The 57,671-nt window shown below is 71.4% G+C and carries 47 protein-coding genes and 1 pseudogene (2 of these 48 cut by a window edge); 31 read left to right on the top strand and 17 right to left on the bottom strand.

From position 1 onward, the window contains the following. The 4 genes from hisG to ACZ7M7_RS26510 all read left to right on the top strand — a co-directional run. Nucleotides 1-285, top strand: partial view of an ATP phosphoribosyltransferase gene (gene hisG / locus ACZ7M7_RS26495; protein WP_383613005.1) — the final stretch only. The gene continues 564 nt to the left of window position 1, outside the view; 285 of the gene's 849 nt are visible here — the last part of the coding sequence; its start codon lies beyond the left edge, outside the window; its stop codon occupies nt 283-285. Between the two features lie 19 nt (nt 286-304). Continuing rightward, nucleotides 305-763: a PH domain-containing protein gene (locus ACZ7M7_RS26500; RefSeq protein WP_472120703.1), complete on the top strand. Its 459-nt coding sequence runs from the start codon at nt 305-307 to the stop codon at nt 761-763. A gap of 221 nt (nt 764-984) precedes the next feature. Further along, on the top strand, nt 985-2,316 hold the full coding sequence (locus tag ACZ7M7_RS26505; protein ID WP_472120705.1) for a hemolysin family protein: 1,332 nt from the start codon (nt 985-987) through the stop codon (nt 2,314-2,316). Next, the gene (locus ACZ7M7_RS26510) at nt 2,313-3,401 is read left to right on the top strand and encodes a hemolysin family protein (RefSeq protein ID WP_383612996.1); all 1,089 of its coding nucleotides are present in this window, start codon (nt 2,313-2,315) and stop codon (nt 3,399-3,401) included. Before ACZ7M7_RS26505 ends, ACZ7M7_RS26510 begins: the two co-directional genes overlap by 4 nt. 24 nt (nt 3,402-3,425) lie before the next feature. On the opposite strand, the gene ACZ7M7_RS26515 is transcribed toward ACZ7M7_RS26510, so the two are convergent. Then, the gene (locus tag ACZ7M7_RS26515) at nt 3,426-5,291 is read right to left on the bottom strand and encodes an AAA family ATPase (protein WP_472120707.1); all 1,866 of its coding nucleotides are present in this window, start codon (nt 5,289-5,291) and stop codon (nt 3,426-3,428) included. A 429-nt stretch (nt 5,292-5,720) separates the two neighbouring features. Then, nucleotides 5,721-6,341 carry a uridine kinase family protein gene (locus tag ACZ7M7_RS26520; protein ID WP_472120795.1) on the bottom strand — a complete coding sequence of 207 codons (621 nt, stop codon included), beginning with the start codon at nt 6,339-6,341 and terminating at the stop codon, nt 5,721-5,723. Between the two features lie 243 nt (nt 6,342-6,584). On the opposite strand from ACZ7M7_RS26520, the gene ACZ7M7_RS26525 reads away from it, so the two are divergent. The 5 genes from ACZ7M7_RS26525 (at nt 6,585) to ACZ7M7_RS26545 (ending at nt 11,743) form a co-directional block, all read left to right on the top strand. Further along, entirely contained in the window at nt 6,585-7,538 is a 954-nt protein-coding gene (locus ACZ7M7_RS26525) for a hypothetical protein (RefSeq protein ID WP_383612990.1), read from the top strand. A 37-nt stretch (nt 7,539-7,575) separates the two neighbouring features. Further along, nucleotides 7,576-9,117 (top strand): amino acid permease, encoded by a 1,542-nt coding sequence (locus tag ACZ7M7_RS26530; RefSeq protein WP_472120709.1) that lies wholly within the window; start codon nt 7,576-7,578, stop codon nt 9,115-9,117. A gap of 253 nt (nt 9,118-9,370) precedes the next feature. Next, on the top strand, nt 9,371-10,732 hold the full coding sequence (locus ACZ7M7_RS26535) for a peptidase C39 family protein (protein WP_472120711.1): 1,362 nt from the start codon (nt 9,371-9,373) through the stop codon (nt 10,730-10,732). 63 nt (nt 10,733-10,795) lie between these two features. Beyond that, nucleotides 10,796-10,936 carry an SCO1431 family membrane protein gene (locus ACZ7M7_RS26540; protein ID WP_383631619.1) on the top strand — a complete coding sequence of 47 codons (141 nt, stop codon included), beginning with the start codon at nt 10,796-10,798 and terminating at the stop codon, nt 10,934-10,936. A 147-nt stretch (nt 10,937-11,083) separates the two neighbouring features. Beyond that, nucleotides 11,084-11,743: a TetR/AcrR family transcriptional regulator gene (locus ACZ7M7_RS26545; RefSeq protein WP_453826266.1), complete on the top strand. Its 660-nt coding sequence runs from the start codon at nt 11,084-11,086 to the stop codon at nt 11,741-11,743. A 68-nt stretch (nt 11,744-11,811) separates the two neighbouring features. On the opposite strand, the gene ACZ7M7_RS26550 is transcribed toward ACZ7M7_RS26545, so the two are convergent. After that, nucleotides 11,812-13,053 (bottom strand): glycoside hydrolase family 18 protein, encoded by a 1,242-nt coding sequence (locus tag ACZ7M7_RS26550; protein ID WP_472120714.1) that lies wholly within the window; start codon nt 13,051-13,053, stop codon nt 11,812-11,814. Nucleotides 13,054-13,391: 338 nt separating this feature from the next. Between ACZ7M7_RS26550 and ACZ7M7_RS26555 the strand changes: the two genes are divergently transcribed. From ACZ7M7_RS26555 to ACZ7M7_RS26565, 3 genes are all read left to right on the top strand, one after another. Beyond that, entirely contained in the window at nt 13,392-14,564 is a 1,173-nt protein-coding gene (locus tag ACZ7M7_RS26555) for an acyl-CoA dehydrogenase family protein (RefSeq protein ID WP_383612975.1), read from the top strand. A 350-nt stretch (nt 14,565-14,914) separates the two neighbouring features. Further along, the gene (locus ACZ7M7_RS26560) at nt 14,915-16,018 is read left to right on the top strand and encodes an Rv3169 family protein (RefSeq protein ID WP_472120716.1); all 1,104 of its coding nucleotides are present in this window, start codon (nt 14,915-14,917) and stop codon (nt 16,016-16,018) included. A 12-nt stretch (nt 16,019-16,030) separates the two neighbouring features. Then, nucleotides 16,031-17,134, top strand: a complete 1,104-nt coding sequence (locus ACZ7M7_RS26565; RefSeq protein ID WP_472120718.1) for a phosphotransferase family protein — start codon at nt 16,031-16,033, stop codon at nt 17,132-17,134. Nucleotides 17,135-17,171: 37 nt separating this feature from the next. Here ACZ7M7_RS26565 and ACZ7M7_RS26570 read toward each other — a convergent pair whose 3' ends face one another. Further along, nucleotides 17,172-17,606, bottom strand: a complete 435-nt coding sequence (locus ACZ7M7_RS26570) for a hypothetical protein (protein ID WP_362381302.1) — start codon at nt 17,604-17,606, stop codon at nt 17,172-17,174. 268 nt (nt 17,607-17,874) lie between these two features. On the opposite strand from ACZ7M7_RS26570, the gene ACZ7M7_RS26575 reads away from it, so the two are divergent. The 4 genes from ACZ7M7_RS26575 to fxsA all read left to right on the top strand — a co-directional run bounded on the left by ACZ7M7_RS26575 (nt 17,875) and on the right by fxsA (nt 21,944). Further along, complete coding sequence (locus ACZ7M7_RS26575) at nt 17,875-18,315, top strand: Lrp/AsnC family transcriptional regulator (protein ID WP_328429053.1); 441 nt, start codon at nt 17,875-17,877, stop codon at nt 18,313-18,315. Between the two features lie 46 nt (nt 18,316-18,361). Beyond that, a complete protein-coding gene (locus tag ACZ7M7_RS26580) occupies nt 18,362-19,966 on the top strand; it encodes an amidohydrolase (protein WP_472120720.1) in 1,605 nt (534 codons plus the stop codon). A gap of 557 nt (nt 19,967-20,523) precedes the next feature. Beyond that, nucleotides 20,524-21,336, top strand: a complete 813-nt coding sequence (locus tag ACZ7M7_RS26585; protein ID WP_383612960.1) for a polyprenol monophosphomannose synthase — start codon at nt 20,524-20,526, stop codon at nt 21,334-21,336. Nucleotides 21,337-21,389: 53 nt separating this feature from the next. Next, a complete protein-coding gene (fxsA, locus tag ACZ7M7_RS26590) occupies nt 21,390-21,944 on the top strand; it encodes an FxsA family membrane protein (protein ID WP_383612957.1) in 555 nt (184 codons plus the stop codon). Nucleotides 21,945-22,123: 179 nt separating this feature from the next. Here fxsA and ACZ7M7_RS26595 read toward each other — a convergent pair whose 3' ends face one another. The 4 genes from ACZ7M7_RS26595 to yczE form a co-directional block, all read right to left on the bottom strand. Then, the gene (locus ACZ7M7_RS26595; RefSeq protein ID WP_003977404.1) at nt 22,124-22,498 is read right to left on the bottom strand and encodes an RNA polymerase-binding protein RbpA; all 375 of its coding nucleotides are present in this window, start codon (nt 22,496-22,498) and stop codon (nt 22,124-22,126) included. A gap of 278 nt (nt 22,499-22,776) precedes the next feature. Continuing rightward, nucleotides 22,777-24,162: an MFS transporter gene (locus ACZ7M7_RS26600; protein ID WP_472120722.1), complete on the bottom strand. Its 1,386-nt coding sequence runs from the start codon at nt 24,160-24,162 to the stop codon at nt 22,777-22,779. A 69-nt stretch (nt 24,163-24,231) separates the two neighbouring features. Next, nucleotides 24,232-25,002 (bottom strand): glycerophosphodiester phosphodiesterase family protein, encoded by a 771-nt coding sequence (locus ACZ7M7_RS26605; RefSeq protein ID WP_383612951.1) that lies wholly within the window; start codon nt 25,000-25,002, stop codon nt 24,232-24,234. Next, entirely contained in the window at nt 24,999-25,664 is a 666-nt protein-coding gene (gene yczE, locus ACZ7M7_RS26610; RefSeq protein ID WP_472120726.1) for a membrane protein YczE, read from the bottom strand. The genes ACZ7M7_RS26605 and yczE overlap by 4 nt, the downstream gene beginning before the upstream one ends. A 99-nt stretch (nt 25,665-25,763) precedes the next feature. Here yczE and ACZ7M7_RS26615 point away from each other — a divergent pair, with 99 nt between their 5' ends. Further along, the gene (locus tag ACZ7M7_RS26615; RefSeq protein WP_383612945.1) at nt 25,764-27,263 is read left to right on the top strand and encodes an SCO1417 family PLP biosynthesis transcription factor; all 1,500 of its coding nucleotides are present in this window, start codon (nt 25,764-25,766) and stop codon (nt 27,261-27,263) included. A gap of 314 nt (nt 27,264-27,577) precedes the next feature. Here ACZ7M7_RS26615 and ACZ7M7_RS26620 read toward each other — a convergent pair whose 3' ends face one another. Next, a complete protein-coding gene (locus ACZ7M7_RS26620) occupies nt 27,578-29,200 on the bottom strand; it encodes an ATP-binding cassette domain-containing protein (protein ID WP_472120728.1) in 1,623 nt (540 codons plus the stop codon). Between the two features lie 40 nt (nt 29,201-29,240). Then, nucleotides 29,241-29,435 carry a hypothetical protein gene (locus ACZ7M7_RS26625; protein ID WP_062722510.1) on the bottom strand — a complete coding sequence of 65 codons (195 nt, stop codon included), beginning with the start codon at nt 29,433-29,435 and terminating at the stop codon, nt 29,241-29,243. Nucleotides 29,436-29,772: 337 nt separating this feature from the next. On the opposite strand from ACZ7M7_RS26625, the gene ACZ7M7_RS26630 reads away from it, so the two are divergent. From ACZ7M7_RS26630 to ACZ7M7_RS26650, 5 genes and pseudogenes are all read left to right on the top strand, one after another. Beyond that, nucleotides 29,773-30,165, top strand: coding sequence for an ankyrin repeat domain-containing protein (locus tag ACZ7M7_RS26630; protein WP_328429059.1), 393 nt, complete (start codon nt 29,773-29,775; stop codon nt 30,163-30,165). Nucleotides 30,166-30,465: 300 nt separating this feature from the next. Beyond that, a complete protein-coding gene (locus ACZ7M7_RS26635; protein WP_383612938.1) occupies nt 30,466-31,884 on the top strand; it encodes a HEAT repeat domain-containing protein in 1,419 nt (472 codons plus the stop codon). A gap of 199 nt (nt 31,885-32,083) precedes the next feature. After that, entirely contained in the window at nt 32,084-33,214 is a 1,131-nt protein-coding gene (locus ACZ7M7_RS26640; protein WP_472120731.1) for a glycosyltransferase family 4 protein, read from the top strand. Beyond that, nucleotides 33,211-34,422 (top strand): glycosyltransferase, encoded by a 1,212-nt coding sequence (locus ACZ7M7_RS26645; RefSeq protein ID WP_383612932.1) that lies wholly within the window; start codon nt 33,211-33,213, stop codon nt 34,420-34,422. The genes ACZ7M7_RS26640 and ACZ7M7_RS26645 overlap by 4 nt, the downstream gene beginning before the upstream one ends. Continuing rightward, nucleotides 34,419-35,249: pseudogene (locus tag ACZ7M7_RS26650) on the top strand (SGNH/GDSL hydrolase family protein); the annotation flags it as partial. The gene ACZ7M7_RS26645 and the pseudogene ACZ7M7_RS26650, both read left to right, overlap by 4 nt. Before the next feature lie 382 nt (nt 35,250-35,631). Here ACZ7M7_RS26650 and ACZ7M7_RS26655 read toward each other — a convergent pair. The 5 genes from ACZ7M7_RS26655 to ACZ7M7_RS26675 are packed head-to-tail and all read right to left on the bottom strand — an operon-like array spanning nt 35,632 to nt 40,106. Next, complete coding sequence (locus tag ACZ7M7_RS26655) at nt 35,632-36,501, bottom strand: 5-oxoprolinase subunit C family protein (protein WP_472120733.1); 870 nt, start codon at nt 36,499-36,501, stop codon at nt 35,632-35,634. After that, nucleotides 36,498-37,115, bottom strand: a complete 618-nt coding sequence (gene pxpB, locus ACZ7M7_RS26660) for a 5-oxoprolinase subunit PxpB (RefSeq protein WP_451174224.1) — start codon at nt 37,113-37,115, stop codon at nt 36,498-36,500. Before pxpB ends, ACZ7M7_RS26655 begins: the two co-directional genes overlap by 4 nt. After that, nucleotides 37,112-37,870 (bottom strand): LamB/YcsF family protein, encoded by a 759-nt coding sequence (locus ACZ7M7_RS26665; protein WP_472120736.1) that lies wholly within the window; start codon nt 37,868-37,870, stop codon nt 37,112-37,114. The genes pxpB and ACZ7M7_RS26665 overlap by 4 nt, the downstream gene beginning before the upstream one ends. 47 nt (nt 37,871-37,917) lie before the next feature. Next, complete coding sequence (locus tag ACZ7M7_RS26670; RefSeq protein ID WP_472120737.1) at nt 37,918-38,811, bottom strand: putative hydro-lyase; 894 nt, start codon at nt 38,809-38,811, stop codon at nt 37,918-37,920. Next, nucleotides 38,808-40,106 carry an MFS transporter gene (locus tag ACZ7M7_RS26675; protein WP_472120739.1) on the bottom strand — a complete coding sequence of 433 codons (1,299 nt, stop codon included), beginning with the start codon at nt 40,104-40,106 and terminating at the stop codon, nt 38,808-38,810. The genes ACZ7M7_RS26670 and ACZ7M7_RS26675 overlap by 4 nt, the downstream gene beginning before the upstream one ends. 149 nt (nt 40,107-40,255) lie before the next feature. On the opposite strand from ACZ7M7_RS26675, the gene ACZ7M7_RS26680 reads away from it, so the two are divergent. From ACZ7M7_RS26680 to ACZ7M7_RS26695, 4 genes are all read left to right on the top strand, one after another. Further along, nucleotides 40,256-40,960, top strand: coding sequence for a GntR family transcriptional regulator (locus tag ACZ7M7_RS26680; RefSeq protein WP_383612915.1), 705 nt, complete (start codon nt 40,256-40,258; stop codon nt 40,958-40,960). Nucleotides 40,961-41,149: 189 nt separating this feature from the next. Then, on the top strand, nt 41,150-42,676 hold the full coding sequence (locus ACZ7M7_RS26685; RefSeq protein ID WP_472120741.1) for a hypothetical protein: 1,527 nt from the start codon (nt 41,150-41,152) through the stop codon (nt 42,674-42,676). Nucleotides 42,677-42,707: 31 nt separating this feature from the next. Continuing rightward, entirely contained in the window at nt 42,708-43,589 is an 882-nt protein-coding gene (locus ACZ7M7_RS26690) for a hypothetical protein (protein WP_451174212.1), read from the top strand. Nucleotides 43,590-43,722: 133 nt separating this feature from the next. Then, nucleotides 43,723-48,429, top strand: coding sequence for a hypothetical protein (locus tag ACZ7M7_RS26695; protein WP_472120743.1), 4,707 nt, complete (start codon nt 43,723-43,725; stop codon nt 48,427-48,429). 74 nt (nt 48,430-48,503) lie between these two features. Here the strand turns inward: ACZ7M7_RS26695 and ACZ7M7_RS26700 are convergent, their stop codons facing one another. After that, nucleotides 48,504-49,082, bottom strand: a complete 579-nt coding sequence (locus tag ACZ7M7_RS26700; RefSeq protein WP_472120745.1) for a hypothetical protein — start codon at nt 49,080-49,082, stop codon at nt 48,504-48,506. Between the two features lie 379 nt (nt 49,083-49,461). Here ACZ7M7_RS26700 and ACZ7M7_RS26705 point away from each other — a divergent pair, with 379 nt between their 5' ends. The 5 genes from ACZ7M7_RS26705 to ACZ7M7_RS26725 are packed head-to-tail and all read left to right on the top strand — an operon-like array spanning nt 49,462 to nt 57,411. Continuing rightward, on the top strand, nt 49,462-52,311 hold the full coding sequence (locus ACZ7M7_RS26705) for a nitrate- and nitrite sensing domain-containing protein (RefSeq protein WP_472120747.1): 2,850 nt from the start codon (nt 49,462-49,464) through the stop codon (nt 52,309-52,311). Continuing rightward, entirely contained in the window at nt 52,308-52,745 is a 438-nt protein-coding gene (locus ACZ7M7_RS26710) for a roadblock/LC7 domain-containing protein (RefSeq protein ID WP_062722491.1), read from the top strand. Before ACZ7M7_RS26705 ends, ACZ7M7_RS26710 begins: the two co-directional genes overlap by 4 nt. Before the next feature lie 9 nt (nt 52,746-52,754). Further along, nucleotides 52,755-53,150 (top strand): DUF742 domain-containing protein, encoded by a 396-nt coding sequence (locus ACZ7M7_RS26715; protein WP_472120749.1) that lies wholly within the window; start codon nt 52,755-52,757, stop codon nt 53,148-53,150. Between the two features lie 24 nt (nt 53,151-53,174). Then, on the top strand, nt 53,175-56,825 hold the full coding sequence (locus ACZ7M7_RS26720) for a hydantoinase B/oxoprolinase family protein (RefSeq protein WP_472120751.1): 3,651 nt from the start codon (nt 53,175-53,177) through the stop codon (nt 56,823-56,825). Next, complete coding sequence (locus tag ACZ7M7_RS26725) at nt 56,806-57,411, top strand: GTP-binding protein (RefSeq protein ID WP_383612893.1); 606 nt, start codon at nt 56,806-56,808, stop codon at nt 57,409-57,411. The genes ACZ7M7_RS26720 and ACZ7M7_RS26725 overlap by 20 nt, the downstream gene beginning before the upstream one ends. A 118-nt stretch (nt 57,412-57,529) precedes the next feature. Here ACZ7M7_RS26725 and glpK read toward each other — a convergent pair whose 3' ends face one another. Continuing rightward, nucleotides 57,530-57,671, bottom strand: the final stretch of a protein-coding gene (glpK, locus tag ACZ7M7_RS26730; protein WP_383612890.1) for a glycerol kinase GlpK. Its footprint extends 1,379 nt past the window's final position; the window shows 142 of its 1,521 coding nt (coding positions 1,380-1,521); the start codon falls outside the window, past its right edge; it ends in the stop codon at nt 57,530-57,532.

Genomic DNA, 57,671 nt, shown 5'->3' on the forward strand with positions numbered 1-57,671 from the left:
GCCGAGGAGTCCAAGGTGCAGCAGTTCCTGCGCCGCCTGCAGGGGGTCCTGGTCGCGCGGACGTACGTGATGATGGATTACGACTGCCGCGTCGAGCAGCTCGAGAAGGCCGTCGCCCTCACGCCGGGCCTGGAGTCCCCGACCGTGTCTCCGCTGCACAACGAGGGCTGGGTCGCCGTCCGGGCGATGGTCCCGGCCAAGGAGGCCCAGCGGATCATGGACGACCTGTACGACATCGGGGCGCGGGCCATCCTGACCACGGCCATCCACGCCTGCCGCCTCTGAGCCGAGGGGCCGTACACCGATGTCTTCCGAACTGCCCACCCTGCCCGTCACGTTCCGGCCGGGTCGCACCCGGGCCGTCCTGCTCACCGCCGGCACCGCGATCTTCGTCGTCATCACGGCGGTCGCGCTGCTGCTGGAGAAGCTCGGCCCGGGGGAGCGGCTCAGCTTCATCTTCACCGGCGCGCTGATGTTCGGCGTGCTGGCCATGCTGGCGCGCGTGAAGGTCGTCGCCGACGAGTCCGGCGTCACCGTGGTGAACATCGCCACCAGGCGCCGTCTGGAGTGGGCCGAGATCGTTCAGGTGAACCTGCGCCCCGGCGACCCCTGGGTGTTCCTCAACCTCAGCGACGGCACCAGCCTGCCCGCACTTGGCATCCAGCCGGGCATCGCCAAGCAGCGCGCCATCGCCGACGCACGCACCCTGCGGGCGCTCGCCGAGGCCCGCTCCGTCAAGGATCCCGAGGAGCATCAGGGCTGAGACAGGTCCCAAGGGCTGACTCGGGGGCATTCACCCTGCCGTAAATCGCGATGTCTTGATTAATCTGTTGGCGGAGGCGTTTCTGTGACGCCTCCGCCTTTGATGGTCCAACCGGCCTTCAGAGGTCCCCTGCTACCCGAGGAGTGATTCCCTCCAGCGATGGACGGATCGTCCTGTAGTACCTGCGCCGCCCCCTCCCGACATACCGGGGCGGCGGCATCATGAGCATCCCCTTGCTGCTTCTCGCAGCCGCGTTCCTCCTGATTCTCGCCAACGGCTTCTTCGTGGCCGCCGAGTTCGGCCTGGTCACGGTCGAGGCGACGGACGCCGAGAAGGCCGCCGCGGAAGGCGACCGACGGGCCCACCGGGTTGTCGAGTCGCTCAAGGAACTGTCCTTCCAGCTCTCCGGCACCCAGCTCGGCATCACCATCACCTCCCTGGTCGTCGGCATGCTCGCCGAACCTGCGCTCGCGGAGCTGCTGGGCGGCCCCTTCACCGCGATCGGCATCCCCGAGGGTGCGGTGTCCGGTGTGGCCGTGGTCGTCGGCATGCTGCTGGCCTCGGCCGTGCAGATGGTGATCGGCGAGCTCGTGCCGAAGAACTGGGCGGTGTCCCGGCCGATGCAGGTCGCGCGCTTCGTCGCCGGCCCGCAGCACGCGTTCGCCCGGCTGTTCCGCCCGGTGATCGCCGGCCTGAACTCCGTCGCCAACCGTCTCGTCCGCGCGCTCGGCATCGAGCCCGCCGAGGAGCTGGCCTCCGCCCGTACGCCGGGGGAGCTGGTCTCCCTGGCCCGGCACTCCGCCCAGGCCGGCGCCCTGGAACAGGACACCGCCGACCTCTTCGTACGGACCCTGTCGCTCGCCGAACTCACCGCGCAGCACGTCATGACCCCACGCGTGAAGGTCAGCGCACTGCACTCGTCGGCGACTGCCGAGGACGTGGTGAACCTGACCCGAGCCACCGGTCTGTCGCGCTTCCCGGTCTACCAGGAGAAGATCGACGAGATCGTCGGGATGGTCCATCTGAAGGACGCGCTGGCGATCCGTTCGAGTGATCGTCTGCGCACCCCGGTCGGCCGCATCGCCCGCCCGGCGCTGCTGGTCCCCGAGACCCTCCCGGTCCAGCCCCTCCTCGCCCAGCTGCGCAGCGAGCAGCCCATCGCGGTCGTCGTCGACGAGTACGGCGGCACGGCCGGAGTGGTCACCCTCGAGGACATCGTCGAGGAGATCGTCGGCGAGGTCCGCGACGAGCACGACGACGTGCTCAACGAACCGCCCGAACTCGCCGCCGCCCCGCCGGAGGACGGCCGCCCCGCCTGGGACGCCGACGGCAGCTGCCGCGTCGACATCCTCCTGCGCATAGGACTCGACGTGCCCGAGGGGCCGTACGAGACCGTCGCCGGACTGGTCGCCGACCTGCTCGGGCGGATCCCGGCCGTCGGCGACAAGGCGGAACTGCCGGGCTGGCGGCTGTCGGTGCGCCGGGTCGGCCACTACCGCGCCGAGCGCGTCCGGCTGGTCCGGACCGGTGCCGTGGTGGAGGTCGCCCGATGAGCGTGCTCCAACTCCTCTTCGCCGCGCTGCTCGTGCTCGCCAACGGATTCTTCGTCGGCGCCGAGTTCGCCCTCGTCTCGGTCCGCCGCAGCCAGATCGAACCGCTGGGCACGGCACGGGCCCGTCAGGTGCTGTACGGCCTGGAGCGGCTGCCGCAGATGATGGCGGCGGCGCAGTTCGGCATCACCGTGTGCTCACTGACGCTGGGCGCGGTCGCCGAACCGACGGTGGCGCACCTGCTGACGCCGGTGTTCGAATGGATCCACCTGCCGCACGGCCTGATCCATCCGCTCACCTATGCCATCGCGCTCGCCGCGGTCGTCTTCTTCCACCTGGTCATCGGCGAGATGCTGCCGAAGAATCTGGCCATGGCGGCGCCGGAGAAGGTCGCGCTGTGGCTCAGCCCCGGCCTGGTCTGGTTCGCCCGCTTCTGCAAGCCGATCACCGTGGCCCTCGGCGCCGTATCGCATGCCATCCTGCGGCTCTTCCGCGTCGACCCGAAGGACGAGGTCGAGGCGGTGTTCACGAGCGAGCAGCTCAACCGGCTCGTCGAGGACTCCGGTCAGGCGGGCCTGCTCGACCCCGAGGAGCAGGAACGTTTGGAGGACGCCCTGGAGCTGGGCTCCCGCCCGGTGACGGACGTCCTGCTGAAGCGTGAGTCCCTGGTGACCGTCAGCCCGTCGGTCACCCCCGGCCAGATCGTCGCGCTCACCGCCCGCACCGGGTACTCCCGCTTCCCGGTCGCGGCGGAGAACGGCGCCTTCATGGGCTACCTGCACGTGAAGGACGTACTCGACCTGGAGGAGTCGCAGCGCGCGGTGCCGCAGCAGGTGTGGCACCCGATGACGACACTGCGCTCCGAACTGCCCCTGGACGACGCCCTCACGGTCATGCGCCGCGCCGCGACCCACCTCGCCCAGGTGGCCGACGCGTCCGGCAAGGTGCTGGGGCTCGTCGCGCTGGAGGACGTACTGGAACTCCTGGTCGGCGAGGTACGGGACCCTGCGCACCGGGAGCTGCCGGAGGTGCGGGTGACTGCGCCGCGGGTGAACACCGGGGAGCCGGAAGAGGCAATGGCCGGCTGAAGGCGCACCGGCTCGCGGGATCCGTCACATGGCCGACGGATCCTGCGGGCCCCTTCCCGACAGCACCTCGCCGTACGCCTGCATCAGATCCGGCAGCCGCAGCGTCGACAGGTCGTCCCTCGTCAACGCCCCCGGATAGGTCGACAACCGCAGATCCCGGTACGCGCAGCTCTTCTCGTACAGCGTCCGCAGGAACCGTCCGTTGCCCAGTTCGTCGATCCATCCCTGATCGACCACGTGCCCGGCGATGGACCGCAGCTCGTCCAGCGCCTCCTCGTCCCACACGTCCCCGTTCTCCGCGGCGAGCACCTCGCCGATCGAGGTCAGTTCGAGGGGACGGTACGAGGGGAAGTCGACGCGGGTCGTGAAGCGCGAGGACAGACCGGGGTTCGCGGCCAGCAGCCGGTCCATGCCCTCGGGATAGCCGGCGAGGATCACCACCAGGTGGTCCCGGTTGTCCTCGGCACGCTTCAGCAGCACCTGCAGGGCCTCGTCGCCGTACGCGTCGCCCTTGCCGTAGCCGGAGTTGGACAGGGAGTAGGCCTCGTCGACGAAGAGCACCCCGCCGAGCGCGGAGTCGATGAGTTCATTGGCCTTCACGGCGGTCTGGCCCAGATACTCGCCCACCAGATCGGCGCGCTGGGCCTCCACGAGATGGTCGCCGCCGAGGAGCCCGAGGGCGTAGAAGACGCGGCCCAGAATCCGGGCGACCGTGGTCTTGCCGGTGCCGGAGGGGCCGGAGAAGACGAAGTGCCGTTTGGGCGGCTGCACCGGCAGCCCCTGCCCGGTGCGCAGCCGGGCCATGTTCAACTGGGCGGACAGCGCCTTGACCTGGCGCTTGACGGGCTCCAGCCCGACCATGCGCTCGAGCTCGGCGAGCGCCTCCTCGAGTAACTGGGGGTCGGTGGGCCCGGCGGGCAGCTGATGAGCCGGCACGGACGTCTTCTCGCGCACCGCAGGGTCGGCCACCGACGGCAGCGGACCGGTCGGCGGCAGATCGGGGTCCGACAGCTTCAGGTCCCGTCCCTCGATGCCGAAGAGCGGGTCGAGTCCGTCGGGACCGTCGCCCAGGTCCGGCCCGATCCCGGTGAGGGTGATCGCCGCGAGGTCGGCCGGGTCGTCGAATCCGTCGCCCTCGGCGATGGCCGCGAGCCGGGCCGAGGTGTCCATGAAGGCGGGGTCGACGCGGTGCACGGCACGGTAGAGCGGGAGTGCCGCGGCGGACCGGCCCGTGCCCTCGTGCGCCCGGGCCAGCCAGTACCGCAGTTCCTTGCGCTGAGGCTGCTCGCTGCGGCACCGCATCAGCGCGGCCGACAGCAGCGGCTCGGCCTGCCCGTACATCTCCAGCCGGACTCGCGCCATACCGCCGAACAGGCCCGCCTCGATGCCGAGCATCGTGTCGTCGAGCAGTGGGTCGGTGTGCCGGACCAGTTGGTCCCAGTCCTTGACCAGATAGGCGCGGCAGGCGTGCAGGAAGCGGACCTGGTGATCGGTGTCCACGGGCGGGAGCCCGGCCAGCGCCCGGTCCAGTTCCGGGACGTGCCGGCCGTCCAGCCAGTGCGAGGCATGCGCCAGCAGCAGATCGCGTGGGCTCTCCAGCACCGGCTGCACCCACCAGCCCAGCCAGTACCAGGAGTTGATGGTCCGCCGGTGCCGTGCGCGCTGTTCCCCGAAGCGGTCCCGGTGCCGGAACATCCGCAGCAGCGCGGTCGTCGTGTCGACGCGCAGCGCGTGCAGGCCGAGCCAGCCGTCGGCCATCCCGGGATCGATCCGGACCGCGGTGCGGAACTCCTCCTCCGCCTGCGGATAGGCCCCCATCGTGTAGGCATCCACGCCTCGCAACCAGGCGAGGTCGGCCGGAGCCTCGGGGCCCCGCGTGCCGAAGTCCATCACGTCCCCCACAAACCGTGCCCCCGTCGGTTGGCCGACCGCTCGTCCGTCGGCCGCCGTGGTCGAACCGCCGTGCCGCAGACCGGAGTTGCAACGGTGCGCAGAGCAGCCGTCCGTAGGTCGCACCGATGGCATCGTACCTGCGAGGGTGTCGCCCGCCCCAGGGTGCCGCACCGGCCGTTTGTCGAGGTGGGAGCAGATCGGGCGGAGCGCCCTCGGTGACCGAGGGTGAGCGAATCGCGCCTCTCGGCGCCCGAAAAGTGGGGTGAGGGCAGAACGAAGCCCCCGATCACGGGGGAACAACCGGGGGCTTCGCGTCTGCGGGCGGCCTCGAATGACCGCACATTCAGAACGTAAGTCCTGTACGGCCCCCGGGTCAAGCAGAGTTGAGGCACTCCGCGAACTTGCTCCGGAGGGCTCTTCACAAGTTCAGCACATTGCCGATGGGTCGTCACCGTGTGTGATGGTGAGGTCCGGTCCATTGGTCTCGGCAGGCCCAGGAATCACCTCATATCCCTTCCCGCACTGCCGAACCAGAAGGTCCGCGAAGGGCCTGGACGGGTCCTCGTCGAAGTGCTTTCGCTCCGCCCCGACCCACCCGTCCCAGAACTCCCGCTGCTCCTCCCCGTCCCGTGCGCGGCCCCGCGCCCAGGATTCCTCGCGTGGCAGTTCCATCCAGAGCAGCTGGGCGAGATACGGGCGCAGGGCGCGGCGGCCGGCGCCGACACCCTCGACGAGCATCACCGGAGCGGGCGGCAGCGCGCGGGGCGGTCCGAAGCGGCGGGTCCGCCAGTCGTAGGGCGTGCAGCGGGCGGTCCCGCCCCGCGCGAGCGGTTCGATGACCTGGGTCAGCAACCGTCCGGTCCACTCGAACAGCTCGTCGTGGCTCGCGATGTCGTCGAGGCGCAGCACCGGGGCGTCACCCAGTGCCCGGGCCAACTGCCCGGCGAACGTGGACTTTCCGGAGCCGGCGTGCCCGTCGACGCCGATCAGGCGGACCGGGCCGCAGGACGGGGGGAGCCGGCGGAGCCGGGTGGCGAGGTCGTGAATCGTTTTTCCTGAAGTGAGACGGGGTGGTGGGCATATTTCGTTGGAACATTCTAGTAGCGGGTGAAAGCGGATGCAGAGACGGGATGAGAAAAGGTGTCGCTTTGAACTAGCCGCCGGATGTCCGCATTGCCGCCGAAAAACTCAAGCCACCACAGTGAAATCTGCGTTCCGGTTGAGCCGCACGCTGAGTAAGGTGCCTGGTGTGCAACTGTGAGGCGCCGTAACGGGGATGGGCTGGGACAGATGGCCGCGGGGTTATTCGAGGGGCAGTATGTGTGGCATCCGGCGGCCGACGACCGCGTGCTCGCGAGCGTATGCGTCGATGTCCGGGCCGGGCGATATCTGAGCGCCGGCGATGCCCTGGCCGAAACGCGGGGTGACTTCGCCCTGCGGGCCCATCGCTCTCTCGTGCTCGCCTCGGAGGCCGCCGACTCCGATCTCGTCGAGCGCTGGCTCGCCGACGATCCCGGGCCCGAGGCGGCGCTGCTGTGGGCGCGGGTGGCGGTGCTGCGGGCGCTGCGCGCGGCCGACGCGCGTGACCCGCGCACCGAGGCGCTGGAGCGGATAGCGCTGGCCGCCTGCGACCGGGCCGCGACGGCGGACCCCGCCGATCCCACGCCCTGGGTGGCCAAGCTGGCCATGGCCCGGCTGCACCGGCTGCGCGACCGGGCGCCGCGCGGGCTGCTCACCGCCCCGCCCGGGCCGTGGCGCCTGTTCGCCCACATCCTCTCCATCGACCCCTGGCACCGCGAGGCCCACCACCGCTTTCTGGCCTGCTTCTTCACCCGGTACGGCGGCTCCGTGACCGCCGCCTGGGACGTCGCCGCCTTCCTCGGCCAGCGGGCGCCCGCCGACTCGCCGCTGCGCCTGCTGCCGCTGGTCGCCCTGGTGGAGTGCTACGACCCGACCCAGCTGCTCGCCGACCGGGTCTGGGAGCAGCCGCAGTGGCGTACGACCGCTCTGGCGATCCACCACGCCTGGCTGCCCACGGTCACCGACTACTCCTTCACGCCGGTCCTCGACCTGGCCTACCTCGCGCATGCCCTGGTCATGGCCCGGCACGAGGAGGAGGCACGCGCCGCCTTTACGGCGATGGGGCCGTACGCCTCGCGCATGCCCTGGTCCGCCTTCGGTGACCCGGCCGAGCAGCTGTCCCGGGCGCGCCGCGTCTGCGGCCTGCCCGTGCCGGGTGCCTGACGGACCGCAACCCCCCACCAAGAGAAAGGTCCGACCCGTGTCAGAAAGGATGACGGCCCCGCGTGCCCGAGTGCGCGGGGGAGCCGATCCGAGCGCGCTCGACGACGACGCGACCCTGCATGCGATGGGTTATCCGAGAAAGCTGACCCGCCGCTTTCAGGCGTTCGACAATTTCGCCATCTCATTCACCATCATCAACATAATCTCGGGAATCTTCTCGGGAATCGGATTCGGTCTGAACGCGGGCGGTCCGAGCGTTCTCGTCTTCGGCTGGATCGGCGTGTCCGTCATGGTGCTCTTCGTGGGAGCAGCAATGGCGGAAGTCGCCTCCGCATATCCGACGAGCGGTGCGCTGTATTTCTCCGCCGGGAAACTCGCCAAACGGCACAAGGGTGCCTGGTCCTGGTACACCGGCTGGCTGAACTTCGTGGGCCAGGTCGGCGGCACGGCCGCCACCGGGTACGCCGCCGCGACCTTCATCCAGGCGTTCATCGCCCTGCAGTGGCCCTCCTACGAGCCCTCGGGCCACCGGACGGTGCTGATCACAGCGCTGATCATCGTGCTGCAGGGGCTGGCCAACACCTACACCGTGCACATGGTGGCCGTACTGAACCGGATCTCGGTGTGGTGGCTGCTGATCGGGCTCGTCGTCATCGTGAGCGCTTTGGTCGTCATGCCCGATCATCATCAGTCGGCTTCGTTCGTCACGCATTTCGCGAACAACACCGGTTTCACGAGCGCCCTTTACGGCGGGATGCTCGGTCTGCTGGTCACGAGCTGGACCTTCACCGGCTTCGACGGCAGCTTCCACATGTCCGAGGAAACCGTCCGGGCGACGGTCAATGCGCCGCGGGGGATCACGCGGGCGATCGCATACTCCGCGATAGCGGGGCTGCTGCTGATGCTCGCATTGGTCTACAGCATTCGTGACTACGACCGCGTGGCGAGCGCCGACGCACCTCCCGTGCAGATCCTGATCGACGGGCTCGGAGTGGGCACCGCCAAGGTGCTGCTGTTGATCGTGATCGGCGCGATGCTCTTCTGCGGCCTCGCCAACCTCACCAGCAACACCCGGCAGATCTTCGCCTTCTCCCGGGACGGCGCGATGCCCGGCTCCCGCTGGTGGCACTCGGTCTCGCCGCGCACCCGCACCCCCGTGAAGGCGGTGTGGCTCGCGGTTGCCTGCTCGCTGGCGCTCGTGCTGCCCGGCTGGTGGTCGCACACGGCGTTCACCGCCATCGTCAGCGTCAACGTCGTCGGACTCTTCCTCGCGTACGCCGTCCCGATCCTGCTCCGGCTGCGCCTCGGTGACGAGTTCCAGCCGGGGCCGTGGCACCTGGGCCGCTGGGGACGGCCGGTCGGGGTGGTCGCGGTGACCTGGATCCTGCTCAGCAGCGTCCTGTTCATGCTGCCGCACGCCTCGCCGGTCACCGTCGACACCTTCAATTACGCACCGATCGCGCTGGCCGGCGTCCTGGCCGTGGCCACGGTGTGGTGGTTCGCCTCGGCCCGCCGCCGCTTCCACGGCCCGGTCAGCTACGGCCGCCCCGACGAGGTCGCCGCGATGGACCTCGTCTGACGATTCGTCACCCCTTCCCGGCGTACGCCGCCGCAATGGCGTACGCCGGGACCACCGCTCGTCCATCCCACCCAGCGCGCGGGGTGGTTGGGGGGGCAGGCGACCGGCCTCCCTTCATGCCACTGGTCGACACCAATATTGGTGGGGCGCGCCATGCGCCAAGTGCTGGCAGACGAAGGCCCCCGCGGTCATAGTTGGCGGACAAACGTGCACTGGACCCGCCCGACTCGGACACCTGGGGGTTCTTCCGCCCATGAGCAGAGCCGAACAGCCGTCCCGCAGAATCGTTCTGGCGGCCGCGGTCGCCGCAGCCGTCACCGGCAGCGCGGGCCCCGCGGTCGCCGGCGCCCGCCCCGTGGCCAAGGGCCCCGCCTCCGCCCCGGCCCGCACCGTCGACAACCGCGCCTGGACCTCGTACGCCGACTGGCACAGCGGCGCAGCCCGGGGCACTCGGGCCGTCGCCGGCGCCCGCCCCGGCATCGTGATCGCCAAGGCCGCCGGCACCACCGACTACACGGACCCGCACACCGGCAGGACCGCCCGCTGGGAGTACGCGACCTGGACGTCCCCCGTCCACCGGCTCACCGTCCCCGCGACCGAGGCGATCGCCTCCTGGAACGCGCACACCCCCGACGGCAGCTGGCTCGGGATCGAACTGCAGGGGACGTACTCGGACGGCACCGCCACCCCCTGGTACGTGCTCGGCCGCTGGGCAGCCGGCGACCAGGACATCCGGCGGACCTCGGTCGACGACCAGAGTGACGACAAGAGCAGTGTCTGGACGGACACGTTCGCCATCGACGACCCGGCCACCGGGCTGCGCCTGGCCTCCTACCGGCTGCGGCTCACCCTCTACCGCAAGCCCGGCACGAAGATCACCCCCAAGGTCTGGCGGGTCGGCGCGATGGGCTCCGACGTCCCCGACCGCTTCACCGTCCCGGCCGCCGCTCCCGGCCGCGCCCGGGAGCTGACCGTCCCGCGCTACTCGCAGGAGACCCACGTCGGCCAGTACCCCGAGTACGACAACGGCGGCGAGGCCTGGTGCAGCCCCACCTCCTCGCAGATGATCGTCGAGTACTGGGGCGGCCGGCTCACCCAGGAGCAGCTGGCCTGGGTCGACCCGGCGTTCGCCGACCCGCAGGTCTGCCACGCGGCCCGGTACACGTTCGACTACCAGTACGACGGCTGCGGGAACTGGCCGTTCAACGCCGCCTACGCGGCCACCTTCAAGGACATGCAGGGCGTCGTCACCCGGCTCCGCTCGCTCACCGATCTGGAGAGGCTGATCGCGGCCGGCATCCCGGCCATAACGTCCCAGTCCTTCCTGAAGGAGGAGCTGACCGGGGCCGGGTACGGCACGGCCGGGCATCTGATGACCGTCGTCGGCTTCACCGCCGACGGCGACGTGATCGCCAACGACCCGAACTCACCGAGCAACGAGGCGGTGCGGCGCGTCTACAAGAGGCGCGAGTGGGAGAACATCTGGCTGCGGACCAAGCGGTACAACGCCGACGGCAAGGTCGTCTCCGGCACCGGCGGTGTGTGCTACCTCTACTTCCCGGCGCGTCCGACCCCGAGCCAGCGCGCGGCGCTCGCGGCGGTGGGGGTGCGCTGAGCGGGTTTGTGCTGTGAGCAACCTCTCCGCCGCAGGTGCCGTTCGCGGTGGCAGGGTGGGCGTATGACCGCGCACTCAGCCACCGCCGCCCGCGTCCGTACCGGCGGCCCCGAGGAAGACGGCCCGAAGATCCTCGAGCACGTCCTGGGCTGGACCCTCGTCGTGGTCGTCGCGATGCTGGTCACGCAGCTCGGCCTGCTGTGACTTGACACACACAGGCATCTTTGGCCGGACATTTACCGACTCTGCTGTAGAGCGGCTTCATCAAGGCCGATCAGACTCGAACGAGCAGCTGGTGTGCCTCTGCCATACTGCGGATGTCCCGCCGCCCGTTGGATAACAGGGTCGAAATTGAATATCAGTCAGCAGCGCGACGCGGCCCGTCCCCGGGCCCGCGGCACCGAGCGCTCGATGGCGCGCCGTGCCGAACTCATCGTCATCGGGCGGAAGCTGTTCGCCGACACGTCGTACGACGCGCTCTCCATGGACGACATCGCCCGGCAGGCCCATGTCGCCAAGGGGCTCATCTACTACTACTTCCAGTCCAAGCGCGGCTACTACCTCGCGATCATCCAGGACTCCGTCGCCGACCTGGTCACCTTCGCCGCGAGCGGCCTCGAGCTGCAGCCGGTGGACCGCGTCCACCGCACCATCGACAGCTACCTCCGCTACGCCGAGCACAACCAGGCCGCCTACCGGACCATCGTCAGCGGCGGCGTCGGCTTCGACACCGAGGTGCACGCCATCCGGGACGGCGTGCGCGCGGCGATCGTGGCGACCCTGTCCGAGGGGGCGTACGGCCGTACCGACATCGCCCCGCTGGCCCGGATGGGCCTGCTCGCCTGGGTGTGCAGCGTCGAGGGAGCCACTCTCGACTGGATCGACCGCCCCGAGCTGCCCCGCGACACCATGCGCGACCTGCTGGTGAAGACTCTCGGCGGGGCCATGCGCGCCATCGAGGAGATGGACCCCGCCTACCCGGCACCGGAGCCGGCCCGCCGCGACGGCTGACCCGGCCGCGCCCACGACAAGGGGCGGAGGTCTCGTGGTCCTCCGCCCCTGGCCCCCCGTGCGACCGGCTAGTTGATCGCCTTGATCAGCTCACCGCCCGTCGTGTCCCCGCTCAGCTCCCAGAAGAACGTCCCGCCCAGCCCCTGCTGGTTCTTGTACGTCATCTTCGTCGCGATGGTCGCGGGGGTGTCGTAACTCCACCAGTTGCTCCCGCACTTGGCATACGCGGTGCCGCCCACCGTCCCGGTCGCGGGGCACTTGGTCTTGAGGACCTTGTAGTCCTCGATGCCCGCCTCGTAGGTGCCTGCGGCCGCCCCGGTCGCCGTGCCGCCGGGCGCCGACTGTGTGACGCCCGTCCAGCCGCGGCCGTAGAAGCCGATGCCGAGCAGCAGCTTGGACGACGGGATGCCGAGGCCCTTGAGCTTGGCGATGGTCGCCGAGGTGTGGAAGCCGGCCTTCGGGATGCCGGAGTAGGAGTTCAGCGCGGAGTGCGGAGCCGTCGGACCGGTCGCGTCCCAGGCCCCGAAGAAGTCGTACGTCATCGGGTTGTACCAGTCGACGTACTGCGCCGCGCCCGCGTAGTTCGCCGCGTCGATCTTGCCGCCGCTCGTGGCGTCGGCCGTGATCGCCGCGGTGACCAGGTTGCCGGAGCCGAACTTGGCGCGCACCGCCGACATCAGGTTCTTGAAGGCCTCCCGTCCGCTGGTGTCACAGGTGGCGCCGCAGGCGTTCGGGTACTCCCAGTCGATGTCGATGCCGTCGAAGACGTCGGCCCACTTGGAGTTCTCGACCAGGTCGTAGCAGGACTGCGCGAACGCGGCGGGGTTGCGGGCCGCCTCACCGAAGCCGTTCGACCAGGTCCAGCCGCCGAAGGACCACAGGACCTTCAGGCCCGGGTGCTTCTTCTTGAGCTCGCGCAGCTGGTTGAAGTTGCCGCGCAGCGGCTGGTCCCAGGTGTCGGCGACGCCGTCCACGGACTCGGCGGCGGTGTAGGTGCGTTCGGTCGCGGCGTAGTTGTCGCCCATCGCGCACTTGCCGCCGGTGACATTGCCGAACGCGTAGTTGATGTGGGTCAGCTTGGCCGCGGAGCCGGACGTCTCGATGTTCTTGACGTAGTACTTGCGGTCGTACGTGCCCCATTCGGTGAAGTAGCCGACGACCTTGGAGCCGGCGGCCGGTCTTGGCGCCGAGGGGGCGGGTTCGGCTGTGGCGGTGCCTGCGCCGGCGAGCAGCCCGGCGCCGAGGACGGCCGCGCACGCGGCGGACACGAGCGCCCGGAACCGGACGCGGGGGCGGTGCGAAGTGAGCATCGGGGTGTCTCCTCCGTGGGGGAGAGGGGAGCTGGGCCGATTGGCATGAACGCGATGATGTGAACCGCTCCGTCAAGGTAGGAGGACTAGACCAGTACGTCAATGGTTCGGACCAATTTCGGTGCCGCGGATAACTTGCTGGATACTTCTTGGAGTGAGCGGTCGTTAACTGGTGACCGGTTGCCTCCGATCGGGCATACTCACAGCGCACAGCCGCTGTTCAGCAGCTTTCGAGACCCGGAAATTGCGAGCATCGGACCGGCACCAGTGAGACCCGGCGGAGCCGCCCCACCCAAGGCGTACGTCCGCCGACGTGCCCGACAGGGAGGATCGTCGACATGCCCGACCGCGCCCCGCAGCCGGTGGACCGTCAACTGCCCACGGACGAGGCCCGGGATCTGATCTCGCTCGTCCGCGACATCGCGCAGCGTGAGATCGCCCCGAAGGCGGCCGAGGAGGAGGACGCCGGACGCTTCCCGCGCGAGGTCTTCACCCTGCTCTCGGAATCGGGACTCCTCGGCCTGCCCTACGACGTCGAGTACGGCGGCGGCGACCAGCCCTACGAGGTCTACCTCCAGGTCCTCGAGGAGCTCGCCGCGGTCCGCCTCACCGTCGGCCTCGGCGCCAGCGTGCACACCCTGGCCTCCTACTCCCTGGCCGCCTACGGCACCAAGCAGCAGCAGGTCGAGCACCTGTCCGCGATGCTCGGCGGCGGACTGCTCGGCGCGTACTGCCTGTCGGAACCGGCGTCGGGCTCGGACGCGGCCTCCCTGCGCACCAAGGCGGTCCGTGACGGCGACGACTGGGTGATCACCGGCACCAAGGCCTGGATCACGCACGGCGGCATCGCCGACTTCTACACGGTCCTGGCGCGCACCGGCGAGGACGGCCCGCGCGGAATCACCGCCTTCCTCGTGCCCGGCGACGCCCAGGGGCTGAGCGCGGCCGCACCCGAGAAGAAGATGGGGATGAAGGGCTCGCCGACGGCCCAGGTCCACTTCGACGGGGTCCGGGTCGGCGACGAGCGGCGCATCGGCGACGAGGGCCAGGGCTTCGCCATCGCCCTGTCCGCGCTGGACTCCGGGCGGCTCGGCATCGCGGCCTGTGCGATCGGGGTGGCCCAGGCGGCGCTCGACGAGGCGGTGACGTACGCGACCGAGCGGCGGCAGTTCGGCAAGCCGATCGCCGACTTCCAGGGCCTGCGGTTCATGATCGCCGACATGGCGACGCAGATCGAGGCGGGACGCGCGCTGTACCTGGCGGCGGCACGGCTGCGCGACGCCGGCCGGCCGTTCGCCAAGCAGGCGGCCATGGCCAAGCTGCACTGCACCGATACGGCGATGAAGGTCACCACCGACGCCGTACAGATCCTCGGCGGGTACGGCTACACCGCGGACTTCCCGGCCGAGCGTTACATGCGCGAGGCCAAGGTCCTGCAGATCGTCGAGGGCACCAACCAGATTCAGCGGATGGTCATCGCCCGTCACCTAGCAGGTCCCGAGGAACGCTGAACTGACCACGCTTGACCTGCGGCGCCGCGAGCCGGATCCACTCCGGGTCGTGGTGCCCGGGCAGGGTGCGGCCACGGTCGGCCCAGGTGCGCATCAGCTCGCGGTAGATGGGCGGATCCGGCTGCTGCGGAGGCGCCGGCGCAAGCGTTCCTGCCGGCCGCGGAACGAAGATGCGGCGCTGCGGTCCGGTCGCCGAATAGGTGGGGGGCATACCAGGGCAACGCGGAGGTGGCCGGACAAGTCACCGCTCGCCGAAATCGGGCGTGAGTTCACGGACGTCCGGCCCACTCTCTGGCCACGTACGGCTGTCTGACGTACCGTCAGCCCAGCCGCCGCCAGGGAGGTCAGCCATGGCCGACGACCACCGCCCCGTACCGCTCGACGAGTACCCGGTGCACCAGGTGCCGCTGTCCATGAGGTACGTCGCGACCAGCGACCGCAACGCCTACGACCGCTGCATCTTCCACGTCCTCGACCACGAGGGGCGTGCCCTGCTGATCCTCGGACTCGGGGTGTACCCGAACGCCGGGGTGATCGACGCGTACGCGACCCTGCGGGTGGGCGACACGCTGCACGCGGTGCGGGCCTCGGACGCCCTCGGCGAGGACCGGATGCGGCTCGCCGTCGGACCGCTGCGCATCGAGGTCGCGGAACCGCTGCGCCGCCTGCGACTGACGTGCGACGACGACGAGTTGTCGTACGACATCACCTGGACGGCCGACTTCCCGGCCCTCTGGGAACCGCACCACCTCCAGCGCCGCGGTGACCGGCTCACCCTCGAAGGGCGCCGCTTCGTGCAGGCGGGCGGCGTGCAGGGTGTCGTGCGCGCGGGGGGTGCGGAATTCCGCGTCACACCCACCGAGTGGACCGGTACCCGCGACCGCAGCTGGGGTGTGCGCCCCATGCCCGGCGAGGAGGGCGGGCGGTTCGCCGAGGAGCACCCGACGGAGGGCTTCCACTGGATCTGGTGCCCGGTGCGCTTCGAGGACCGGTTCCTGATGGTGATCGTCCAGGAGGACGCCGACGGGCATCGCTCGCTGAGCGAGGCGACGATGGTCCGCCCCGGCCGGCGTGACCGCCAACTGGGCTGGCCCCAGGCCGAGATCGGCTACCACCCGGGCACCCGCCACCCGCAACGCGCCCTCATCCACCTCGGCGACATCCGCAAGCCGCAGGAGCTCGAGGTGGAGGTCCTCACCTCCTCCCCGCTCGCCATCGGCGCCGGCTACCCGCCCGCGGACGACTGGCAGCACGGCATGTGGCGCGGGCGCGGATGGACCGACCGGCGCACCTACGACCTCACCGAGGCCCACCCGTTGGCCGCGTACGGCGTCACCGACCACGCCGCGCGCTTCCGGCTGGGCGGCCGGGTCGGCCACGGCATCTTCGAGCACGGCTCGTTCGGACGGCACGACCCGAGCGGGTTCGCGGACTTCAAGTCGGTCGCACCGTAGGGGGTTTGCAGTATGGCAGCCACGGCACCACGGCCCCGCCCGCGCACCACCACCCGCGATCCGGAGGAGATCACCCGCCGTCTCACCGCGTGGCTCGGCACCCGGCTGCCGGGGGCCAAGGCGGTCGGCGTCACGGCCCCCGAGTCCAACGGCATGTCCAGCGAAACCCTGCTCTTCGACATCGAGCACCCCGAAACATCGGTGCGCGCCTGCGCGTTGCGGCTCGCGGCGGACCCGGCGGCGTACACCGTCTTCCCGGTGTACGACATGCCGCGCCAGTACCGGACCTTGCGCGTCGTCGCCGAGCACACGGATCTGCCCGTGCCGAGGGCGCTGTGGCTGGAGGAGGACCCCGGCCCGCTGGGGGCGCCCTTCTTCGTCATGGAGCGCGTCGAAGGGCGCGTGCCGCCGGACGTGATGCCGTACACCTACGAGGGCAACTGGCTGCATGCCGCGAGCGACGAGGAGCGCGAGCGGCTGGAAGGGGCCAGCATCGGGTTGCTGGCCCGGCTGCACGACCAAGTCCCGCCGCAGGACGCCGAGTTCCTCACCCTCCCGGGCGAGGGTGACGCACTGCGGAGGCATGTCACGGCCCAACGTGCCTACTACGAATGGGTGGTCGACGGACTCGCTCGCTCACCGCTCATCGAGGACGCCTTCGACCGCCTGGAGGAGCTGTGGCCGAGTGATCCGGGCGCACCCGTGCTCAACTGGGGCGACGCGCGCATCGGGAACGTCATCTACGACGGTTTCGAGCCCGCCGCCGTGCTCGACTGGGAGATGGCGGCACTCGCCCCGCGCGAGGTCGACCTCGGCTGGACCGTCTATCTGCACCGCTTCTTCCAGGACCTGACGGTCGCCTTCGGGCAGCGCGGACTGCCCGACTTCCTGCGCCGCGCACGCGTGGAGGCCCGCTACGCCGACCTCACCGGTCACACGCCACGTGACATGGACTTCCACACGCTGTACGCCGCCCTGCGGCACGCCGTCGTCATGCTGCGGATCGCCTACCGCCAGGCCTACTTCGGCGAAGTAGCCGTCCCGGCGGACCCGGACACACTGATCCTGCACCACGGCAGCCTGCGAGCCATGGTGCAGGGCAGCTACTGGAAGTGAGCGATGCGGCGCTCTCGCCGCGCGCGGCGTCGTGCGCTCAGGCGGCCTGACGCCGCATGTCCGGGACCCTGATGGGACGCGAGCCCGGGCCACCGACGTGCGAGAAGGGCTGGGTCCGCCAGTCCAGCCCCTGAGGGAGCGTCAACAGCAGGGCGGTGTCCTGCTCGTGGGGCTCCTCCGACTCGTCCGCGGAGCGGGCCTCGGCGGCCCTGCGGCCCGTACCGGCGCAGACCGTGAGGCCGAACGGGTTCCACGGAGAGGCGCACAGCGCGTGTTCCGGCAGAACCTCCTCGTCCGCCAGCAAGGCGATGGGCTGCGCGCAGTCCGGGCAGATCACCCGGTACATCTCGAAGGTGTCGTACGCGTCGAGCTCGTCGTCGAAGGCGTCGGGTTCGACGCCCTCCGGAGCGGGTTCGTCAACCGGCTGGAGCCGCTTGGGTGCGGTACGACCAGGGCGCTTAAGACTCTGCATTGGGTTCTCCCCCTCGGGCTGGGCCGTGAAGGCACTGCGGCCTCGACCACAGCAAGCACTTCCCGTCCGATCTCGGCGGTAATCACGAGAACATCACGGAGCCTGTTCGAGGCCTGTGGCGTTCGTCACATGCCGCTCGCAGGTGCCCGCGGCGGCCGGTTTGTCCCTCAGTCGGCTCACAGCAGCCTCTCGGAGACATCACAAACCGGGCATGACCTGGGCTGCTCGGGTATCCGGGGAGATCAGCCGCACTGTAGGTTCTTGCGCCATGGAGGAGCTGGACCGACAAATCGTGCAGCTGCTCGTCAAAGACGGGCGGATGAGCTACACCGACCTGGGCAAGGCCACGGGCCTGTCCACGTCTGCCGTGCACCAGCGGGTGCGCCGGCTCGAGCAGCGCGGCGTCATCCGTGGCTATGCCGCGGTCGTGGACTCCGAGGCGGTGGGGCTGCCCATGACCGCGTTCATCTCGGTGAAACCGTTCGACCCCAGCGCCCCCGACGACATCGCGGACCGACTGGCCGGGGTTCCCGAGATCGAGGCCTGTCACAGCGTCGCCGGCGACGAGAACTACATCCTGAAGGTCCGTGTGGCCACGCCGCACGAGCTGGAGGAGCTGCTGGCCCGGCTGCGGTCGCTGGCCGGCGTTTCGACGCGGACCACCGTGGTGTTGTCCACGCCCTATGAGGCTCGGCCGCCCAAGATCTAGTGCCCCCTGTCCGGGGCGGTCGGAGCGAGGCGCGAGACTGTTCTCCATGAGTGAGCGCAGCGCCGAACCGAAGACCGTCCTTCTCCGCCGCGGAGAAGTCCACAGCCCCGCCGATCCCTTCGCCACCGCGATGGTCGTCGAGTGCGGACAGGTCGCCTGGGTCGGCTCCGAGGGGGCCGCCGATGCCTTCGCGGACGGTGTGGACGAGGTCGTCGATCTGGACGGTGCTCTGGTCACGCCCGCGTTCACCGATGCGCATGTGCACAGCACCGCCACGGGCCTCGCCCTCACCGGCCTCGACCTGTCCGGCGCACCCTCCCTGGAGGCGGCGCTCGCCCTGGTGCGTGCCTTCGCCGCCGCCCGGCCGCACGACCGGGTACTGCTCGGTCACGGCTGGGACGCCTCGCGCTGGCCCGGCGGTCGTCCGCCGACGCGTGCCGAGCTCGACGAGGCCACCGGTGGCCGCCCCCTGTATCTCTCCCGTATCGACGTCCACTCGGCGGTCGTCACCACGGCCCTGCTGGACATGACGCCCGGCGACCTCGGCGCGGCGGACGCCCCGCTCGTCGCCGGCGCCCACCACGCCGTGCGCGCCACCGCGCTGGCCGCCATCACCCCCGCCCAGCGCACCGAGGCCCAGCGCGCCGCTCTCGCTCGCGCCACGTCCCTCGGAATCGGCACCGTCCACGAGTGCGGCGGGCCGGACATCTCCTCCGAGGACGACTTCACCGGCCTGCTCGCGCTCGCCGCCGAAGGAGCCGGCCCGCGGGTCGTCGGCTACTGGGCGGAGCAGGACGTCGACAAGGCACGGGAGCTGGGCGCGATCGGCGCGGCCGGTGACCTGTTCGTCGACGGCGCCCTCGGCTCCCACACCGCCTGTCTGCACCAGCAGTACGCCGACGCCGCCCACACCGGCACCGCCTACCTGGACGCGGCCGCCGTCGCCGCCCACGTCGCCGCCTGCACCGAGGCCGGCCTCCAGGCGGGCTTCCACGCGATCGGCGACGCCGCCGTGACCGCGGTCGTCGAGGGCGTCCGCGCCGCCGCCGAGAAGCTCGGGCTCGCCCGCGTCCGCGCCGCCCGTCATCGCGTCGAGCATGCCGAGATGCTCAGCCCCGACACCATCGCCGCCTTCGCCGAGCTCGGCCTGACCGCCTCGGTGCAGCCCGCGTTCGATGCGCTGTGGGGCGGCGAAGAGGGCATGTACGCCCAGCGCCTGGGCGCCGAACGCGCCCGCTCACTGAACCCCTTCGCGGCCCTGCTGCGCGCCGGCGTACCCCTCGCCTTCGGCTCCGACAGCCCCGTCACGCCCCTCGACCCGTGGGGCACGGTCCGCGCGGCCGCGTTCCATCACACGCCCGAGCACCAGGTGTCCGTGCGCGCCGCCTTCACGGCGCACACGCGCGGCGGCTGGCGGGCGATCGGGCGCGACGACGCGGGAGTCCTGGTGCCGGGCGCGCCGGCCGACTACGCCGTGTGGCGCACCGGCGAACTGGTGGTCCAGGCCCCCGACGACCGGGTCGCGCGCTGGTCCACCGACCCCCGCTCCGGCACCCCCGGCCTGCCCGACCTGACCCCCGGCCGGGAACTCCCGACCTGCCTGAGCACGGTTGTGGGCGGACGAACGGTCTTCGTACGGCCGGGCGAGTGATCTCCCGGGGTGGCGCGAACCGGATCGATCCGCTCCGCCCCGTCGCGCGACCTGCGCATCCTCTGCGCTGACCAGCGAATTGGGCGAATTTGCGCAGGTCAAACGGCTGTTGACAGGCGGAGGCCCGGGGCCGGTAGGTTCGGCCGAGTCCACCACCGGACGCCCGACCGGGGAACCGCGGAACTTCCGGGAACCCGTCGCAACGCCGCTGGGTCAGGGACGGTGTGCCGTACCGGGGCACCGTCACTGGGAGCCAGGCTCAGTGCCCGCGCGGCGACGACGGAACGTTCCGGCCGGTCGGGGAGGTGTGACCCGGGTGGGGCCCGGGCGCTCAGTAGACAACGGCTTTCGGTCGACCCGCAGCCAGCGGGCCCCAGGTCGGCCCGAAGGGCGCCGGGCCCCCATCCGCAGGACGACTGCCCCGCCGTACGGATGCGCCAGAACCCAGGCCTACCCGGCTCTTGCGGAATCGACACCGCCATACGAACGTGCTGTCACGTCAGCGCAGGCGGCGCCCACTATGGTGGACGTCTGCGTACGGATGTGAAGGGGCAGCAGTGAACGACGGCGACGGGACCCTCGCGGCTCATGACCGGGGGAAGCGGTTCGGCCCGCTCGGCACGGCGTTGGTGATCATTCCGACCTACAACGAGGCGGAGAACATCAAGAGCATCGTCGGCCGGGTCCGCAAGGCGGTCCCCGAAGCGCACGTGCTCGTGGCCGACGACAACAGCCCCGACGGCACCGGCAAGCTCGCGGACGAACTGGCCGCCGAGGACGACCACGTCCAAGTCCTGCACCGCAAGGGCAAGGAGGGCCTCGGCGCCGCGTATCTCGCGGGCTTCCACTGGGGCATGGAGAACGGTTACGGCGTCCTGGTCGAGATGGACGCCGACGGCTCCCACCAGCCCGAGGAACTGCCCCGTCTGCTGACCGCCCTCAAGGGCGCCGACCTGGTCCTCGGCTCCCGCTGGGTACCCGGCGGCCGGGTCGTGAACTGGCCCAAGTCCCGCGAGTTCATCTCCCGCGGCGGCAGCCTCTACTCCCGGGTCGCCCTGGACCTGCCCCTGCGCGACATCACGGGCGGCTACCGCGCCTTCCGCCGCGAGACCCTCGAGGGCCTCGGCCTCGACGACGTCGCCTCCCAGGGCTACTGCTTCCAGGTCGACCTCGCGCGCCGCGCGGTCAAGGCCGGCTTCCATGTCGTCGAGGTGCCGATCACCTTCGTCGAGCGCGAGCTCGGTGACTCGAAGATGAGCCGCGACATCCTCGTCGAGGCGCTGTGGCGGGTCACGTCGTGGGGCGCGCGGGAGCGGGTGGGCAAGCTGCTGGACCGCACGAAGTCGTCGCCGCCGTCGCGACCGTCGTAGCGGCCCATCCTCCTCTTATCCCGCTCTGAGCCGAGGCCAGGCACACTGGGTGCATGACGACTGGCGCTCCGCCCCCCACCTATCCCGCCCGGCCCCGTCGCTCCCGGCTGCGCACCTTCCTGCCGCTGGGCATCGCCGCCTGGCTGGTGCTGGAGATCTGGCTGCTGACCGTGGTCGCGGACGTGGCGGGCGGGCTCACGGTGTTCCTGCTGCTGCTCGCCGGTCTCGTACTGGGCTCGGTGGTCATCAAGCGGGCGGGGCGACGCGCCTTCCAGGCGCTGAACGAGGCGCTGCAGCGCGGCGGCACCCCGGAGCGCGGCGGTGGCAACGGCCTGATGATGCTCGGCGGCCTGCTGATCATGCTGCCGGGCCTGATCTCGGACGCACTGGGCCTGATCCTGCTGATTCCGCCGGTCCAGAAGGCCCTGAGCAGCTATGCGGAGCGGACCTTCGACCGAAAGCTGCGTGAGGCGGGCCCGGGTTCGTTCGGCGACGCCTTCCAGCAGGCCCGTATGCACCGGCCCGACGGCAAGGTCGTGCAGGGTGAGGTCATCAGGGACGAGCCCGGTGATGCCCCGCAGGGGCCGAGGCCGCCGCTGAACAAGTGAGCTGAGCGGCTGAGCTGATCCGGGGGCGAAGCCCCCGGATTTTCTTGTCCGACTCTCGTCGAACTTGTTTGACCCTCTCCCCTCGTCGAGGAGGAACGCACAGAACCGCAGGTGCCGTACGTCAAGCTGACGTACGGCACCTGCGGTTCTTGGCGTGTGTTGTTTTTTGCGGCGTCCCGCTACGCAGACTTGCGGCTGTCCCGGGGATGAACAGCGATGTTCATCGCCCCGGAACGCAGAACGGCGAGCCGTTCCTCGAGGACCTCTTCGAGTTCCTCGCGGGTACGCCGCTCCATCAACATGTCCCAATGCGTACGCGCGGGCTTGGCCTTCTTCTCCTCAGGGCCGTCGCCGTCCACGAGGAGTGCCTGGGCCCCGCAGACCTTGCACTCCCACTCCGGCGGAATCTCCGCCTCGACCGAGAAGGGCATCTCGAACCGGTGCCCCTTCTCGCATGCGTACTCCACGGCCTGGCGCGGGGCCAGGTCGATGCCGCGGTCCGTCTCGTAGCTGGTCACCACGAGGCGCGTGCCGCGAAGAGCTCGCTCACTCATGAATCGTGCCTCCCGGGCTTGTCGCCCACAGGACAGGTGTCGCTGTCGTCGTCATCCGGTCAACGTCCGGTCGGCGGTAAAGATTCCCGTTCCGTGTCCCGTTCCGGGTGATGCGTCGCCGTCGTAGCCGCAGCCTTGCTGACCAATGTCGTACCCACCGGCGCCCGGTTTGTCACATCTGCTAGCAGATGTAACCCAGCGTTTCGGCATCTTTGACGCGCAGTAACGGTACGCCTGGCAGGCCAAACGCGTACACTACCGCCCTTTGACTCGGAACGCTAAATCGTGGTCGGCACCGGATTGCCCGCGTCGCTGATCGCCCGGCGCACCGGAACCCTCGCGAGCAGGGCGAACCCGATGACGAAGAAGGCCACCAGGGAGATGATCGCGTCCCGATAACTTCCGGTCAGCTGGTAGGTGATCCCGAACAGCAGCGGGCCCAGCCAGCTCATGCCCCGGTCGCTCATCTCGTACGCCGCGAAGTATTCGGCCTCCTTGCCCGGCGGGACGAGATGGGAGAACAGGGACCGGGACAGCGCCTGACTGCCGCCCAGGACCAGCCCGATGCCGGCCGCCAGCACGAAGAACCAGACCGGTGCCCCGGCCGGCAGGAAGTACCCGGCCGCCAGCGTCACCGTCCACGCGACCAGCGAGCCGAGGATCGTCCGCTTCGCCCCGTAGATCCGGGCCAGCCGCCCCATCGCCAGCGCCCCCGCCACCGCCAGCACCTGGACCAGCAGCACGGCCCCGATCAGTGTCGATTGTCCGAGGCCCAGTTCCTCCGAGCCGTAGATCGACGCCTGGGAGATCACCGTCTGGATGCCGTCGTTGTAGACGAGGTAGGCGAGGAGGAAGGCGAGCGTCAGTGGGTGGCGACGCATGTCCCGAAGGGTCGCCGCCAGTTGCCGGAAGCCCTGGGCGGTCGGCTTCTTGGCCGGCTGCGCGTTCGTGGCGCTCGCCTTCGCCGGGTTCTCGGCGGACCTGCGGTCGCGCAGGCGGCGCAGCGGGATGATCGCGAACGTGCCCCACCACAGGCCGGCGGAGGCGAGGCAGATCCGGACGGCCATGCTCTCGGAGACGCCGAAGGAGTCGTGTGCCATGTACAGAACCAGGTTCATGACCAGCATCAGCGAGCCCGACGCGTAACCGAAGGCCCAGCCCCGGGAGGAGACCGCGTCGCGCTCCTCGGGCGGGGCGATCTGCGGGAGGTAGGAGTTGTAGAGCATCATCGCGACCGACTGCGCCGCGTTCGCGACTATCAGGAGCAGGCCGCCGAGCACATAGCGGTCGCCGTCCAGGAAGAACATGGCCGCGGTCGCCGTGGCCCCCACATAGGCGGCCGCCGCGAGGAGGGGCTTCTTGCGGCCCGTTCGGTCCGCCGCCGCGCCGACCAGGGGCATCACCAGGACGGCCACGATCACCGACAGGGACACCGAGTACGCGAAGAAGGAGCCCGCGCGCACCGGGATGCCCAAGGGGTGGACGAACCCGTCCGCGTCCGCCGCCTCCTCGGCGACCGACGTCAGGTAGGGGCCCAGAAAGACCGTGAGCACGCTCGTGGAGTAGACCGAGCACGCCCAGTCGTAGAAGTACCAGCCGCGCTGCTCGCGCCGGCGCCCGGCGGCATCGTCTGCCGCCTCCGTCCGCACGGTGTCGGTGCCCACCCGCGCCCTCGCTATCCCGTGATGATCCCGCGCGCGGGCGGAGTGCGGGCGGGGGGCAGACCCAGACGGTCAGACCCAGACGTCCCGGTCCTCCATGACCTTGCGCAATGTGTCGATGTGATCGGTCATGATGCCATCGACTCCCAGGTCCAGGAGCCGGTGCATCGCATCGGGATCATTGATGGTCCACACGTGCACCTGCAGCCCGCGCGCGTGGGCGGCGCGTACGAAGCGGTGGTCCACCACGTGGATCCCCGACTGCGTCTCGGGCACCTGCGCGGCGACCGCCGAGCGGCGCAGTGCGGCGGGCACGCCCCAGGAGCGCAGCCGCAGATTGAGCACGCCCCGGGTGCCGTACGACGTCGCCAGGCGCGGCCCGGCCAGTCGCTGGGCGCGGATGACGCGCGCCTCGGAGAAGGAGCCGACGCAGATGCGGTCCCAGGCGCCGGTGCGCTCGATCAGGTCGAGGAAGGGGTGGAGCGACGGCTCGGCCTTGAGGTCGACGTTCCAGCGCACGTCGGGGAAGGTTTCCAGGAGCTCTTCGAAGAGGGGCACCGGCTCCTTGCCCGCCACGCGCGCGTCCCGTACGTCGTCCCAGGGCAGGTCGGCGATCCGGCCGGCCCCGTCCGTGACCCGGTCCAGGGTCGCGTCGTGGAAGGCGACGAGCTTGCCGTCGCGCGTGGTGTGGACGTCGGTCTCGATGTACCGGTAGCCCATGTCGACCGCGCGCCGGAACTGCAGCACGGTGTTCTCCAGGCCGTCCGCTGCCCCGCCCCGATGGGCGAAGGGGATCGGGCCGGGGTGGTCGAGATATGGGTGGCGTATGCGCGTGGTGCTCACGGACGCAGTATCGCGCGCCGGGGTTGCCCGGTGGCAACGACCGTGCTGCCGTCCGATGCCGACGGGACGGCGAACACGCGCAGGAAGAGCTGGGCGAGCGGGCCGATGGACACCGCGTACAGGAGGGTGCCCACGCCGACGGTGCCGCCCAGCGCGAAGCCGGTCACGACGACCACGATCTCGACGGCCGTGCGCATCAGGCGGATCGAGCGGCCGGTGCGCTGGTGCAGGCCGGTCATCAGGCCGTCCCGGGGCCCCGGTCCGAAGTGGGCGGCGATGTAGAGGCCGGTGGCCGCGCCGTTGAGCAGGATCCCGGCCAGGAGGAGGGGGATCCGTACGGCCAGGGAGTGCGCCTCGGGCAGCAGGGCGAGTGTGCCGTCCATGGCGAGGCCGACCACGAAGACGTTGGAGACCGTGCCGAGGCCCGGGCGCTGGCGCAGCGGGATCCACAGGAGCAGCACCGCCGCGCCCACGATGATCGAGACGACGCCGATCGTCAGGCCGGTGAGCTCGGCGAGGCCCTGGTGCAGCACGTTCCAGGGCTCCAGGCCGAGGCCCGCCTCGACGAGCAGCGCCGAACTCGCGCCGTAGAGCGCGAGCCCGATGTAGAGCTGTGACAGCCGCCGCACGAGATGCCGCTTTGTGGTCTCTTGTGTGGACAAGGCGTGCCCCCTGTGGTGGTAGTGGCCTGCTTCGTGACACCCTGTGGCTTGGGAGGCATCCCCCTCCATGGCCAATTCGGGGAAGGTGGACTGGAAATCATGGCGCAGTGGACTTCTGCGGTGGGTGCCGCGCAGCTTGCCCGGCTTCTCACGTCCCAGCAGGACCGCCCCGCCGGACCCGGCAGCAAGCGCCCGCCCGCCTATCGGGCGCTGGCCGACGGTATCCGGCTGCTCGTCCTGGAGGGCCGCGTCCCGGTCGCTGCGCGACTGCCCGCCGAGCGTGAGCTGGCCCTCGCGCTGTCCGTGAGCCGTACGACGGTGGCGGCGGCGTACGAGGCGCTGCGCGCCGAGGGCTTCCTGGAGTCCCGGCGCGGGGCCGGCAGCTGGACCGCCGTACCGGCCGGGAACCCGCTGCCCGCGCGCGGGCTGGAGCCGCTGCCGCCCGAGGCGCTGGGCTCGATGATCGACCTGGGCTGCGCGGCGCTGCCCGCCCCCGAGCCGTGGCTGACCCGTGCCGTGCAGGGCGCCCTGGAGGAGCTGCCGCCGTACGCCCACACCCACGGCGACTACCCGGCCGGGCTGCCCGCGCTGCGCTCGACGATCGCCGACCGGTACACCGCGCGCGGGATTCCGACCATGCCCGAGCAGATCATGGTGACGACCGGGGCGATGGGCGCCATCGACGCGATCTGCCATCTGTTCGCGGGCCGAGGTGAGCGGATCGCGGTCGAGTCGCCGTCGTACGCCAACATCCTCCAGCTGATGCGGGAGGTGGGCGCCCGGCTGGTGCCCGTCGCCATGGCCGAGGGGCTGAGCGGCTGGGACATGGACCGCTGGCGACAGGTCCTGCGGGATGCCGCGCCCCGGATCGCCTATGTCGTCGCCGACTTCCACAACCCGACCGGGGCGCTGGCCGACGACGACCAGCGCAGGCGGCTGGTGGACGCGGCGCGGTCGGCGGGGACGGTGCTCGTCGCCGACGAGACGATGAGCGAGCTGTGGCTCGATCCGGACATCGAGATGCCGCGGCCCGTGTGCGCCTTCGACCCCGCGGGGTCGACCGTCGTCACCGTCGGGTCGGCCAGCAAGGCCTTCTGGGCGGGGATGCGGATCGGCTGGGTGCGGGCGGCTCCGGATGTGATCCGCAGCCTCGTGGCCGCGCGCGCGTACGCCGACCTGGGGACGCCGGTTCTGGAGCAGCTGGCCGTGAACTGGCTGTTCGGCACGGGAGGTTGGGAGCAGGCGGTGGACCTGCGGCGCATCCAGGCCCGGGAGAACCGGGACGCTCTCGTCACGGCCGTGCGGCGCGAGCTGCCCGACTGGGAGTTCGAGGTCCCGCGCGGCGGGCTCACGCTGTGGGTGCGGACGGGCGGTCTGTCGGGGTCGCGGCTCGCGGAAGTGGGGGAGCGGGTGGGGGTTCGGGTGCCGTCCGGGCCTCGGTTCGGGGTGGACGGGGCCTTCGAGGGGTATGTGCGGTTGCCGTTCACCGTGGGGGGTGCGGTGGCCGAGGAGGCCGCGGTGCGGTTGGGGGCGGCGGCGCGGTTGGTGGAGAGCGGGGCTTCCGGGGGCGGCGAAGCGGTGAGGCCGTTCGTGGCGTGAGCGGCGTGAGCGGTGTGGGGGTGGGACGCTCGCCCGCGCTTGCGGGGTGCTGCCTGCGCCCACCCGTGCCGCCCCGGCGGCACGACTGCCCGCAGACGGGGCAGGGGCTACGGCGGGCGGCTGGCCGGCGGCAGCGCTGTCCGCGCCGGCTGCGAGGCTTTGATGGGTACTTGCCCGGCGGCGCCTCTGTGCGCGTTCGCTGCGGAGGCTGTGGTGAGGGGGTGCCCTGCGGCGCCTCTGCCCGTTCTCGCTGCTGAGGCTGTGGCGGGAGGCCGCTCGGCTGCACCTGTGTCCGCGCCGGCTGCGTCCACGTCCTACGAAGTCTCGGCCACCACTGCCTCCGCCGGTACCGGCTCCGGCTTCTCCAGCTTCGGCAGTGCCTCCGCCTCCACCGGCGTCGTCCGCTCCGGCAGCAGGTCCAGTACGGCCTGCCGGTGGGCGTCGCTCGTTGCGTCGTCGTACGGGTCCGGGGTCGCCGGGACCTGGAGGCGGTGGACGGGGCCCGCGCCGAGGCGGGCGTAGCCGCGGCCGGGTGGGACGTCGGCGACCGGGGTGGTGTGCGGGGGAGCGCCCAGGACGGACCGGAGTTGCTCCGCCGTCGCGGGCCCGAGCACGACACGCGCGCGTGTGTGCTGTCGTACGGCTTCCGACAGGGCGTCCATGGCGTCCCACTGCTCGGCCACGACCACCGTGACGCCCACCGCGCGGCCGTGCCTGAGCGGGACCTGGAGCAGGGACTGCGGGTCCTTGCGGCGGTCCGCCGCGGCGAGGTGGGTGAACGCGGTCGGGCGGTCCAGGAGGATCCACAGCGGGCGCTTGGTGTCGTCCGGGGGCGGGTTGCCCGCCTGACGGGCGCGGTTCACGGCGATCAGGCGCCGCTCCGTCTCCGTCGCCGCCCACTCCACGCTCGCCAGCGCCCCGGACAGCCCGCATTCGACAGCGAGGACGCCGTCGCGCCCGATCAGGCAGGCGTACTCGCCGGTGCTGCCGCCCTCGACGATGACGACATCGCCGTACTGCAGGGCCTGCAGGGCGATCGAGCGCAGCAGGGTCGAGGTGCCGCTGCCGGGCTGGCCCATGACCAGCAGATGGGGCTCGGTGGAGCGCAGGCCGGTGCGCCAGACGACCGGCGGTACGTCGCGCTGCTCGACGCCGTGGGTGAGCGGGAGCGTGCGCTGGACGTGGGTGGGGTCGGTGAAGCCGAGGACGGTCTCGCCGGGGGTCGTGACGAAGCGCTGTGCGGCGATGTCGGTGGGCAGGGCGGCCAGGACGGTGACCGTCACCTCGTTGCCCTCCTCGTCCCAGGCGAAGTGGTACTCCCGGCCGCGGCCGGACTTCGCGGTCAGCAGGTGCTCGATCCGCGCGCGGGACTCCGCCTCGCCGTCGGTGAAGTAGGCCGGGTACCGGATCAGCAGGCTGCTGACGCGGCCCGTGCCGTCGAACGCGAACTCCGGGAAGGCCTTCTCCCACTCGCCGCCGTGGCTGTACAGCGGGGCCGGGTCCTCGGCGGCCGAGAGGTACGGGACCAGGGCCTCGTACAGCGCCCTCAGCCGCTCCGTCTGGGACTCGTCGGGTCCCTCGGGCGTCGCGGGCTTGCGGTCCCGGCCCTGCCAGGCTGCCGCCGCCATCAGGCTGATGACGGCGAGCAGCGGCCCGTACGGAACCAGCGCCACGACCAGGATCACCGAGGCCACCAGGAACAGCAGCGGTCCGCGCTTGTCCTTGGGGGTGTCGGCCCACTTGCGCCGCCCGGCCGAGGCCAGCCGGCGCAGACCGCGGGTGATCGTGATCAGTGGATGGAGAACGTCAGAGGCGCTGTCGCTCGCCGTCCGGGCCAGCTCCCGGCTTCGGGTGAGCTGCGCCCGGGCCAGCTCCCGGCTTCGGGCGATCTGCGCGCTGCCTGTGCTCAGGATGCGGGGGAGGGGGCGGCGGGCCACTGCTGTCTCCTACAGGTGCGTACGGGCGGGTGGGGCGGCGTCAGAACTGGATGCCGCCCAGGAGGCTCGCCAGGCTCTCGCCGCCGGCCTTGATGCTCGGGGCGATGGCCGTGCTTGCCAGATAGAAGCCGAACAGCGCGCAGATCAGGGCGTGGGACGCCTTCAGTCCACACTTGCGGAAGAAGATGAAGACGATGATGCCGAGCAGTACGACGCCTGAGATGGAGAGGATCATGTGAGTGCTCCTGGTTCGGGTGGGGACAGTCACCATGAGTACTTCCAGGCTCACAGGATGTATCCATACGATAAAAGGTGCAACTGGGTGAAATTCGGCAGATTTCCCTCTGTTGGCGGAGTGTCCTGAGGCGGATGAGCTTGGGTGTTGCGTCCGGCCGTGTCTGCGATGATCTTTGCCGCGAGCGCGTCAGGTCATGTGCCGCGCGAGCCAGTACCCTGGCGAATCACTCGTACGGCCGACACCGCTCGCCGGTCGTACCCGTGCTCCCCAGTGGTTCCCGCAGTTCCCGTAGTTCCCGCAGTCCCCGTGTTCGTAGTGAGAGGCGGTCCGGCCGATGACTGATGCCCCCGACCCGGAGGTCGTGGAGCTGGCGACCAAGATCTTCGATCTGGCCCGGCAGGGGCAGACCGAGGCACTCGTGGCGTATGTCGACGCGGGCGTACCGGCCAACCTCACCAATGACCGCGGCGACTCCCTCGTGATGCTCGCCGCCTATCACGGTCACGCCGAGGCGGTGCGCGCTCTGCTCGCCCGGGGTGCCGAGGCCGACCACGTCAACGACCGGGGGCAGACGCCGCTCGCCGGTGCCGTCTTCAAGGGTGAGACGGAAGTGATCAAGGCCTTGCTGGAGGGCGGCGCCGACCCGGCCTCCGGAACGCCGTCGGCCGTCGACACGGCCCGGATGTTCGCCAAGACGGAACTGCTCGAACTGTTCGGCGCACACTGATCCGAATATTCTGACCAGCTAAAACGCAGAAAACGGGGGAGGCGGTACAGGGCCGCCGAAATTTCGGTCGCGGCAGATGGAAGTGCCGAGTCATCATGACGTCGTGATTCACGGACGCGATGGCTGGGCAGGTGTTGCCGCACCGCGCGGGCCGTGATCGGCCCGCATGGGCCACCGACGAGAGGCAGAGGAAGATGGTCTACAGCAAGCAGGAAACGGCGGGCGCCCCGACGTGTTGTCACGCGGCCAGGTGAAGCAAGAACCCCGGTTGCGTCGACGCTTGATGTGAGGCTGTTTCCCATGTTCGAACCGGTCATAGCGCCCAGCGGTACGCTGCTCGGCCTGCTTCAGCGGGGCCGCGGCGACGGCACACTGCACGCGCTCACCGCCCCGCGCGCCGAAGCGCTCGCGGCTCTGAACCACTGTGTGCTGCGGGACCCCCGCCACGACTGGCAGGTGGAGAACCGCTCCCTGTACTACGCCCGTCTCTACCTCGACCTGAACGGCGAGCTGGACGAGATCGAGGCCCACCTCTTCGACGTCGAGGACGCCCTCGACTCCGAGGAGTCACGCACCGGGCTGGCCCTGGCCGTCCTCGGCCACCTCGCCTCGTACGGCAGGCTGGACGCCCTCGCGCTGCTGCGCAGGTATGCCGCCTCGGGCTCCAACTGGGCCTGGGCCCTGGACGAACTCGCGCTCAGGGACGACGACGCGGGGCTGCGTGCCCTCGCCGCGCCCGTGCTGGCGCGATTCCCGGCCGATCCCGAGGGCGAGGCCGAGCTGGCCGCCGTCGTACGCGATGCTTTTGAGCCACGGCCATGGCGGCTGTGGGCCGAGGATCCGCGCGAATCGATCGCCACGCGTGTGCGTGCCGCTCACGAGGCCGGCTGCTTCGACCGCTGGCAGCGGCAGATGCGACCTACCGGGCCCCGTCCGGGGTGGAGCGTGCAGGCGGTCTTCGAATGGGCCCAGCAGGGCCTCGAGCGCGGAGCCGCGCTCCATGTGCCGGCCGCGCGGTGCCTCATGGCCGTGGCCGGCCCCGAGGACCGGCCCGAGATCATTGCCGCCGCCAAGGACGGCACCGACGGAGCCCGCTGCACCGCCCTGCGCTACCTGGCCGACACCAACGATCCCGATGCCCTCGACCTGATCGAGGCAGCCGTGATCACCGGCACCTCGGCGGTCGTGGACGCGGCTCTCGACGCCTTCGAGCGGATGCGCAGCGTCGCCGCCATCGATCGCGCGCGCGGCTGGGCCCGGCGGCCCGATCCGCTGGGCGCCGCCGCCGGACGCATGCTCGCCTGCCGGGGCGGCGCCGAGGACAAGGACCTGGTCCTTGCGGCGCTACGCGAGGCCGTACGGGGCGAAGGTCCCGACGCCCCGACACTGTGGACCCTGGTCGACGGCACCGGACGGCTCGGCATCGCCTGCGCGGCCCCCGTGCTGCGCCACATCTACCGCGAGACGGCGTCCTCCCATCTACGGGGCCGCACCGCTCGCGCCCTCGCAGCCACCGACCCCTCCTACGCCTCGGGCTTCGCCGTCGAGTGCCTCTGGGACTGCGAGGAGACCACCCGCGAGGTCGCCGCCCGGCACGCCGAGACCGGTGACACGCGCGTCGTCGAGCGACTGCGCCGGCTCGCCGCCGATCCGGCCGAGGAAGCCGAGGTCCAGACGGCCGTACGCAGCCGGATCGGACCCGACACGACCGCCGGCTGATCAGGGGCCGGGACATGTGATCGCACGGTGAACGTCCGCGGAGATCCGCCCGCAAGGTGAACTCGGGGTGGCCGACGGGTCAGGTGTGCATGGCCGGAACCTGACCCGCTCGGTCGCGGAGCGGAACGCTCATGGGACGTTTCTTGTTTGGAAAGATCCACGTTGACGCGGCCACGTCCAGCACGGCGACAACACGGGTATGCGTGTCGTCATCGTGACCGAATCCTTTCCCCCCGATGTGAACGGCGTGGCCCACTGCGCGCTCCAGACCGCCCGACACCTCGTCGACCGCGGTCACGCTCCCCTCGTCGTCACACCCGCTCCCGCTCCCGGGAACAAGGCGGCCGCCGCCCTGGCGCCCTGCCCCGTCGTCCACGTCCCCTCCCTACCGCTCCCCGGCTATCCCCAGGTCAGGGTCGCGCTCCCCAGCAGGCGCCTGGCCGCCGCGCTGATCCAGCACCAGCCCGACATCGTGCACCTGGCCAGCCCCTTCGTCCTCGGCGTCCGCGGCATGGCCGCCGCCGCCCGGCTCGGCATCCCCGCCGTCGCCGTCTACCAGACCGACCTGGCCGGATACGCCCGCACCTACATGGGCGCCGGCGAGGCAGCGGCCTGGCGGCGCATAAGGTCCGTCCACTCCGCCGCCGACCTCACCCTCGTCCCGTCCAGCGCGTCCATGAGCGACCTCGAGGCCCACGGGGTGCCCCGGCTCAAGCTGTGGGCACGCGGCGTGGACACCGCACGCTTCCGCCCCGAACTGCGCGACGAGAAGCTGCGCCGGGAGCTCGCCCCGAACGGTGAGGTCATCGTCGGCTACGTCGGGCGTCTCGCCCCGGAGAAGCACATCGAGCTGCTCTCCGGTGTGTGCGGCCTGGCGGGCGTCAAGGTCGTGATCGTCGGCGACGGGCCGAGTCAGCCCGCGCTCGCCGAGGCGCTGCCCGGCGCGGTCTTCCTGGGCCGCCGCGGCGGGGACGACCTCGCCCGGATCTTCGCCTCGTTCGACATCTTCGCCCACACGGGTCCGTTCGAGACCTTCTGCCAGACAGTGCAGGAGGCCATGGCGAGCGGCGTGCCCGTCGTGGCGCCGGCCGCCGGCGGTCCGCTGGACCTGGTCGACCACGGCCGCACCGGGCTGCTGGTGCCGCCGCGCGACGCCGACGCCGTACGGGACGCCGTGCGCTCCCTGGTCGCCGACCCGGCGCTGCGGGCCGCGTACGGGGCCGCCGGGCACGCGACGGTCGACGGCCGCACCTGGGCGGCCATCGGCGACCAGCTCATCACCCACTACGAGGCCGTGCTCAAGGCGCGGAGGCCGGCGGTGGCGGTGTGAACTCCTCGGTGAACCCCTCAGGCAACCCGTCCGTGAACCCGTCGACGAACACCGGGCTGCGCATCGTCCGGCTGGCGAACTTCGTCGCGCCCGCCTCCGGAGGGCTGCGCACCGCGCTGCGCGAACTGGGCAAGGGCTTCAAGCTGGCGGGCCACGACCCCGTCCTCATCGTGCCGGGCGAGAAGTACAGCGACTGCGAGACCGAGCAGGGCCGCGTGATCACCCTGCCCGGCCCGATGCTGCCCGGCACCGGCGGCTACCGCGTGCTCGTCGACAAGCGGCGGGTCGCGGCCCTCCTGGAGGAGCTCGCCCCCGACCGGCTGGAGGTCTCCGACCGGACGACGCTGCGGTGGACGGGCAAGTGGGCCCGCCGCGCGCGGGTCCGCGCCGTGATGGTCTCCCACGAGACCGCCGACGGCGTGCTGCGCACCTGGGGCCTGTCGGAGAACCTGTCCCGGCGGGCCGCCGACGCCCTCAACGTCCGTACCGCCCACACCTACTCGAAGGTCGTGTGCACCACCGAGTTCGCCGAGCGGGAGTTCGTACGGATCGGCGCCCGCAACGTCGTCCGGGCACCGCTGGGCGTCGACCTGATGAACCGGCGGCCCACCCTGCGGGACGCGGCCCTGCGTGAGACCCACGCGCGTGCGGACGAGAAGCTGCTCGTGATGTGCTCCCGGCTCTCCGTGGAGAAGCGGCCCGGCACCGCGCTGGACGCCCTGGAGTCGCTGCGCCAGCGGGGCGTGCGAGCGGTACTCGTGGTGGCCGGCAACGGGCCCCTGCGCGCGGGCCTGGAGAAGCGGGCGCAGGAGCGCGACCTTCCGGTGACCTTCCTCGGCCATGTCGCCGACCGCAGCCTGCTCGGCGCGCTGCAGGCCTCCGCCGACGTCTGCCTGGCCCCCGGGCCCGCCGAGACGTTCGGGCTGGCCGCGCTGGAGGCCATGGCCTGCGGCACGCCTGTCGTGGCGAGCGCGTCGTCCGCGCTGCCGGAGGTGATCGGCCCCGCCGGAGCCACCGCGGCGGACAACGGCGACGCCTTCGCGGACGCCGTCGAGATGCTCCTCGACCGTCCCGAGCGCGAGCGCCGCGAGGAGGCACGCGCGCGTGCGGAGTGCTTCGGCTGGGGCACGGCGGTGGACGCCTTCCTCACCGCGCACGAGGCGGCGGTGCCGGTACGTCCCTTCGCCCGTGCGGAGGGCGCGGCATGAGACCGCTGCGCTACGTCGCTCTCGGGGACTCGCTGACCGAGGGGGTGGGCGATCCCGCGGGGAACGGGTGGCGCGGCTGGGCCGCGCTGCTCGCCGGCGGACTGTCCGAGCCGGCTGCCGAGTTCACCAACCTCGCCGTCAGCGGGGCACAGACACGGGACGTGCTGGAGAAGCAGCTGCCGACGGCGCTGTCCCTGCGGCCCGACGTCGCGTCCGTCCTTGTGGGCGTCAACGACACGCTGCGCAGCACCTTCGACATAGAGAAGATCGCCGAGCGCCTCGACAAGGTCTACGCGTCCTTCACCCGTCAGGGCGCGGCCGTGCTCACGGCATGCCTGCCCGACCCGGGCACGATGCTGGGCCTGCCGGGAGTCCTGGGCAACCCGCTGGCTCGTCGGCAGCGGGCCGTCAACACGGTGGTCCACACGTTGTCCGAGCGGTACGGGGCGCTGCATCTGCACGCGGTCGACGACGCCTGGATCATGGAACGCGCGATGTGGAGCTCCGACCGGCTGCACCCCGGGGAGCGCGGGCACCGGCAGATCGCCCTGCGCTTCCACGCGATGCTCGCCCACCGGGGCCTCGCGACGCTGCCGGGGCCCTCGCCCGAGCCCGAGTTCCCGCCGCCCACCAAGTCGGCGAGCCTGCTGTGGCTGGCCACCGCCGGTACCGCCTGGATGATTCGGCGCTGCAACGACCTGCTGCCCCAGCTGATCCGCCTCGCCGCCGTCGAGATGCGGCACCGCGCGAAGGGCACGAGTGATCGGCTCGACCAGCGCGCGGCACAGTCGGTGTCCAGGGCGCTGGCCGTGCTGTCGATGCCGGACCCGACGGCGGTGGCCGGGCACCCGCCGGTGTCCGAGTCGGTGGCGTTGACCGGGCCCGGGTCGCGGTCCGAGACGGTGGCGTTGCCCGAGCATCCGACGGCGCCGGAGCACCGGTCGGTGCCCGACCGTCGGCCGGCGGCCGAGCATCGCCTGATCCCCGATCGTCGGTCCGTGCCCGAGCACCTGTCCCTGCCGGAGGGACTGTCCGTGCCCGTGCCCGGACAGCGCTCGGTCCAGAAGCCGCAGCCCGCACCTGAGGCGGCGTAACGGTTGCCGGAACAGCGCTCGGTCCCCGGAGCGGCAGGCAGCCTGCACCGGGGCGGGCGCGGCGCACGCGTGCGTGGCGGGAGGTGGCGGCGTCAGCGACGGATTGTGGCGGGAGTCAGCGACGGCGTACGGCCACGAAGCGGACCGGCGTGCCCGGCACCGCTTGTGCGGCGGCCGGGAGGTCGGCCGCGCGGACGACGGCGATCACCGGGTAGCCGCCCGTTGTCGGGTGGTCGGCCAGGAACACGACCGGCCGGCCGTCGGGCGGGACCTGGACCGCGCCCAGGACCACGCCCTCGCTGGGGAGTTCGCGGGTGAGCGCCCGTTCCAGGGCGGGGCCCTCGGTGCGCAGCCCGATGCGGTTGCTCGCGGCGGACACGCGGTAGGGGCGGGAGGTGAAGGCACGCACGGCCGCCGGGGTGAACCAGTCGTCGCGCGGGCCCGGCGTCACCCGCAGGACCAGTTCGCCGGGGGGCGCCGGCTGCGGGGCGACGTCCACGCGTGCGTGCAGCTGCGTCGGCCGGCCCAGGGGGAGCACCGTGCCGTCCGTGAGAGGCGGTGGGCCGAGGCCGGACAGCAGGTCCGTGGAGCGGCTCCCCAGGACCGGCTCGACGGCGATACCGCCGGAGACGGCGACATAGCTCCGTACGCCCGACACGGCCGCGCCGACCTCCAGGAGCGCACCGGCGGGCACGCGCACCGCAGCACCCCAGGCGACCGGACGTCCGTCCACCGTGACCCGGCACGGCGCGCCGCCGACCGCCGCGGTCACCGTCGAACGGGGCCGCACCGCACAGCCGTTGAGCGTGCTCTCCAGTACGGCGGCCTCGGGGGCGTTGCCGACCAGGCGGTTGACCAGCGCCGCCGCCGGCCCGTCCAGCGCACCCGAGCGGGGCACGCCGAGGTGGGCGTGGCCGGGCCGACCGAGGTCCTGCACGGTGGTGAGCGCCCCGGCGCGTACGACGGACAGTGCGCGGTCGGTCATGAGCTCCCCACCGGAACGAAGCGCACGCGCGTGCCCGGCGACAGCAGCGCGGCCGGCACACGCGTGTGGTCCCACAGCACGGTGTCCGTGGTGCCGATCAGCTGCCAGCCGCCCGGCGACGAGCGCGGGTACACGCCCGTGTACGGGCCCGCCAGCGCAACCGCACCGGCGGGGACGGCCGTACGCGGCGTGGCCCGGCGCGGGACGTCGTAGCGCGGCGGCAGGCCGGTCAGATAGCCGAACCCGGGGGCGAAACCGCAGAAGGCGACACTGAACTCGGTGTCCGCGTGGATGTGGGCCACCTCGGTCGGGGAGACGCCCCAGTGCGCGGCGACGTCGGCCAGGTCCGGGCCGTCGTAGCGCACCGGGAGTTCGACGACCTCACGCCTGCGTGGGGGAGCGGGCGGCACTTCGGAGGTGGTCAGTTCCGACGCCAGGCGGGCCGGGTCGGCGAGCCCGTCGAGCAGGACCGTGCGGGCAGCGGGGACGATCTCGCGGACGGACAGCGAGCCCTCCGCGCGGCGGCGCAGCAGCTCGGCGTGCAGCGCCCGGGCCTCCTCGCCCGAGGCCACCTCGACGAGCAGCGCGTCGTCGCCGACGGGCAGCGCCCTCATACGAAGGCCTCCACCCGCACACCCGAATCCTCCAGCCCTGCCCGCACCCGCCGGGCCAGCTCGACGGCGCCGGGCGTGTCCCCGTGCAGGCACAGGGAACGCGCGCGTACCTCCACGGGAACTCCGGAGTGGGAGGTGACCACGCCAGCGCGGGCCAGGCCCACCGAGCGCTCCACGACGGCCTCCGGGTCGGTGACCACGGCACCCTCCTGGCCGCGCGGCACGAGCGTGCCCTGCTCCGTGTACGCGCGGTCCGCGAACGCCTCCTTGACGGCCGGGAGCCCCGCCTTGGCGGCCAGCTCCAGCAGTCGAGAGCCCGGCAGACCGAGCACGGGCAGCGAGGCGTCCGCCAGGAGCACACCGTCGACGACCGCGCCGGCCTGCTCCTCGTCGTGCACGACGCGGTTGTAGAGCGCTCCGTGCGGCTTGACGTACGACACGCGCGTGCCCGCCGCCCGCGCGAAGACCGCCAGGGCGCCGATCTGGTACGCCACTTCGGCCGCCAGCTCGGCGGGCGGCACGTCCATCGCGCGCCGCCCGAACCCCGCCAGGTCCCGGTAGGAGACCTGGGCGCCGATCCGTACCCCGCGCTCGGCCGCCTGCTCGCACACCCGGCGCATGGTGGCCGCGTCCCCGGCGTGAAAGCCGCAGGCCACGTTGGCGCTGGTGACGATCGACAGCAGCCGTTCGTCGTCGGTGAGCTGCCAGCGGCCGAAGCCCTCGCCGAGGTCGGCGTTGAGGTCGATGGAGGTCATCGGTCCGTCGTTTCTCCTGTCGGGTCACTTCTCGGGCGATCTACTTCTCAGGCGATGCGGTACTGCTCGTCGCGAGCGTCGGTCAGGAACATCTGGCCCGGTGCGTGGGTGATGGCGAACGGCGGGCGCGAGGCCATCACGGCGGCCTGCGGGGTCACTCCGCAGGCCCAGAACAGCGGGATGTCGTCCGGCTCGGCCTCGACCGGATCGCCGAAGTCGGGGCGGCCGAGGTCGGCGATGCCCAGCGCCGACGGATCGCCGCAGTGGACGGGACTGCCGTGCACCGCCGGGAGGAGACCGGTCTCCCGCAGCGCCGCCGCCACGTGCTCCGGCGGCACCGGACGCATGGACACCACCATCGGGCCGTGCAGCCGCCCCGCCGGCCGGCACTGGCGGCTGGTCACGTACATCGGGACGTTGCGCCCCTGCTCGACGTGACGGATGGGGACGCCCGCCTCGGCCAGCGCCCACTCGAACGTGAAGCTGCAGCCGATGAGGAACGACACCAGGTCGTCGCGCCAGTGCGCGCGCACGTCCGTCGGTTCGTCCACCAACTCGCCGTCCCGCCACACCCGGTAGCGCGGCAGATCGGTGCGCAGGTCGGCACCGTCGGCGAGGACGGTCGTCCAGGACCCGGAGTCCGTGACGTCCAGGACCGGGCAGGGCTTGGGATTGCGCTGGCAGAACAGCAGCATGTCGTACGCCCAGTCGGCGGGCACCGAGATCAGGTTGACCTGGGTGTGCCCCGCGGCGACCCCGGCCGTGGGCCCCGTGAGGCCCTCCCTGAAGCGGGCGCGTGCCGTTTGCGGGCTCCACGCGTGCGCGTGCTCGTCGACGAGGGTGAGCGGGCGGTCTGCTGCGAGGGCGGGCCGACTGTCCGTCGTGAAGGCGGACGGACGGTCTTCTTCGAGGGTGAGCGGACGGTCCTCCGTGCGGTTCACGCCAGCTCCTTCCCGCGCGTCTCCGGCAGCCCGAGGAGGGCCAGTGCGGCGATGCCGTAGCCGATCGCGCCGAAGACCAGCGCGCCGCCCACACCCCAGCTGTCGGCCAGGAAGCCGACCATGGTGGGGAAGATCGCGCCCACCGCTCGGCCGGTGTTGTACGTGAAGCCCTGTCCCGTGCCGCGCACCGCCGTCGGGTACAGCTCGCTCAGGTAGGACCCGAAGCCACTGAAGATCGCCGACATGCAGAACCCGAGCGGGAAACCGAGCACCAGGAGGAGGGTGTTGGAGCCGCTGGGGATGTTCGCGTACGCCAGGATGCAGACGGCCGAGAGCAGTGCGAACAGCCAGATGTTGCGCCGGCGGCCCAGCAGGTCGGTGAGGTAACCGCCGGTCAGATAGCCGATGAAGGCGCCCGAGATGAGGAACGTCAGATAGCCGCCGGTGCCGACGACCGACAGGTCGCGCTCGGTCTTCAGGTAGGTCGGCACCCAGGTGGCGAGGGTGTAGTAGCCGCCCTGGACACCCGTGGAGAGCAGCCCGGCGAAGATCGTCGTACGCAACAGCCCGGGCTTGAAGATTGCCGCGAACGAACTCTTCTGGGTGCTCTGTTCACGTACGGCGACAGCCTCGGGGGCGTCGTGCACCCGGCGCCGCATCCAGATGACGAGCAGCGCGGGCAGCGCGCCGGTCCAGAACATCACGCGCCAGGCCAGGTCGTCGTCCACGAGCGAGAACACGACGGTGTACATGATCGCGGCCAGGGCCCACCCGACGGCCCACGAGCTCTGGATCGCGCCGAGCGTGCGGCCACGGTGCTTGGCGCTCGCGTACTCGGCGACCAGGATCGCGCCGACCGCCCATTCGCCGCCGAAGCCGAGGCCCTGGAGGGCGCGGAAGACCAGCAGCCACTCGTAGTTGGGGGCGAAACCGCAGGCGACGGTGAAGACCGCGTAGGTGATGACCGTGATCATCAGCGCCTTGACCCGGCCGATCCGGTCGGCCAGCACTCCGGCGAGCGCGCCGCCGATCGCGGAGACCACGAGCGTGACGGTGGTGAAGAGGCCGGTCTGGCCGCTGTCCAGGCCGAAGTACGCGGCCAGCGCCACCATGCTCAGCGGGAGTGTGAAGTAGTCGTACGAATCCAGGGCATATCCGCCGAAAGCGCCCGCGAAGGCGCGTCGGCCGCGCGGGCCGAGGGCGCGCAGCCAGCCGAACGCGCCGTCGTCGTCGGCGCGTTCGGTGCTCGTGGTGTGGGTGTCTTTCAGAGCCTGCGGTGGAGGGGTCGTGCTCATGGGCACCTCGCAGAGAGGGGACGGGGGTGCGGAACTGAGCCGAACTGAGCCGGACTGAGCTGAACGGTGAGCAGCAAGGTAGAGGATCGTTGAACGATCCTTCAATACCCCTGTTGTTTCGTTCTCGGGTCTGCGGTTGAATTCCGGGCATGGCAGAGCAGCTGGCCGGACTGGCCGACGACCGTGCCCTCCTGGGCCGTACGAGCACGGCGGAGCGGGTCTCGGACATCCTCAGAAGCCGCATCGCCGAGGGGTACTTCGCGCCCGGCACCCGGCTGTCGGAGGACAGCATCGGAGGGGCGCTCGGTGTGTCCCGTAACACACTGCGCGAGGCATTCCGGCTGCTCACCCATGAACGGCTCCTCGTCCACGAACTGAACCGGGGCGTGTTCGTGCGGGTCCTGACGGTGGAGGACGTCGAGGACATCTACCGCACCCGACGCCTCGTCGAGTGCGCCGTCGTACGCGGGCTCGGCGAACCGCCGTACCCCCTGGAGGGGCCCGCCGAAGCCGTCGCCGAGGGGCAGCGCGCGGTGCGCGAAGGTGACTGGAAAGGGTTGGGGACGGCCAACATCCACTTCCACCGCGAACTGGTGGCGCTCGCGGGCAGCGAACGCACCGACGAACTGATGCGCAGCGTCTTCGCCGAGCTGCGGCTCGCATTCCACGTCGTCGACGATCCACACCGGCTGCACGAGCCGTACCTCGCCCGCAACCAGCAGATCCTCCGGGCGCTGGAGGCGGGGGACCGGGGCGAGGCCGAGAAGATACTCGCGGTCTATCTCGACGACTCGCTGGAGCGGGTGGTCGAGGTGTATCGGCGGCGGGTGGGGGAGGGCGAGGCTCTCGCTTAGGGGGCGGGGTGCCGCCACCATGCGACTGCGACGCGGGGCGTGGGCCGCGGTGCTGGGTCGACATATCGCCAGGTCGGGGGGCCGCGTCGACACACCGCCAGGGCGCTGGGCCGGGTCGACATGCGGTGCCGCCGTGGGCGATCGGCGTCGTTTGGGTCGTTGTCAGACCTAGGACCTAGTCTGTGCACCGTGACTTCACCCGCATCGACGGACCGTGTTCCGCCCCAGCTCAGCGCGGGGCCGCGCCCTGCTCCGGGCCCGGCCGCCGACGAAGGGCTGGCCCGGCGGCTGCGCGCGCTCGCCTGCACGGCGCCGCTGCACGACCTCGATGCACGCAAGGCCAACCTCGCCGGGGAGTACTCGGTGTACGGCATGGCGGAGGTGGCGCTCGCCGCCATCGACCTGGTCACACTGAACATGGACTTCGACACGGGTGCCGACCACGACCAGATAGTCGCCCGCCTCATCCCGCGCATCGCCGCCCAGGCCCCGCGGCGCCCCGTCGCCGAGCATGAGCGGGTGGCCCGCTGGGTCCTGGAGAACCTGATCAACGTCGGCAGTGTGGACCGCGGCTTTCGTGCCGTGTACGGCACGTTCGCGCCGGACGGCAGCTATGTCCGCCGTGACTACGACTTCAAGCTGATCGAGGAGGTACCGGGCCCCGGCGGCACGGTGTATCTGCGTACGACCGACGAGGCGGTCAACGTCCTTGTCGGTGCCCTCGACACCGACGTCACCAGTGCCCAGATCGCCGCCGAGGTCAAGCTCGAGGTGCTGATCAACCGCGGCCGGCTCGCCGACGCCCAGCTGGCCGCCGAGCAGGCCCGGTACCGGACCGTGCAGTACTCGGAGACGCTCCGCAGGGCCCTGGACGCGACCCGGCGCAACGTCCGGGCGGTCGACTGGCTGAACGCCGTGCCGGACATGATCGCCGAGGCGCTCGACCATGTCGCCGACCGGTACCGCCATGAGAACGCGATCCTGACCAACATCCGCAAGGCACGCGACGAGACCGAGGACCCGGAGCACAAGCGCCGTGCCGCCGAGCTCGTCGACATCGTCAAAGACTGCATCCGACGGCACACCCAGCTGCAGTCCCGCCTGCTGGAGGCCGGGCCGCTGTTCCGCGCCGAGCAGGACCGGCAGGCCTTCGCCACTCCGATGACGACCTCGGGGATCGACCTGTACGGCCATCTCGTCGCCCCTGTCCTGCCCCTGCCCCTGGAGCAGTCCGTGAGGGTCACGGACGCTTTCTTCGCGCGGGGGACGGGACTGCGTACGCCGGTGTCGACCCGATTGGGTGATCTCGTCGACATACTGCTGACGCCGCCCGTGGAGCGGGAGCACCTGGGCGCCGAGATGCCCGAGCCCGACCTGATCGCGACACCGGACGACAGCCGGTTCAGCGAGGAGCAGTTGGCCGCGGCGATGGAGCTGCTGGACCTGCCGGCCGACGCCCCGCGCAGGCTGTCGGGGCTGCTGGCCCAGGCCCGTCGGCAGGACCCCGGGCTGCCCTACCTCGTGGCGCTGTTGGCGGTCCACGCGGCCAGTCCGCCGGTCGGTACGGCCTATCGCCAGGGCGAGGAGAAGCTGCTGTTCGCCGTGGACGACGGGACGGAGCTGGAGGATTCCGAGTTCGGCGGCGCCGACCTGATCGTGGGGACGGCCCTGCTGGACGCCGCCGGGATGGCGGCGGACAGGACGGAAGCAGCATGAGTGAGCAAGGACGCAGCAAGGAGCCCCGACCGTGAGCGAGCACGCCGAGTGGAGTGACACGGAGGCCGCGCCCCCGTCGGCGAACGCAGCCGTGACCCCCGCCGACGCCGCCGACGCGGCCCGGCTGGTCGCCTTCGGGCTGCAGCCGAAGTTGCAGCCCGCGCGCGATCAGGAGTACACGGAGCTGCTGCGGCGGTACCGGGAGGACCCGCCGTTCGCGCGGCTCGCGGACGCCGTGGCCGCCGGGCTCGGGCTCGTGGTGCTGGAGGTGTCCCCGCGCGCGGGCATGGCCGTCACCGCCGCCGAGGACTCCGTGTTCGCCGTCCGCATGGGCGACTACGCGCGTCGTACGTCGGCCGACGGCAGCGACCGGTTCCTGCACGGGCTGGCCCATCTCGCCATCGCCGCCATGGCGTTCCCGCGGCCCGAGGATCTGGCCGACGACGGCTACATCGGGCGCGTGACGGTCAACGGCGTCGACGCCTTCGTCCGGCAGGCCTGCCGCCGGCTGGAGGAGCGCGCGGACGAGCAGGGGGAGAACACCGACCCCGCCACGGACGCGCCCGGCCTGGAGGCAGCCTGGCGGATCTGGGTGAGACGCAGCGCGACCGGCGCCACCAAGGACGCGCGCAGACTGGCCGGTTCGACCACCGGCATCGTCGGCAAGGCGGCTGCGTTTCTCACCGACTCCGGGTTCCTCCAGCGGACGGGCGACGACAGCGGCGGCACCTACCGGACGACCGCCCGGTACCAACTCCAGGTCCGTGACATGGCGGGCAGCGCCGCCATGGCCGAACTGCTGGAGCTGGGCGTGGTCCCGGTCACCGACGGCACACCGACGCTGCTGGCCGCCGAGGACACGGAAGACCTGGAGCTGGTGGCCGAGGCCGGGCTGCCGTTCCACTCCGCCTGAATCCTCGAACCGGCCTGCACCTCCGACCCACCCGAATCCCCGAACCGGCCTGCACCTTCGACTCGCCTGAATCCTCGAATCCGTCCCAAGTCCCGAACTCCCCCGATCTGACGAAGACTTACGAGAGTCCGCCATGTACGAGCTGTCCCGGGTCCGCCTCTACTCCATCGGACCGGCCGGTGCGCGCTATGCCGACACCGTGCTTGACCTGCGTGGTGTCGGCGATCCCGTGCCCGATCCCGCGCCCATGCAGGCGGAGTTCTTCGAGGAGGAGCCCGTCGGGCCGCCGCGCCGGCCCGCTCCCGCGGGGGTGCTCTTCCTGGAGAACGGCGGCGGCAAGTCGGTCCTCCTCAAGCTGATCTTCTCCGTGATGCTGCCGGGCCACCGCAACACCCTCGGCGGCGCCAGCTCCGGCGTGCTGCGTAAGTTCCTGCTCGCCGACGACTGCGGGCATGTCGCGCTGGAGTGGCAGCACACGCTCACCGGCGAGTGCGTCGTGGTCGGCAAGGCGAGCGAGTGGCGCGGGCGCCAGGTCTCCAACGACCCGCGGAAGTTCGCCGAGGCCTGGTACTCCTTCCGCCCGGGACCCGGGCTGAGCCTGGACAACCTGCCCGTCGCCGAGTCCACCGCCGTACGGCCGACCGCCGAGGGCCAGTCGGGCGCGCGGGGCCGGCGGCGCACCATGAAGGGCTTCCGGGACGCCATCACGGAGGCGGGCAAGGCGTACCCGCATCTGGAGGTGCACTGGGAGGAGATCCACGACCGCTGGATCGAACACCTCGGCGACCTCGGCCTCGATCCCGAACTGTTCCGCTACCAGCGGGAGATGAACGCCGACGAGGGTGAGGCGGCCGGCCTCTTCGCGGTCAAGAAGGACTCCGACTTCACCGACCTGCTGCTGCGGGCCGTGACGGACACGCGCGACACCGACGGCCTCGCGGACCTGGTCGGCGGCTTCGGCAACAAGCTGGGCCGGCGCGCCGAGCTGATCGCCGAGCGGGACTTCACCGCCGGTTCCGTCGACCTGCTCGGGCGCATCGTCGAGGCCGCCGAGGTCCGCTCACGCGCGCGTGACATCCACGCCGGTGCCGAGCGGCGCACCCGGACCCTGGCCCGGCGGCTGTCCGCGCGGGGCGTCCAGGAGCGCGTGCGGGCCGCCGACCTGGCCCAGCGGGTCACCGCCACCGCGTCCGCAGTCACCCACGCCGAGGCGGGCCGGGACCGCAGCGCGCTGATCGCGGCAGAACTGGCCTACCGGCATGCCTCGCTGGCACTCGCGGCTGCCGAGAAGTCGGCGGCGGCGCAGAAGCGCGAGCTCGCCGACGCCCGCACGCTGCACTCGGCCTGGCAGGCCGCCGAGACCGCCCTGCGGCACCGCGCCGCCGCCGACCGCGTCGCGCGCGTGGCCGCCGCCATCCAGGAGGCCGAGCGCGACGCGGCGCCCGCGCTGGCCGCCCGCGCCAAGGCCGCCGTCGATCTCGTACGGGCCCTGCACGCGGCCGCGGAGAGCGCCGAGAGCCTCGCCAACGAGGGGGAGGAGCGGTCCGCCGCCCTCCAGGAGGTCGGCGAGTCCGCGTACCGGGACTCCACCGCCGCCGCCACCGAGGCCCAGCGCGCCCGCAGCGAGGTCGGGCATCTGCGCCAGCGGCTGTCCGAGGTCGAGCAGGAGACCGCCGAAGCCGTGCGCGCCGGCTGGCTCGACGACAGCGCGCCCGACGCCGACCCGGCCCGCGCGGCCCTTGCGGCGAGCGACGCCGAGAAGACGGCCGTCGCGGCCTGGGACACCGCCCGTGAAGCCTCCCGGCGTGCTTCGGAGCACGCGCGGGAGGCGGCCTCGACCGAGTCCCGGGCCGAGCTGACGGCGGCCCGCGCGGCCGACGCGGCAGCCGCCGCGGAGCGTGCCCACGACGCTGAGCGCCGTCTCGCCGAGGGACTGGCGGCGGAGGAGCGGCTCGCGGAACTGATCGGCCTGACCGGCGAGTCGGGCGCGAAGCGCCGGGGCGGTCTTGCCCAGGGGGCCGTACCTGCACCTCGCGCAGGTGACGACGGCGAGGGGGCCACGACCGCGCAGGACGCCGCTGACACGGTCGCCCAGGGCTCGGTCGACGAAGGCGCCCTCACGCCGGATGAGCTGGACCGGTTCGCCGACGAGTTGCGCGAACTGCTCGACGACCGCGTCTCCACCGCCGAGCGGCAGCTGTTCGAGCTGCGGACGGCAGCCGCCGACGACTCCCGGATCCTGGGCGCGCTCGGTGACGGCGGACTGCTGCCGCCCGGCCCGGACGTGCTGGCCACCGTGGAGTTCCTCGGCGAGCAGGGCATCCCGGCGCTGCCGGGCTGGCGCTACCTCGCGCAGGCGGTCGACCCGGCCGACCACGCGCGCGTGCTGGCCGCCCGTCCCGAACTGGTTGACGGCGTGATCATCACCGACCCCGCCACGCACGCGCGTGCCCGCGAGGTGCTGAGCGACGCCGCGTTGCTACCCCGGTCCGCCGTGGCGGTCGGCACCGCAGCCGCCCTGCTCGCCCCGACTCCGGGGCCGGAGTCCCCGAGCGGCGCCTCTCCTGACGTCTTCCTGGTGCCGCCGAACCCCGCCATGCACGACGAGCACGCCGCCGACGAGGAAAGGCAGGCGCTGCGCGCGCGGGCCACCGAGCGGGACGAGGAGATCCGCGCACTCGCCGCGCGGCTGGGCAAGGACCGGGAACTGGCGGCGCGCCTCGCCTCGTGGCGGACCGGCTGCCCGGCCGGCCGGCTGGTCGAGCTGGCGCAGGCAGCCCGGGACGCGCGCGCGTTCGCCGAGGAGTCCGAGGCGGAGCTGGCCGAGGCGCGGACCGTGCTGGCCGAGGCGGACGAAGCCGCAGCCGAGGCCGCGCAGGTCCGCGACGAGCGTCAGGAGGGCGCCCAGAAGGCGCGGCGAGCCGCCGACGCCCTGGCCGGGCTGGCGTTCCGGCTGCGTGAGCGGGCCGGCTGGCAGGTCAAGCTGCGCGAACTCGCCGACGAGGCCACCGAGTCCGAGGCCCGCGCGCAGACCTGTTTGGAGCGTGCCCGCGCCGCCGACGAGGACCGCCGCGCCGCCCAGCGCGCCGCCGACGACGCGCGTCGCACCGCGCGTGCCCTGCGGGCCGAGCGCTCGGAGATCGCGGGCGCCCCCGACGACGTGCCCGACACCGACACGGAAGCCCCGAGGGCATCCCTGCCCGCGCTGCGCGAGGCATATCGGGCCGCCTCCCAGGTGTACGAGAAGGTCGGCGTCGGCGCCGATCTGCGCGCCGAGCAGGCCCGCGCGGAGAGCGACGAGAGTGCGGCCCGCGCGGAACTGGACCGGCTGAGCAACAAGGTCCGCACCCGGGCCGAACAGCTCCTTCAGTCGCCCGACGGCTCCGACGGGCCCTCCCGGCAGGCGGCTGCCTCGCGCGCGGAGGAGCTCGTCCAGCTCCTGGAGACGCGGATGTCCAGTGCGAGCGAGCAGCTCGGGCGGCTTCGCGGCGAGGCCGAACGGCACGCGCCCGAGGACGGCGAGACCCACACGGACCTGTCCGAGGAACTCCAGCCGCGCGACGCCGAGCACGCGCAGGCGCTGCTGCGCACGGCGACCACCGAACTCGCCTCCCGCACCGAGGCGTTGAGCCAGGCCCGCGAGGCGCACGCGGAGCTCCTCGAAGCCCACCGCGCCGCCGAGGACGCGGCCGGCGGCTTTGACGAGATCGCCGCGATGCTGCGCGACCTGCTGCGGGAGCACACCTCGGACGAGGAGCAGGAGGCGCCGGAGCCGTACCCCGGCAGCCCTGAGGAGGCCCGGCACTCCGCCGCCGAGGCCCGCCGGTCGCTGCGCGGCTGCGCCGCAGACCTCTCCACCGCCGAGGCCGCCGTGCGCGAGGCGAGCGATGTGCTCGTACGGCACGCCAACTCCACGCGCTACGAGCAGGTCCGCACCCCCGCCCGCCAGCAGATCCGCGAGCTGCCCGCCTCCGCACTGCCCGAACACGCGCAGAAGTGGGCGGACGCGTTCGCGCCCCGACTGCGCGTGCTCACCGACGAGTTGGCCCAGCTGGAACGTAACCGGGACTCCATCGTGGACCGCCTCCGCGGCCTGGTCGACTCGGCGCTGACGACCCTGCGGTCCGCCCAGCGGCTGTCCCGCCTGCCCGAGGGCCTCGGCGAGTGGTCCGGACAGGAGTTCCTGCGCATCCGCTTCGAGGAGCCCGACCAGGCCACCCTCACGGAACGCCTCGGCGAGGTCATCGACGAGGCCACGCGCGCGGCGGTGAAGAAGAACTCGGACCTGCGGCGAGACGGCATGTCCCTGCTCCTTCGCGGCGTTGCCGCGGCGCTTCAGCCGAAGGGTGTCGCCGTCGAGATCCTCAAGCCGGACGCCGTGCTGCGGGCCGAGCGTGTGCCCGTCGGGCAGATGGGCGACGTGTTCTCCGGCGGACAGCTGCTGACGGCGGCCATCGCCCTGTACTGCACGATGGCCGCCCTGCGCTCGAACGACCGGGGCCGGGACAAGCACCGCCACGCCGGCACGTTGTTCCTGGACAACCCCATCGGACGTGCCAACGCCACCTACCTCCTGGAGCTGCAGCGAGCCGTCTCGGACGCTCTCGGCGTCCAACTCCTCTACACCACCGGCCTGTTCGACACGACCGCCCTGGCGGAGTTCCCGCTGGTCATCCGACTGCGCAACGACGCCGACCTCAGGGCCGGCCTGAAGTACATCAGCGTGGAGGAACATCTCCGCCCGGGATTGCCGCAGCAGCCCCAGGCGGGGGAGGCGGTGCGCAGCGAGATCACGGCCACCAGGATGTTCAAACGCCCGGCGGCGCCTGCGAATCCCTAGCCGCACGGCCAGCGAGCCGGGAAATCAGCGTGGAGTCTGTCCTCGCAGGTCAGTGCCCGTCTGTGTCGGCTACCTCAAGGGTGCGACAACCGCCCCGTCCTGGCTTGCCGGCGTATGCGCTCCTGAGTCCGCTCCGCAGCGCGCGTCTGCCGTCGTGCCCTGCGCCGCTCGCGCCGCAGGGACCGGGCGGTGCTGCTGGGGGCCGACACCACGCCGTTGCGCTGGTTCCACACCTGGCGCGTCACCCAGACGTCGAGCGCGGCCCACGTCGCCACCACGGTGCTCGTGACGCTGCTGATGACCATCGGGAACGCCAGCCATGATCCGGCCAGCGTGCACAGGAACGCCACCATTGCCTGGATCATCGTCAAGGCGATGATCAGAACCGCTCGCACCGCGGCCGTACGCACCGGATCAGGCATCCGGCGCCGCCGGGCGGGCTCCTCGATCCACAACGGCTGGTAATGCGGCTGCTCCTGAGCCGCGGCGCGCTCGGCGGTTCTGTCTCCGGGTGCCGGAATGTCGCGATTCAGTGCCTCGGGGCCCTGTCGCACTGTCCGGCGCGTCGCATCGCCGTCCTCAGGCGCCACGTGCCGCTCCACCGTGCCCGTCACCGTCTCACTCCCCACCGTCAGCAGACCGCTCGCCCGCATCCGAAGACTCAGCTCCCCAGCGGTTGCCCGGCTTGCGCTGTTTTACGCCGCCCGGGGGTTGGATGCGGCTCCTGTGGCCCAATCCGCCCCCATTTCTCGTAGAGAAGGACGATCGGGGCGTCCTGAAGATTCCCAAGGAAGGTAGATTTCCGGCCAACTGGCCGGACAGACCGGCCCGATTCGTCCTTCGGGGTGCCGCCGGATTGCGGGAGGCAATCTCCCGCAATGGCCGGACAACTCCCCATGTCTCGTCACCGGTGCGGAAGTTCAGATTCCGGATCTCTCTTCGAGTTACGCGTGCGTCGGTAGTAGGCTCGCGCCGATTGTTGACGCACATGTGTGCCCCCTGACCGGGTGGGGGTTTGAGCTGGGGGAGGCCATGCGCTTTCGCGGGACGTCGATCCGCCGGAAGATGGTGGCGCTGCTTCTCGTGCCGCTGGTGTCCCTCACCGCGATCTGGGGTTTCGCCACGGTACTCACAGGGCGAGGTGCGGCGCAGCTCTTCACGGTGTCGTCCCTCGTCGAGAAGATCGGCTACTCCACTGAGGACGCCGTCCGCGTCCTGCAGCAGGAACGACGCCAGGCGCTGGTCTATCTCGCCGACCGCCGGGCCTCGGACGCACTGTCCGCACTGCGGACCACCCGCAACGCCACCGACGCCGCCGTCGCCGAGATCCGCAAGAACGCCAAGGATCCCGACGTCCGCGACGGGCTGGACCAGGGCGACAGCGAGCGCCTCACGGCCGTCCTGGACGCCTTCGACGGCATCAATCCCCTGCGTCGCAGCGTCGAGGACGGAACGGTGAGCCGCGCCGACGCCCTCCACCAGTACAACCTCCTGGTGGACCCCTGCTACACCCTCCTGGCCTCCCTCGACGGCGTCGATAACGTGGCCATGGACAAGCAGGCCCGCGCCCTTCTCAACGTCACCCGCGCCCGCGAACTACTCTCCCGCGAGGACGCGTTGCTCAGTTCCGCCCTGGTGGTGGGCAAGCTCTCCCGGGACGAGATACGCGATGTCTCCGATCTCGTCGCCCAGCGCACCCTCATGTACGAGGTCAGCCTGACGGACCTGCCCTCGTCCGAGCGCGTCCGCTACGAGCGCTTCTGGAAGAACGCCTCCACCGCTCCGCTGCGAGTCGCCGAGCAGGACGTCATCTCCGCCGAGCCGGGCAGGCCCAGCACGGTCGATGCAAAGCGCTGGGACACCGTCGCCGGAGGCGTCCTCGAGGAGCTCAGCAAACTCAACGACGAGGCGGGCGCCCGCTATCAGGACCGCGTCAGCCCCGTCGCGATGAGTGTCATCGTCAAGGCGGCCCTCGCCGGCGTCCTCGGCCTGCTCGCCCTGCTGTTCTCCCTCTTCCTCTCCGTGCGTATCGGCCGCAGCCTCGTCCGCGACCTGCGGCAGCTGCGCCTCGATGCCCACGAGGCCTCCGGCGTACGACTGCCCAGCGTGATGCGGCGCCTCTCCGCCGGAGAGCAGGTCGACGTGGAGACCGAGGTCCCGCGCCTGGAGTACGACAAGAACGAGATCGGCGAGGTCGGACAGGCCCTCAACACCCTGCAGCGCGCCGCCGTCGAGGCCGCCGTCAAGCAGGCAGAACTGCGCGCCGGGGTCTCCGAGGTCTTCGTCAACCTCGCCCGCCGCAGCCAGGTCCTCCTCCACAAGCAGCTCACCCTCCTCGACACCATGGAACGCCGGACCGAGGACACCGACGAACTCGCCGACCTGTTCCGCCTGGACCACCTGACCACCCGTATGCGCCGGCACGCCGAGGGCCTCGTGATCCTCTCCGGCGCCGCTCCTTCCCGTCAGTGGCGCAGGCCCGTGCAGCTCATGGACGTCGTGCGCGCCGCGGTCGCCGAGGTCGAGGACTACGAGCGCATCGAGGTCCGCCGCCTGCCCCGCGTCGCCGTCACGGGCCCGGCCGTCGCGGACATCACCCACCTCGTGGCCGAACTCCTGGAGAACGCCACGGTGTTCTCCCCGCCGCACACCGCCGTCCAGGTCCTGGGCGAGCGGGTCGCCAACGGCTTCACTCTGGAGATCCACGACCGCGGCCTGGGTATGGCGGCCGATGTCCTGCTGGACGCCAACCTCCGCCTCGCCGAGACTCCCGAGTTCGAACTTTCCGACACCGACCGGCTCGGCCTGTTCGTCGTCAGCCGGCTCGCCCAGCGACAGAACGTCCGGGTCTCGCTGCAGCCGTCGCCGTACGGCGGCACCACCGCCGTCGTGTTCATCCCCGACGCGCTGCTCACCGACGACGTCCCGGACACCAACGGCATCGGGTTCCGTCTCGACCGGCCCACGCCCTCGAAGGAGGCCGAGCTGGAGGAGTCGCGCCGGGCGGCACTCTCCCAGGTGCCGGCCCGCGTGCCCGGCCTGCCCGCCGCGCTGCTCGACGGCCCGGTCGAGCTGGAGGCCCCGGTCGATCTCGACGCCCTCGGTGACTTCCCGGACGCGCTCGGCGACGAGGACGGCGAACGCGGCGGCCTCTTCCGCCCGCGTCGTACCCTCGCCCCCATGGAGGACGAAGCAACGGGCCCGCACGGCACCCCGCACCCGGTCTCCGGCATCCACGGAGGGCCGGACGACGCCGACCCGGACAACGACGCGAGCGCGCCTGTCCCGCTGCCCCGCCGCGGGACGCCCAAGCTGGTCAGTTCACACGGACGCCCTGTCACCGAGCAGCGCTCCCGCTGGGAGAAGGCAGACGCCGAGTCGTCGACAGGTCCGAGTCGTCCGCAGCCCAACGGCCTCGCTCCGCTGCCGTCCCGCCGTCGCGGTACGGGATCCCATGGCGAGGGAGCCGGCGCGCCCGGGCGGATCGGTGACCGTACCGACGCAGCGCCCTCCGCCGGGTACGACCACGGTGAGCCGCCGGAGCCCCCGGCTCTCCCGAGGCGCACACGTCGTCCCGCGATCGCATCGAGCGGCTCCGACTCCGCCCCGAACCCGACCACCCCGCCCCAGGAGGCCGGCTCCGGCGCGGGAGCGCTGCCCCGGCGCGTACGCCAGGCCAGCCTGGCTCCGCAGCTCAAACAGGGCCCGGCACCGCGCACCGAGGAGAAGGCGGAGCCTTCCGAGCGGGACGCGGACGAGGTCCGCAGCCGAATGGCCTCCCTCCAGCGCGGCTGGCAGCGCGGCCGCCAGGAGAACGCCGCGGGCGACGACGCCCACAGCGGCACAGCACCACAACGAACGACTAAGGGGGACGGTCGATGACCGCACCGAAAGCGACCGGCCACACCGCGACCAACCAGGCCGGAGAGCTCAACTGGCTCCTCGACGACCTCGTGGACCGCGTCGCCAGCATTCGCAAGGCCCTCGTGCTCTCCGGCGACGGCCTGCCGACAGGGGTGTCCAAGGACCTGACCCGCGAGGACAGCGAGCACCTGGCTGCCGTCGCGTCCGGCTTCCACAGCCTTGCCAAGGGCGTGGGCCGTCACTTCGAGGCGGGCAACGTCCGGCAGACCGTCGTCGAGCTCGATGACGCCTTCCTGTTCGTGACGGCCGCCGGTGACGGCAGCTGCCTCGCGGTGCTCTCGGACGCCGACTCCGACGTCGGTCTGGTCGCATACGAGATGACCCTCCTCGTCAAGCGTGTCGGCGTGCATCTGGGTACCGCTCCGCGCACCGATCTGCCCGCAGGCGGGTAGTGGGATGGCATGAGCGCTGACGGTCAGGGAAGAAGCCACTGGTTCGACGACGAGGCCGGACCGGTCGTCCGTCCGTACGCCATGACGCGCGGCCGCACCACCAGTGCGGCCCAGCACCGTCTCGACCTGATCGCGGTGGTCGTCTCGGAACCGCAGGGAGACGATCCGGAGGCCGACTCGACGCTGTCCCCGGAACATGTGGACATCGTCGGACTGTGCCGTGACGCCCCGCAGTCCGTGGCCGAACTCTCCGCCGAGCTCGATCTGCCCATCGGCGTCGTACGGGTCCTCGTCGGAGATCTCGTGGACTCGGAATTCGTCCATGTGAACCGGCCGGTACCGCCTGCCGAGCTGGTGGACGAGAGTATTCTGCGCGACGTGATCAGCGGCCTGCGGGCGCTGTGAGCGGCGCGGAAGCGGGGTAGTGACGTGACAGGCTGGCAGTTCTGGGTCGACCGAGGCGGCACCTTCACGGACATCGTCGCGCGACGCCCGGACGGCCGTCTGCTGACACACAAGCTGCTGTCGGAGAATCCGGCGCGATACTCCGACGCCGCCGTGGCGGGCGTGAGCCAACTGCTGGACGGCTCCGAGGACCCCATCGAAGCCGTCCGCATGGGCACCACGGTCGCCACCAACGCCCTCCTCGAGCGCAAGGGCGAGCGGACCCTCCTCGTCATCACCAGCGGTTTCCGTGACGCCCTGCGCATCGCCTACCAGAACCGCCCCCGCATCTTCGCCCGCCGCATCGAACTGCCCGAGCTGCTGTACGAGAGGGTCGTCGAGGTCGACGAGCGCATCGCCGCCGACGGCACCCTCCTGCACGCTCCCGACCTGGACGCCCTCGCCGGCCCCCTCCAGGAGGCCTACGACGACGGGATCCGTGCCGTCGCCGTGGTCTGCATGCACAGCCACCTCCACCCCGCCCACGAACAGGCCGTCGGAGAGCTCGCCGGCCGCATCGGCTTCCCGCAGATCTCGCTGTCCAGCGAGGTCAGCCCCCTGATGAAGCTCGTCCCGCGCGGGGACACCGCCGTCGTCGACGCCTACCTCTCGCCCGTCCTGCGCCGCTACGTCCAGCACGTCGCCGATGAACTCGAAGGCGTGCGGCTGATGTTCATGCAGTCCAACGGCGGCCTCGCGGAAGCCGGACAGTTCCGTGGCAAGGACGCCATCCTCTCCGGGCCCGCAGGCGGGATCGTAGGCATGGCCCGCATGTCGCAGCTCGCCGGTTTCGACCGCGTCATCGGCTTCGACATGGGCGGTACATCGACCGACGTCTCGCATTTCGCGGGTGAGTACGAACGCGTCTTCATCACGCAGATCGCCGGTGTCAGGCTGCGCGCCCCCATGCTGGACATCCACACCGTCGCGGCCGGCGGCGGGTCGGTCCTCCATTTCGACGGGTCCCGCTACCGCGTAGGGCCGGACTCGGCGGGAGCGGACCCGGGCCCTGCCTGCTACCGGGGCGGCGGGCCCCTTGCGGTCACCGACGCCAACGTCATGCTCGGCCGCATCCAACCCGCCCACTTTCCCAAGGTGTTCGGACCCGACGGGGACCAGCCCCTCGATGACGCCCTCGTACGTGAGCGCTTCACCGCCCTTGCGAACGAGATCCGCGAGCAGACCGGCGACGACCGAACGCCCGAGCAGGTCGCCGAGGGCTACCTGCAGATCGCGGTCGCCAACATCGCCAACGCCGTGAAGCGGATCTCCGTCCAGAAGGGCCACGACGTCACCCGCTACGCCCTCACCACCTTCGGCGGTGCGGGCGGCCAGCACGCGTGCATGGTCGCCGACTCGCTCGGCATTCGCACGGTTCTCGTGCCCCCCATGGCCGGCGTCCTCTCCGCGCTCGGCATCGGCCTCTCCGACACGACGGCCATGCGCGAACAGTCCGTCGAGGCACCTCTGCGGGCCGCCTCGATGCCCGGGATCCTGAAGACCGCGGACGACCTGGAAGCAGCCGCCCGCACCGAACTCCTCGACGAGGACATCCCCGAGGACCGCATCCGGATCACCCGGCGCGCCCAACTCCGCTACGACGGCACCGACACCACCCTCACGGTCGAACTCACCGAGCCCGTCACGATGGGGCACGCCTTCGAGGAACGTCATCGCGCCACGTACTCCTTCACCCTCGACCGCCCGATCGTCGTCGAAGCCCTCTCCGTCGAAGCCACCGGCATCACCGAACCCCCCGATCTCTCCGCTCTCGCCCCTCACGAAGCCGCCCCTGAAGGCAGGCCGGCCGCCCCGGGCACCGTCCCCCTCCACACGGGCGGAACCTGGCGCGACGTACCCCTCCACCGCCGAGAACACCTGCCTCCCGGCGAAACCGTCACCGGTCCGGCGATCATCACCGAGGCCAGTGCGACGACCGTCGTCGACGACGGCTGGCAAGCCGCGACGACCGACGACGGGCATCTGGTCATGGAACGCACGGTGATTACGCAGAGTTCCGATCTCGACACGCAAGCCGACCCGGTTCTCCTCGAGGTCTTCAACAACCTCTTCATGTCCATCGCCGAACAGATGGGCGCCCGCCTCGAATCCACCGCCCAGTCCGTCAACATCAAGGAGCGCCTGGACTTCTCCTGCGCGCTCTTCGACCCGGACGGAAACCTGGTGGCCAACGCCCCACACATCCCCGTCCACCTGGGCTCGATGGGCACGAGCGTCCAGGAGGTCATCCGGCGCCGCGGCTCTCGGATGCGCCCCGGCGACGCCTACGCCGTCAACGACCCGTACCACGGCGGCACTCACCTGCCCGACGTCACTGTGATCACCCCCGTCTTCGACACGGGAAGTACGTCGAACACGGAGGGTGAGCGGGAGATCCTCTTCTACGTCGCCTCACGTGGCCACCACGCCGAGATCGGCGGCATCGCCCCCGGCTCCATGCCCGCCGACAGCCGCACCATCGAGGAGGAGGGAATCCTCTTCGACAACTGGCTCCTCGCCGAGAACGGCCGCTTCCGTGAGGAGGAGACCCTCCGCCTGCTCACCGAAGCGCGCTACCCGTCGCGCAACCCCAAGACCAACCTCGCCGATCTGCGCGCCCAGATCGCCGCCAACCGGAAGGGCGTCGAGGAAGTCGCCCGGATGATCGAGAACTTCGGTCTCGACGTCGTCCAGGCGTACATGAAGCACGTCCAGGACAATGCGGAGGAAGCGGTACGCAGGGTCATCGACGCCCTGGACGACGGCGAGTACGCCTACGAGACCGACTCGGGCGCGACCATCCGGGTACGCGTGCGCGTGGACCGCGAGAACCGCCGCGCCACCGTCGACTTCACCGGCACCTCCCCGCAATTGACCACGAACTTCAACGCCCCGTTCTCGGTCGTCAACGCGGCAGTGCTGTACGTCTTCCGCACCCTCGTCGCCGACGACATCCCGCTCAACGACGGCTGCCTGCGCCCCCTAGACATCGTCGTGCCGCCCGGCTCCATGCTCGCCCCCGAACCCCCGGCAGCGGTCGTCGCGGGCAATGTGGAGACCTCCCAGGCCATCACCGGCGCCCTCTACGCCGCTCTCGGCGTCCAGGCCGAGGGCTCCGGCACCATGAACAACGTCACCTTCGGCAACGAACGGCATCAGTACTACGAGACCGTGGCCTCCGGGTCCGGAGCGGGCGACGGGTTCCCCGGCGCGCCCGTCGTCCAGACCCATATGACCAACTCGCGGCTCACCGATCCCGAAGTGCTGGAGTGGCGACTGCCGGTACAGCTCGACGAGTTCGCCGTACGGCGCGGCAGCGGCGGGGCCGGGCAGTGGCGCGGCGGGGACGGCGCGGTGCGCCGCATCCGGTTCCACGAGCCCATGACCGTCTCCACCCTGTCCCAGCACCGCAGGGTCCCGCCCTACGGCATGGCGGGCGGCGAACCCGGCGCGCTGGGAGCCAACCACGTTGAGCACCCGGACGGCACGGTCACCGCACTCGGCGCCAGCGACTCGGCGGACGTCGGAGCCGGCGACGTACTCGTCATCGAAACCCCTGGCGGCGGAGGCTACGGCCCACCGTCGCGCGACCCCCATCAAGCAGGAGAAGAGATCGATGATCTTCGGGCGTTCTGAGCGCGGGAAGCCTCCGGTCGAGCCCGTCACGCTCAAGATCCTGGTGGCCGGCGGCTTCGGCGTGGGCAAGACCACCCTCGTCGGCGCGGTCAGCGAGATCAGGCCACTGCGCACCGAGGAACTGCTCACGGAGGCCGGACGCCCGGTCGACGACACGAGCGGTGTCGAGGGCAAGCGCACCACCACCGTGGCCATGGACTTCGGGCGCATCACCCTGCGCGAGGACTTGGTGCTGTACCTCTTCGGTACGCCCGGCCAGGAGCGGTTCTGGTTCATGTGGGACGAGCTGTCCGAGGGCGCGCTGGGCGCTGTCGTGCTCGCCGACACCCGGCGCCTGGAGGACTGCTTCGCGGCCGTCGACTACTTCGAGCGGCGCTCCATACCCTTCGTCGTGGGAGTCAACTGCTTCGAGGGATCCGCCCGTTACCCGGCGGAGGACATCCGGCAGGCCCTCGACCTCGACGACGGCGTACCGCTGCTGCTGTGCGATGCCCGCGACCGGGAGTCCGTCAAGGAGATCCTCATCGGCGTCGTCCAGCACGCGATGGCCTACCAGGCGGACCGCCGCCAGACCGTGACCACCTGAAGCCCGGTGGACGGGCACGGCCCGTACCCCCGCCGACCGGGGTACGAGCCGTGGCTCATGACACGCGCGCGTGGCTCCTACGGAGCGCAAGCACGCGTGGACCGCATGGGGAGCGCGGTCAGCTCTCGCCGTCCTCCAGCCAGCCGAAGCTCTTCTCCACCGCCTTGCGCCAGTTGTGGTACTCGCCGTCCCGCTCCTGGGCGCTCATGGTCGGCGTCCACTCGACATCCTTCGCCCAGTGCGCCTTGAGCTCGTCCAGG

The sequence above is a fragment of the Streptomyces sp. NPDC111606 genome (genome assembly GCF_055656945.1).

Excerpts from the sequence above, each read along its gene's own strand:
- ACZ7M7_RS26725 (WP_383612893.1), top strand. The coding sequence starts at position 56,806 with ATGATCTTCGGGCGTTCTGAGCGCGGGAAGCCTCCGGTCGAGCCCGTC.
- ACZ7M7_RS26710 (WP_062722491.1), top strand. The coding sequence starts at position 52,308 with ATGACCGCACCGAAAGCGACCGGCCACACCGCGACCAACCAGGCCGGA.
- ACZ7M7_RS26680 (WP_383612915.1), top strand. The coding sequence starts at position 40,256 with ATGGCAGAGCAGCTGGCCGGACTGGCCGACGACCGTGCCCTCCTGGGC.
- ACZ7M7_RS26505 (WP_472120705.1), top strand. The coding sequence starts at position 985 with ATGAGCATCCCCTTGCTGCTTCTCGCAGCCGCGTTCCTCCTGATTCTC.
- ACZ7M7_RS26635 (WP_383612938.1), top strand. The coding sequence starts at position 30,466 with ATGTTCGAACCGGTCATAGCGCCCAGCGGTACGCTGCTCGGCCTGCTT.
- ACZ7M7_RS26580 (WP_472120720.1), top strand. The coding sequence starts at position 18,362 with ATGAGTGAGCGCAGCGCCGAACCGAAGACCGTCCTTCTCCGCCGCGGA.
- ACZ7M7_RS26555 (WP_383612975.1), top strand. The coding sequence starts at position 13,392 with ATGCCCGACCGCGCCCCGCAGCCGGTGGACCGTCAACTGCCCACGGAC.
- ACZ7M7_RS26560 (WP_472120716.1), top strand. The coding sequence starts at position 14,915 with ATGGCCGACGACCACCGCCCCGTACCGCTCGACGAGTACCCGGTGCAC.
- ACZ7M7_RS26500 (WP_472120703.1), top strand. The coding sequence starts at position 305 with ATGTCTTCCGAACTGCCCACCCTGCCCGTCACGTTCCGGCCGGGTCGC.
- ACZ7M7_RS26525 (WP_383612990.1), top strand. The coding sequence starts at position 6,585 with ATGGCCGCGGGGTTATTCGAGGGGCAGTATGTGTGGCATCCGGCGGCC.
- fxsA (WP_383612957.1), top strand. The coding sequence starts at position 21,390 with ATGACGACTGGCGCTCCGCCCCCCACCTATCCCGCCCGGCCCCGTCGC.
- ACZ7M7_RS26625 (WP_062722510.1), bottom strand. The coding sequence starts at position 29,435 with ATGATCCTCTCCATCTCAGGCGTCGTACTGCTCGGCATCATCGTCTTC.
- ACZ7M7_RS26665 (WP_472120736.1), bottom strand. The coding sequence starts at position 37,870 with ATGACCTCCATCGACCTCAACGCCGACCTCGGCGAGGGCTTCGGCCGC.
- pxpB (WP_451174224.1), bottom strand. The coding sequence starts at position 37,115 with ATGAGGGCGCTGCCCGTCGGCGACGACGCGCTGCTCGTCGAGGTGGCC.
- ACZ7M7_RS26550 (WP_472120714.1), bottom strand. The coding sequence starts at position 13,053 with ATGCTCACTTCGCACCGCCCCCGCGTCCGGTTCCGGGCGCTCGTGTCC.
- ACZ7M7_RS26535 (WP_472120711.1), top strand. The coding sequence starts at position 9,371 with ATGAGCAGAGCCGAACAGCCGTCCCGCAGAATCGTTCTGGCGGCCGCG.
- ACZ7M7_RS26565 (WP_472120718.1), top strand. The coding sequence starts at position 16,031 with ATGGCAGCCACGGCACCACGGCCCCGCCCGCGCACCACCACCCGCGAT.
- ACZ7M7_RS26570 (WP_362381302.1), bottom strand. The coding sequence starts at position 17,606 with ATGCAGAGTCTTAAGCGCCCTGGTCGTACCGCACCCAAGCGGCTCCAG.
- ACZ7M7_RS26575 (WP_328429053.1), top strand. The coding sequence starts at position 17,875 with ATGGAGGAGCTGGACCGACAAATCGTGCAGCTGCTCGTCAAAGACGGG.
- ACZ7M7_RS26515 (WP_472120707.1), bottom strand. The coding sequence starts at position 5,291 with ATGGACTTCGGCACGCGGGGCCCCGAGGCTCCGGCCGACCTCGCCTGG.
- ACZ7M7_RS26695 (WP_472120743.1), top strand. The coding sequence starts at position 43,723 with ATGTACGAGCTGTCCCGGGTCCGCCTCTACTCCATCGGACCGGCCGGT.
- ACZ7M7_RS26700 (WP_472120745.1), bottom strand. The coding sequence starts at position 49,082 with ATGCGGGCGAGCGGTCTGCTGACGGTGGGGAGTGAGACGGTGACGGGC.
- ACZ7M7_RS26510 (WP_383612996.1), top strand. The coding sequence starts at position 2,313 with ATGAGCGTGCTCCAACTCCTCTTCGCCGCGCTGCTCGTGCTCGCCAAC.
- ACZ7M7_RS26655 (WP_472120733.1), bottom strand. The coding sequence starts at position 36,501 with ATGACCGACCGCGCACTGTCCGTCGTACGCGCCGGGGCGCTCACCACC.
- ACZ7M7_RS26595 (WP_003977404.1), bottom strand. The coding sequence starts at position 22,498 with ATGAGTGAGCGAGCTCTTCGCGGCACGCGCCTCGTGGTGACCAGCTAC.
- ACZ7M7_RS26705 (WP_472120747.1), top strand. The coding sequence starts at position 49,462 with ATGCGCTTTCGCGGGACGTCGATCCGCCGGAAGATGGTGGCGCTGCTT.
- ACZ7M7_RS26675 (WP_472120739.1), bottom strand. The coding sequence starts at position 40,106 with ATGAGCACGACCCCTCCACCGCAGGCTCTGAAAGACACCCACACCACG.
- ACZ7M7_RS26540 (WP_383631619.1), top strand. The coding sequence starts at position 10,796 with ATGACCGCGCACTCAGCCACCGCCGCCCGCGTCCGTACCGGCGGCCCC.
- ACZ7M7_RS26715 (WP_472120749.1), top strand. The coding sequence starts at position 52,755 with ATGAGCGCTGACGGTCAGGGAAGAAGCCACTGGTTCGACGACGAGGCC.
- ACZ7M7_RS26630 (WP_328429059.1), top strand. The coding sequence starts at position 29,773 with ATGACTGATGCCCCCGACCCGGAGGTCGTGGAGCTGGCGACCAAGATC.
- ACZ7M7_RS26615 (WP_383612945.1), top strand. The coding sequence starts at position 25,764 with ATGGCGCAGTGGACTTCTGCGGTGGGTGCCGCGCAGCTTGCCCGGCTT.
- ACZ7M7_RS26640 (WP_472120731.1), top strand. The coding sequence starts at position 32,084 with ATGCGTGTCGTCATCGTGACCGAATCCTTTCCCCCCGATGTGAACGGC.